We start from the raw sequence: 56,835 nt of genomic DNA on the forward strand, positions 1-56,835 counted from the left end.
GAAGACACGCGACGTCTTCTCTTCAATGATGGATCGTGCCACGTTCATGCCGTAGAGCATGATGACCATGTACATCAGGAAGAAGAGAACGTAGGCGCCGGCAAAGTTTGCGCTGGTGCTGTCCTGCTCCTCATCCGCGGCGTTCATGGTGATGGGACTCATCATGTCGGCGACGTCGGCTTTGCTCATGCCCTGCGCTACGAGGCGATCGCGCGTCAGCACCTTGTCCAGAGCGTCCCGTACGGTGTTGCGTGTGGCGAGATCGGCGGAGGAACCCTGCCGGTACTCGATCTTCGGCTTCGCGCCCTTCTGCGCCGCGGGCGTGATCCACAGGTAGCCGTCGATGTCCTTCGACTTCAGCGATGCCTTCAGACCCGGCAGCGTATTGGCGCTGGGCGGTGCGACGATGTTCAGCAACATCTCGCCTTCGGTGTCGCGGTTGAGCTGATCCTGCACATCATTCGCCAAAGCCAGGTCGGGGGAGACGATGACGATGTGCGAGCTGGACTTGGAGTGCTTCGCGATCAGAATCGACGCGGTGATGCCGCCACCCATCAGCAGCGGGATCAGGATCGTGGCGATCATGAAGCCTTTGGTGCGGACGCGCTCCAGATACTCGCGGCGTGCAATCAGAAAGATGTTACGCATCGCGCAGGCTCCTTTGTTGGGTCGATGTCAGGGCAGCGAGGTTATGCATCGACGGCACCTCCGACGCGTTCGATGAAGATCTCTTCCAGCGTCGGCTCCTTCACTTCAAAGCGCGAGATGCGGGTGCCGCGCGCGACGGCTTCGGCCAGCAGCGGCTGCGCATCGGGCATGGTGGTGATGCCATCGCCGCGCAGCTTCACGCTGGCCATGCCGCCACCAAACTCTTCCGCGCTCTCGACCTCTGCGTTACGCAGGAAGCTGTTGTCGCCCTCGAAAGTGACCTCGACGCGATTCTTCGGATAGCGGCTTTTGATCTCGCGCATATTGCCTTCCAACACGATGCGGCCGCGATGGATGAGCGCGATGGCGTCGCACATCTTTTCCACCTGATCCATGCGATGTGTGGAGAAGAGGATGGCCTTGCCTTCGCGGCGCAGGTCCATTAGCGTGTCCTGCAGCAGGGCGCCGTTGACGGGATCGAGGCCGCTGAAGGGCTCATCCATGATGATCAGTTCCGGCTCATGGATGAGCGCGGTGATGAACTGGATCTTCTGCTGCATGCCCTTGCTCAGCTCTTCGGTCTTTTTGGGCAGGGCTTCGGTGATCTGCAGACGCTCGGCCCAGGCCTTGCCGCGCTTGTCGGCCTCCGTGGCGGACAGGCCACGAAGCTGGCCCATGAAGGTGATCTGTTCCATCACATTCATCTTTTTGTAGAGGCCGCGCTCTTCCGGCAGATAGCCGACGCGCTTCAGAGCATCGCGCTCAAAGGGCTTGTCGAAGAGGGTGACGGTGCCGCTGTCCGGCACGGTGATGCCGATCATCATGCGGATGGACGATGTCTTGCCGCTTCCATTAGGGCCCAGCAGGCCAAACATGGTGCCTGGTTCAATGCGCAGCGACAGGCCCTCGACCGCGACCTTCGTCTCATAGACTTTGCGAATCTTGTCGAGTACAACCGTTGCCATGCGCTTATGCCTTCTGCTTCGCGCGGCGGTCGGAGATTAACTCACCCGCATTGGCCCAGTTTTCAGGATTCTGCTCGTCCAGGATGATGTGGGTCATCTGCGGATTGCTGCCCAGCACGCGTACCAGGGTGTCCGTAAATTCTTTTGCGATTTGCGCCTTCTGTTCGTGGCTGGCGCCGCCCAGCATGTGCACGTGGATGACCGGCATGAAGTCCCTCGATGATGAGAATAGCAGTGCCGATTGCGTCACTGGGTGGCGCGCAGTCTTTGCCTTATCATCGCCTTCAGCATGCTTGATCTCGCCACGCCCGTGCAGTTGATCAAAGGTGTGGGGCCGCGCAATGCGGAGGCGCTGCGCAAGCGCGGTGTCGAGACCGCAGAAGACCTGCTGTACCACCTGCCCTTTCGCTATGAAGACCGCCTGGATCCCAAGCCGTTGAGCGCGCTCAAGGCCGGCGAGATGGCATCGGTCATCGGCGAGGTGCGCGGAACGGCGACGCTACGGGCGCGGTCCATGCCCATCTTCGAGATGACGGTCGGGCAGGGGCTCGGCACGCTGAAGGCGATGTGGTTCCGCGGCACGTACCTCGAGGGAAAGTTTCGACCCGGTCAGATGGTGGCGCTGTACGGCAAGCTGGAGTCGTCGCGGTCGACCGTGGGCAGCTTCAAGATGGTGCAGCCGCAGTTTGAGATCCTGCCCGGACCGGAGGATGAGAACGAGGCGGTGCTGCTCGAGGTGGGCCGCATTGTGCCGGTCTATGAGTCGCTGGGCGGCACGACGCCGTGGGGGGCGAAGCTGGGTTCGCGATGGATGCGTCAGGTGGTGTGGCGGCTGCTGGATGACCTTGCCGCCGGGCCGCAGTTGATCGATCCCGTGCCGCACTCGCTGCGCAAGCGGCTGGGGCTGCCGGGCCGGCTGGAGGCCTTGCGTGCGGCGCATTTTCCGCCAGCCGGCACAGGCATGGGCGATCTGCAGGCCTTCACCACACCGGGACATGCGCGGCTGATCTTTGAAGAGTTGTTCTACCTGGAGCTGGGGCTTGAGCTGAAGCGCAAGCGTCTGCGCGACCGCGCCGGCATCGCTTTTACTGCCGATGACAATGTGCGAAACGCCATCAAGCAGGTGCTGCCCTTCCGTCCCACGGCGGCGCAGAAGCGTGTGCTTGGCGAGATCGTGGAAGACATGCGCAAGCCGCAGCCGATGCGGCGCCTGCTGCAGGGCGATGTGGGCAGCGGCAAGACCATCGTGGCTCTGGAGGCGGCGCTGGTGGCCATCGAAGGCGGCTACCAGGCGGTGTTGATGGCGCCGACCGAGATCCTTGCGACGCAGCACTACCTCTCTGCGCGAAAACTGCTGCAGCGCTCATCGCGGCAGTACAAGGTAACGCTGTTAACCGGTTCGCTGGACGAGGCGGAGAAGCGCCGTGCGCGACGTCGCATTGCTTCGGGCGATGCAGAACTCATCATCGGTACACAAGCTCTGATTCAGGCGAAGGTAGACTTCGCGAACCTTGGTCTTGTCATTGTGGATGAGCAGCATCGCTTCGGTGTGCGGCAGCGCTTCACGCTCATGAAGAAGGATGAAGCGACGGAGCCGGATGTACTGGTGATGACGGCGACGCCCATTCCGCGCACGCTGGCGCTGACCATCTACGGCGATCTGGAGGTCAGTGTCATTGATGAGCTGCCGCCGGGCCGCTCGCCCATCATTACCCGCCGCACCAGCGAAGAACGCGCCGATGACGTGTGGGAGTTTGTGCGCAAGCAGGTGACTGCGGGCCGGCAGGCGTATGTGGTCTATCCAGTCATTGAAGGTGCAAATGATGATCAGCCGGAGCTGGACTTTCCGAAGGATCCAAGCGAATCAGCGGGCCAGAACACCGGTGCACCAACGATCGCATTGAAAGCACCGGCCAAAAAAGCAGCGAAGAAAGTCGCCGCGAAAAAATCTGCCAAGAAGTCGGCGAAGACAAAGAAAGACGACGAGCTATTCGAGAAGCCTTCCCTGCGCGCTGCGACGGATATGTATGAGGAGCTGCGTCATGGTGCGTTGCATGGTCTGCGTCTTGGTCTCTTGCACGGACGTCTGCCGTCCGATGAGAAAGAGATCATCATGCAGCAGTTCAAGCGTGGCGATATCGATGTGCTGATCTCAACGACGGTAATTGAAGTTGGCGTCGACGTGCCGAACGCCTCACTGATGGTGATTGAACATGCGGAACGTTTCGGCCTGGCGCAGATGCACCAGTTGCGCGGTCGTGTGGGCCGCGGCACTGCGAAGAGTTACTGCATCCTGATGACGGGCGGCCGCGTCTCTCCGGAGGCAGAACAGCGACTGGATGCCATGGTGCGTACGCAGAATGGGTTTGAGCTTGCCGAGCTTGATCTGCAGCAGCGCGGTCCGGGTGAGTTCTTCGGTACGCGCCAGGCGGGGCTTCCGGACTTCCGCGTGGCAAATCTTGTGCGCGATCGTCGCCTGCTGGAGCTTGCGAAAAGCGAGGCTTCGGACTTCGCGAACCTGCGCACAAAAAACGTTACGGAAGACGAGCGAGCCATCGTTCGAACACAGTTGAAGCTGCATTGGCAGCGGCGGTATGGACTGGTGGAAGCGTAGGGTGATTCGAGTGGAAGTCACCGATGCCATGCGGGGTTTCACGCAGGCATCGGCGCTCAGAAGATCTAAGCGACCTGCGCCAGCGTGGGAGCCGATGCCGCAGGTATCGCGCGAAGAGGCACCGATTGCACGTGCTTCTTTGGTCCTCGCTTGCGTGCCACCAGCACGCGGACGCGCTCCAAGAGTTCCGTCGGCGAGCATGCGCCCTTGGGCAGGAAGACGTCTGCGCCGCTGCCACGCTCAAACGATGTGACGGTGCCCGACACCATCAGGGAAGGCAGCCCAGGCTGCATCTCGCGCACGCGGCGGATCAGCTCCACGCCATCCATCTGCGGCATCAGCAGGTCGCACAGCAGCAGCGAGAGTTCGCCGGGTGCGTGGCTGTCGATAATCTCAAGCGCCTCGTGGGAGCTGGTGGTGCTGATCACGCGATAACCGCGAGTCTCAAGCAGGAACTTGCGGACGGAAAGTGTCTGTTCGTTGTCGTCGACACACAGGATGATCTTCTTTGGGCGCATGTTCCGTCGTTCTCCAGAGCCTCGCGGGTTAGCGGGGCGGCGTTCTTTGCGCGTTTCAGGGCGCAGGAATTCTTTCGGCTCGCGTGCAGAAAAAATGCGCGCAGCCGGGATGGTTCGCATGCTGGGGAGGCATGCGGTGCAGGGTACAGAATGTCTTGTAAGGCGCGCGAAAAGCCGCGCGGCGACTGCGTGGATTCAACGGTCGTTCAGGGATCCGTTGTCCAACGCTTCCCAACAGTACGGAGCGCGACGGCCTCGTGCAACAGCGAAGATGAGGCGAAAGCTGTGCGAACATTTCGCTTGCGTTTCCACAGCAACTATCAACTCACCCAGAGTGAGTAGCTTGGCCTGTGCAACGCTCGTGGAAAGCCGTTGTATTACGGGTGCGTAAATGTTCCCGATGCAACAGGAATGGTGCGCCCTCCAACGAACACGTCTGTCACTGCACCGTCACGTAACGAAGCACGTACGTCGATCCTTGAGGGACGATGCACCTCGATGCCCTGATGGATTGTGATCGCGGCTTGCGATGGCACAGCGTTGTGCCGCACGAGATAACTGATGGCGCATCCTGCGGCAGAGCCTGTTGCTGGATCGTCGGCACCGTGGAAGGGCATGCGTGCGCGCCACGCTCCATCGTGCGGCGTGATGGCGTAGATGAACTTCGCGGCCGTGCCAGCGAGTGCTGTGGCCATGCGCGCTGAATCGACGCGCATGCGCTGCAGGGCATCCAGTGAGGCCAGTGGCACGATGCAGAAGGGCAGGCCTGTGCTGACGACCTGTGGGTAGAGCGCTGTGTGCAGATCACTTACTGCGAGGCCGCAAGCGGCTGCGAGTTCGTTGCGGTCAGGAGCGGGGCCAAACTCGGGATCGCGCTGCCTCATCTCGCCGTAGACGCCGGCTTCGTCCTCTGCCGGTGTGCGGAAGCGTACGGCGATGGTGCCGACGTTCAGCTTCAGCCGGACCTCGTCACCGCCGCGTAAGAGGGGGTGGTTTGCCCACAACCAGCTAGCAGTGCCGAGCGTTGGATGGCCTGCGAAGGGTAATTCTTCTTCCACGGTGAAGATACGCACGCGCACGCCGTGTTCGCGTTCTTCTTCGGGTGTTGCGGGCAGAATGAACGTGGTCTCTGACAGGTTTGTCTCGCGTGCCAGAGACTGCATTTGTTCGTCGCTCAGGCTGCGGCCGTCGGTGAAGATAGCGAGCATGTTGCCTTCGTACGCGCGTTCTGCGAAGACATCGACCTGAACCCAATCAAGAGAGCGACCTGCTGTAAACCACGTTGACATACCATCACCTCGCGCATATTGTTGCAGGTGATGATGACGCGTTCGAATTCGACCCTCTGCCGCTGCTGTCTTTTTGCCCAGGCAGGGTTGTAGCGCGCCGCAAACTACCGCAGCGAATCGCATGAACCCCGCCCACCGGCCAAGCCTGGTGGGTTTGTTGTTGGACTCATACTTACTTCTTCAGAGGAGCTTTCGATGTCACTTCGCATCAATGATGTAGCCCCGGACTTTACGGCGGAAACCACGCAGGGAACCATTCGTTTCCACGAGTTTATTGGCGATAACTGGGTTGTTCTGTTTTCTCACCCGAAGGACTTTACGCCGGTCTGCACTACGGAACTGGGTGCTGTTGCTACGCTGGAGCAGCAGTTTGCGAATCGCGGCGTTAAGGTGATCGGACTTTCCGTCGATAAGGTAAGTGACCACGGTAAGTGGGCGGAAGATATCAAGGATGTCAGCGGTGCGGATGTGAACTTTCCGATCATCGGTGATTTCGATCTGAAGGTAGCCAAGCTGTATGACATGCTGCCGGCAGAAGAGGGCGATAGCTGTGAGGGTCGTACCCCCGCGAATAACGCGCCGGTACGTACTGTTTTCATCATTGGACCGGATAAGAAGATCAAGCTGACGATGGCGTACCCGATGACCACGGGCCGTAACTTCGATGAGATTATCCGCGTGCTGGACAGCATGCTGCTAACCTCGAAGTTCCCGGTGGCGACGCCTGCGAATTGGAAGGTGGGCGGCGATGTCATCATTACCGGAGCAGTTTCGAACGATGATGCGGCCGTGAAGTTCCCGGGCTACAAGACGGTGAAGCCGTACCTGCGTACGACGGCGCAGCCGAAGTAAATTTCCAGGCTGCACTTACTCCGGTCTCCGCATCGGAGTAAGTGTGGCTCCCAAGTTCCTCTGCACGCGGTTGGCGCAGAGTAAGTGAGCACCGGTGGCGAAGTGGCTAACGCGCTGGTCTGCAAAACCAGTATTCGTGGGTTCGATCCCCACCCGGTGCTCCAACAGTTTTCGCAGTTCTGAGAGACCCGCCGATGTGGCGGGTTTCTTTGTTTTTTGGGGCAGAAAACGCACGAAAATGGCTCCGAAAGGGTTGGAAACCGTTCGTGTTGAGACGTCTCAGTCAACATTTGGTTTTTGGCGGCGGTTGCTGCGTGTAACAAACGGTGTTTCGGCGGTGTCTATAGTCCCAGCTTTTCCTCTCGCAGATGGGATTGCTTATGTTTCAGGACTCGTTATTAGTTGAATCGTCGGGGCGGCTGAAGTCGAAGTCGAGCTGCTATGTCTGGGTGACTGCAACGTTCAACGCGGCGGTGGTTGCCGTCGCCGTTCTTCTTCCACTGCTCTATCCAGATGCCTTGCCGCGGATGGCCATGACGGCCATGCTTTCGGCACCGCCTGCTCCACCTGCAGCACCTGCTCCTCCGCCGGTTGTCTCGGCGAGGGTCGCTCGTGTTACGGCCAGCGTGGATCCATTTGTGCCGCCTGCCAGGGTTCCGCGACACCTTGACATGACTCGCGATGATCCGCCGCCATCGGTTTCGGGTGTTGTGCGTATGACGGGCGGTGGTTCGGGTGACGGACCCGGGGTGATCGGTTCTCTTGGTTTAGGGCCTGCTCCGCCGGTTGTCAGCGTGGCTGTTGCCCGGCCAGTGGTTGGTCCGGCGCGGGTTTCGAGTGGTGTGATGGCTGGGCAGATTGTCACGAAGACGACGCCGGTCTATCCGGCGATTGCAAAGGCTGCGCATGTTTCGGGGGCAGTGGTGTTGCATGCCGTTATTTCGAAGACGGGTGCGATTGAGAGTCTGTCGGTGGTTTCGGGACACGAGATGTTGCGGGCTAGTGCCGTTGCTGCCGTGCAGGGGTGGCGGTATCGGCCTTACCTGTTGAATGGGGATCCTACGGAGGTGGAGACGACCATTACGGTGAACTTTTCGTTTGGTGGGTAGTGGGCGAGCGGGCTGGAGGCCGGCCCTATGGGGCGGGCTTTCAGCCCTTGGTTCTCTCTTCATGGCCTAACCCAGGCCTTCGGCCTTGACTAGGATGTGGTCGCGCCTCTGGCGCTTGTGGCGTGGATGTCCTGAACCGGAGCCGGCGTCCGGGATGGTGTTGATTCGCGCTTTGCGCGAACGGGTCTAGGTTACTGGCATGCCGGCAGGGGATTGGCGGGTCGGCTTACATGCAGATCCCTCCGCTTCGCTGCGGGATGACAACGTGAAAAGGGGTGCGGGTGTGTCGGGGCAGACGTGTCCGTTCGGTCGGTGCGGCTTAACAGACGTCGAGAAGGTACCGTGCTTGCCTCTTACGCAGGTCGGCCCGGCTCATTGAGCCGGGCCGTTTCCATACGCTTGCGGCGAGGTTAGTCGCGGCGGCTGCGGCCGCTGAAGAGTTGGAGGAGGATCATGAAGATGTTGATTGCGTCCAGGTAGATGCCGAGTGCGAGGGAGACTGCTCCCATGCCGTCACCGCCTGCGCGGATGCGTGCGAAGTCTGCCACGGTAAGCGCTGTGAAGATGGCGAGCGCGATCCATGAGTAGGTATTGGGCGACATGAAGTGGAAGAACATGCTGGCGACGCCGGCGAGGATCAGCAGGAGCAGGCCGGCGAGGGCGATGCCCGAGAGCTTGCGGTAGTCGATGCTGAAGAGGTAGGCAACGCAGCCCATGGCCGTCATGCCGAGGCCGGTGGTGACGGCGGCCTGGAAGACGATGCCGGGGCCGATCATGCGCACGTACATGTGGATGATCGGGGCGATCTCCCAGCCCATGAAGAAGGCGAGGGCCATGAAGAGGGCCATGGCCAGGCCGGCGTTGGTGCGGCGCACGGCGTTGATGCCGAAGACGAGGGCCAGGACGGCGATGAAGCCGGGCAGCATGCTCCACGGGGGCGCGGTGGCTACGCCGATGGCAGTGACGAAGAAGCCGAGCGCGGTGATGCCCAGCACCTTGGCCAGAAGCGGCGCGGTGCCTTCCCGCGGCACGTCGATGACAGTGGGGAATCCGTTGGTGCGATTGACGTACATGGGTTTCCTTCCTCTCTGAGATTAGACGCAGTGGCGGGTGGGTTGATGCTTTAGGGCGGGCGGAGAGAGCTTGTGGTGCGGTGGTGTGACGCGGGCAGCGGCCGGGGAGCGGCGTACCTCAGGGGCTAAAGCCCGGTTTCCTGGGGGTTGTATCGGCACAGCTTAAGCTGTGCCCTTCCGGGCGGGGACATTTGAGGTGGTGCCATCAGAATGCAGGTCCTTCGACTGCACTTCGCTTTGCTCGTTTCGCTCAGGATGACAAAGTTTGGAGGGACGCGTGGTCGCGCTTTGCGCGATAACCCACCCTTTGCTTCGCAAAGAATGGGGCACCCAAGCCTGTCTCCGCTCTAGCTTCGCAAAGAATGGGGCACCCGATTCCGTGGCCGCCTTAGGTTCGTGGGGGTGTAGTGGGTTCTTTGGGTTGGGCGTTGGGGCGTAGGGGGTTTTCGGGCCATTTTTGTTTTGGGTAGCGGCGCATGAGGCCCCGGCGGACTTCGGGGTAGAGGCGTTGCCAGAAGCCTGCGAGGTCGGAGGTGGTCTGGACGGCTCGGTTGTTGGGGCCGAGCAGGTGCATGACGACGGGCGTCTGGTCGGGGCCGATGCGGGGGCCGTCGGACATGCCGAAGAAGTCCTGCATGCGGGATTCGATCCATGGTGGTTTGCCGGTTTCGTAGTGGACCTTGAGGGCGCGGCCGGCTTTGAGTTTGAGGGTGCCGGGTGCGAGGTCGCGCAGGTGTTGCGCGTCGAGGCGGGCTTCCATGGAGGGGAGGAGTCCGACGGCGGCTTTGCGCAGTTCGTCCATGGAGAAGCGGGTGAGGCCGAGGCATAGCTGGCGGAGTTCGGCTTCTACGTCGGGAGCTTGGAGACCGGCGAAGGCGGCGCGTGCCTGCAGGTTCTCCATGGCGGTCTCGTCGACGAAGCGTGCGATGCCTGCGACGACGGCTTCGTGGGCGAGCATGGCTGCGGCGGCTTCGGCGTCGGGCTTGGCGTCGCGCCACTCCTGCAGGAGCAGGCCTTCGTAGCGGAGAGAGGTGGTGGCTTCGACGCGTTGGGCGGAGCGGTTCCAGACGAGGGTGGACTCTTCGCGGACGCGGTCGGGGAAGAGGTCGATGAGCCAGTCCGGTTCGAAGCGTGCGGCCATGCGGACGAGCGGGAGTGGCTTGTCGCTGCGGTCTTCCGCGTCGAGGACGACCATGAATTCGTAGAGCGGCGCGGCACCGGTCATCTCTGCGGTGATGCCGGTGCCGAGCAGGATTTCCTTGCCGGTGCGGCGGCGGGCGACGCGGTCGGGGAAGCCCTGCAGCATGGCGCGGAGGAGCGGTTCGTCACTGTCGCCGGTGTGTTTGGTTTGGCCTTTGCGGACGAGTCTGCGGAGCTGCGATTCGGTCTGACGGACGCGGTGGTCGGGCACGGCGAACTGTGCGTCCATGGCTTCGAGCAGATCGTTGCGTTCGACGGATGCTCCTACTGACAGCAGCGCCGCAGCGGTTGCGCCTTCCTGCGCGACTCCCGCGTCCTCCGCCGCTACGAGCATGCGTGCGAGGCGCGGTGGCAGCGGGAAGCGGGCGAGTCGGCGGGCCATGGCGCCGGCTGCGCCGAGGCGATCGAGGAGGGCTTCTGCATGATCTACGGCGATCGTCTCAGGGGCATCGAGCCATACGACGTCGCCCATGCGGAGGTCGAGTGCGCGCAGGGTGAGGGCGAGTTGCGAGAGGTCGGTTCGGAGAATCTCCGGGCGGTCGTGTTCGGCGCGTTGTGCGAAGTCAGCCTCGGCGTAGAGGCGGAGGACGCGGCCGGGTGCGGTGCGGCCGGCGCGGCCTCCACGCTGGGTTGCGGAGGCTTTGCTGATGCGACGGATCTCGAGTGTTGGAAGGCCGGTCCACGGGGAGTGTGCGGCGACGCGTGCGATGCCGCTGTCGATGACGGCGGTGACGCCTTCGACGGTGACAGAGCTCTCGGCGACGTTGGTAGAGAGGATGAGTTTGGGCTGCGTGCTGGGGCCGACGGCGCGGTCCTGCTCTGCGGGCGAGAGGTCGCCGTAGAGCGGCAGCATGAGCAGGCCGGCGGCGCGTGCGATGCCGTCGCACTCGCGCATGGTGCGGCGGATCTCTGCGGCGCCGGGCAGGAAGACGAGGGTGTGGCCGGTGTGATTTTCGCGATGCAGGCGTTCGACGGCCTGGCGCACCTGCACGTGCAGCGGCTCGACCGAGTAGGGTGTGTGTTCGACGGTGAGCGGGAAGACGCGGCCGGCGGCGTAGAGCATTTCGCAGTTGCCGAGGAACTCGGCGACGGGTGCGGCGTCGAGTGTGGCGGACATGACGATGATCTTGAGATCGGGCCGGGTGGTCTGCTGCAGGCGGCGAAGGAGCGCGAGTGCGAGGTCGCTGTCGATGTGGCGCTCGTGGAACTCGTCGAGGACGATGGCGTCGACGCTTGGTAGAAGCGGGTCGCTGATGAGGCGGCGGATGAGGATTCCTTCGGTGACGAAGCGCAGGCGTGTGCGTGGGCCGATGGCCTCTTCGAAGCGGACCTGGAAGCCGACGGTCTCGCCGGCCTGTTCATTCATCTCCCATGCAACGCGGCGTGCGGCCATGCGCGCGGGCAGGCGGCGGGGTTCGAGCACGATGACTTCGCCGGGAACTACTTCGAGGAGCGCTGGTGGGACGCGGGTGGTTTTACCGGCGCCGGGTTCGGCCTGGAGGACTAGGTTGTTGTTGGCGCGCAGGGCGGCGGTGATCTCGGGGAGGAGGTCGTCGATGGGGAGTGCGGGTTTGCGGGGGGTGGCGGCCATCGGTTCTATCTTCTATGAGTTTGGGCCCGGAGTTTGATTGCGTTCCGGATCAGGCCGGTGGGATCGCCCGTCCGCAGACAGTTGGCGCGGGCCTTCAGCCCGCAGAGTCACAGGTAATCGCTAACCCAGGGCGTTGCCCTGGGCTAGGATGGCGCGGGCCTTCAGCCCGCGTCGGCGGTGCTCTTGACTGCGTGCTCCGTGGAGCTGGGGAACGCACGTTCGCGCTGTGCGCGAATCAAGTGTGCATCTTTGCCCTGGTCTGAGATTGTGGATGGGCCAGCACACATGCAGATCCCTCCGCTTCGCTGCGGGATGACAAGCATTTCGTAGGGTGCAACGAGAGTCGGTGTCGGGATGACAATGCTCCCATGTCTCAAAGGCGAGACATGGGGCACCCGGTCTTGGGCTGATGCGAGTGCAAGCGATCAGCGCTTCTTGCCCTTTTTCTTGCTGGCGGCGATGCGGTCTTTGTTCTTCTTTTTGCGGACTGAGGAGCCGTCTGCGCCGAACTTTGCGAAGGGGGAGCTGGAGCTAAGTGGGGCTGCCTTCGCCTTGCTGCGTTTTGCGGAGCGTGGGCTTGGTTTGCGTGTCCGGGTGGGAGCTTCCGCGACTGTCTTTTCGCGGCGTTCGGTGGATCTGCTGGCGCGTTTTGGGAAGGGGCGCACGCCCTCTGGCAGAGCGGTTTCGCCGGCGGCGTGGTCGGGGATGACGGCAAATTGCAGGCGGCGATTGCCGCGGTCGATGCGGTCTAGAAGCACGCGCACCTTCATGCCGGGGCGGTAGGTCTTGTTGCTCTTGCCGCCGCGGATCTCGCGGGTGGTTTCGCGATAGGTGTAGTGGTCGTCGGTGAGCGTGAAGATGGGGACGAGGCCTTCGACGAACATGTCGGCGAGTTCGACGAACATGCCGTACTTGGTGACGGAGAGGATCATCGCATCGAAGTCTTCGCCGACGCGGTCCGTCATGAACTTGATCTTCTTCCACTCGATGAGTTCGCGTTCGGCGTCGGCGGCGCGGCGCTCGGTCTCGCTGCACTCCTGCGCGATGGCGATGAGTTCGTCCTTGGGGTAGACGTCTTCGAACTGCTGCTCGCCGTGATGCACGTCGCGCTTCGGTGCCTCATCGATGCCGAGGTAGCCCTGTGGCGCGGCGATCTCTTCTGCGTCGCCGAAGGGGTCTGCGCCGTCGGCGAGGAGTGTCTTGAGAATGCGATGGACGACGAGATCGGGGTAGCGGCGGATGGGTGAGGTGAAGTGTGTGTAGGCGGGTGCGGCGAGGGCGAAGTGGCCCTCGTTTTTCTCAGAGTACTTGGCCTGCTTGAGGGAACGCAGCATGAGGTAGCTGAGGATGCGCTCTTCCGGGCGGCCGTGAATCTTTGCGGCGAGGCGCTGGTACATGTGCGGCGTGACTTCGATGGCGGCGGTGGAGACTTCGTGCTCGCGTGCCTTGTGTGCGACGCGACCCTGCTGACCGCGGCGTTGCTGGTCGCGGCGGTCCGACTTCATCGTGACGGACTTGACGGGTAGCGCGCCGACGCCGAGGGTGATGCCGAAGGCTGCGGCTGCGTCTTCAAAGTCGATGATGCGCTTGGGGTCGGGCATCTCGTGGATGCGGTACATGCCGGGGACGCCGCTGGTTTCGATCCAGCGTGCGACGCACTCGTTGGCGCAGAGCATGAACTCTTCGATGATGCGGTTGGCCCAGGCGCGCTCGGCCTTGCGGACGCCCTGCATGGCGCCGAGTTCGTTGAAGTCGATGACGGGCTCGGGAAGGTCGAAGTCGATGGAGCCTCGGCGGACGCGTTTGCCGTTGAGCTTGAGCGCGAGTTCGTACATGCGTTCGAACTGCGGTAGAAGTGGTTCGTAAAGCTTCCTAACTTCTTCGTCGCCGTCGAGGATCTTCTGCACGTTGGTGTAGGTCATGCGGCGTGCGGAACGGATGAGGCCTTCGCAGATCTCGTAGCCGAGGACGTTGCCCTCGTCGTCGATGCGTGCGATGCAGGAGAGGACCATGCGGTCTTCGTCGGGACGCAGTGAACATTCGCCGTTGGAGAGTTGCTGCGGCAGCATGGGGATCGCGCGGTCGGGGAAGTAGACGCTGTTGCCGCGCAGGCGTGCTTCGAGGTCGAGGTCGCTGTTGTCGCGGACGTACTCGGCGACGTCGGCGATGTGGACCTGTAGCTCCCAGGTGTTGTCGGCGTGCTTGCGGACGAGGACGGCGTCGTCGAAGTCTTTCGCGGTTTCGCCGTCGATGGTGACGATGGGTTCGTCGCGGAAGTCGCGGCGGAGATTGAGTTCCTCTTCGAGGAGCGAGGCGACGTTGCGCTCGGCTGCGTCTTCCGCTTCGGCGAGGACGCCGGCGGGGAAGACGTGCGGCAGATGGTGTTTGCGGATGATGATTTCTACGTCGACGCCGAAGGCATCGGGATCGCCGAGGACTTCAATGACGCGGCCGCGTGCGGGGGAGTTGTCGGTGGGGTATTGGGTGATTTCGACGTCGACGGCGAGGCCGTTGAGGTCTTCGAGCGTGCCGTCCCATTGGTGGTCGTTCGCTGCGGCTTCGGCACCGAGGGTGCGGTGCGGCGTGATGGCGGAGGACGGGAGGTCCTGATCGTTTTCGATGAGGACGGGCTGCGTCATGCGCTCGTCGAGCGGGACGACGTAGCTGCCGCGGAGGCGCATGTCTTCGCTGCGGCCGCGTGCACCGGCGGCGTGGAAGATGCCGACGACGGTGGGGTTGCGACGGGTGAGGACGCGCATGATGCGGCCGGATTTGCGGCCGTCGCGCGAGGGCGGTGCGGGGAGGACGAGGACGATGTCGCCCTGCATGGCTCCGTTGAGATCGTGGGGCGGGATGAAGTAGTCACCGTCGCTCTGGGTGGTGGCGTCGGTGGGGCGGACGAAGCCGAAGCCGTCGCGATGGAGCTGGAGCTTGCCTGCGATGAGGTCGCTGCGGGCGGCGCTGCGGTCGTGTACGAGGCGCTTGCGGTCCTGCGCGACGGCGCGGCGGCCGGTGTCGTTCTTGACGCGCTCGGTGTGGACCTGCGGCAGAGCCCATTGCTCCGCGTCGATTTTGACGAGGGCGCCACGGGCGGTCATCTTGGCGAGCTGCTCGAGGAGCATGCGGCGTTCACGGCCGCCGCCCATGCCGAGTTCGCGGACGAGCTGTTTGTAGCCTGCGCGGCCGCCCGCACGTTCGACACGGCGGAGGAGTTCGCGATCAGTGTGGGGATAAGGGTGGCCCGGCATGCTGCCTTTGAGGATACGCCGCCGGGCCGTTGGTGAGGGTTAGCCCCTGGGGAAGTGCTTCGTGTCGCCGGTGCGTTCGTTGCGGACGTCAATGGCGCCGTTGGGGGTAATGGTGATGTCGATGCGCTTGCCGTCGGTGCCTGCGGGGTTCGCGAGGAACTCGTCGGGGACGTTGTGGTCGGGGCCTTCCTGCTTTGTGCCGCCGGGGTTGGGGCTGCCGGCGGGTGGTGCGAGGTGGAGCTGATAGAGCGCTTCGATGCGGGGCGAGGAACGCAGCGTGTCGATGACGGAGGTGCTGGCGCCCTTGCGGCTGCCGTTGTCCATGATGGCGACGCGGGGTGCGAGGGACTTGATGAAGATGGGGCTGCTGCTCCAGTCGATGCCGTGGTGGGAGACGATCATGAGGTCGACGGGGCCGATCTTGTTGGCGGGGCAGACGAGCATGCGTTCGCGGTCGGAGGTGAGGTCGCCGCCGTCGACGATTTTGAGGCCGGCGAAGCGGAGGAGGATGCCGAGGGACTGGCCGTTTTCCTGGGTGTCTTCGGCGGGCGCCGGGGCGTTGGCGCAGAGTGCGTTTGGCTTGCCGGCACCGGGGAGGGCGGCGTCCATGACCTTGCCGGCGGAGCTGATGGCGATGGCGTCGAAGCCTGCGATGGGCAGCTTGTCGCCGGCCTTGACGGTGACTCGTTTGGACTTGCCGCTGGCGATGACCTTCAGGTAGTCGTCGTAGTCCTGGGGCGAGTTAGGGTCTTGCGGGTAGCGGTCGCCGTGGTCGAGGAAGGTGCCGACGGGGATGCGGTCGACGAGTTGCGGGACGCCGCCTGCGTGGTCCGTGTGATAGTGCGTGAGCAGGACGGTGTCGATGCGGGTGAGGCCCATCTCCTTGGCTGCGGCGACGATGCGGTCGGCGTCGCGGCCGTTGCGCCCGGGCCAGCCGGTGTCGACGAGGAGCGACTGACCAGTGGGTGCGATGAAGAGTGTTGCCTGGCCGCCTTCCACGTCGATGGCGGCGATGCGGAGTGAGCCCTTGCCCTGTGCGACGGCGGTGGCAGCGGCGAGAACGACGGTGGACAGAGCGAACGCTAGACGGCTGGGTTTCATGGCCCACAAAGCATACCGCGCACTGGTACGCGCTGGCACGCGCCATTTGTCAGCGTGGTCGGCATTGAATTTGGCTTCAGACGCCTCCGCTTCGCTGCGGGATGACAAACCTTATCGGAAGCAATCGAGATGTGGGACAAAAGGAGACAGGCCGCTCGAGGGCGGCCTGTCTCCTTCCTGCTGGTGCTGGATTACTTCTTGTCTTCGTTGGTGCGATAGACCGATCCGGACGTTGTCACCTGGCTGCGCTTCTGAATGAGTTCGAGGACTGCAGGGTCGTTTGCCTGGTCGCCGTGTGGTGCGAAGAGGGCGCGGCCACGTTCGCTGGCTTCCTTGCGGGGTTCGCAGAGGTAGTAGACGGCCATGCTGTTGCGGACCTTCTCCCTGGGCGACTCGACGGGGTCGGGCAGGCCGTGCCAGGACTTCTGCGACGTGTCGAAGATGACGGCGCGGTTGAAGAAGTTGGGGATGCGTGTGACCAGCTCGCCGGGGGTGCCGTTGTCATCTTTCCAGAGGCCGAGTGCGCCGTTCCACTCTTCCTGCCAGTCCGGAGTGATGTAGATGATCAGGTTGAGGATGCGTTCCTTCCCCAGTTTGGGGTGAATGGAGTAGTCGAGGTGTGTGTTCAGCTTGCCGCCCTGGGCGTGTGCGTGCCATCCGCCGCCGTGGAGGCCGGGATCGGACCAGAGGGGCAGGCCGGCCAGCTTGGCCATCTCGCCCACAAACTCTTCGGAGTTGAGGAAGTCGAAGACGGCGTAGGTGGTCTTTGGAAAGCGATCCCAGTGGTTGAGCGCCTTCTTGATCTCGATGGGGTTGTGATAGACGGACCATGCGGGTCCGTCGAAGGCCGGGAACTCCTCAGCTAACTGCTTTGCAACGTCCTCGCGGAAGAAGTTGTCGATCACAACGTGGCGAAACGGAAGACCTTCATTAAAGGCGGGCACGAGGGATCCAAAATCAATGTCCGAGCGGAGAAACTTGGGAGTCATGCGGATATTATCTACGATTCGCTGCTGTTGCCGAAGGCTGATAAGCGGTCAAGAGTGTCTGGCACACGATAGACAGACGCTTTAGAAATTGCGAGATGGCCTTACTCGACTAATGATTTCCTGCGTTAAAGATTGTCGCCTGTGCCGAGTAGTCAGCTGACTCTGGCAGACTACGATCGCCTGCGAACGGGTGGCGGCACCATTGGTGTGCTTTGGAATTCTGCAACGGCTCGCAGCACCGCACGAAAGGCGGCCCATTCACCTCGGCGTGCACGGTTCAAGAGCTTGATTGCCAGGAATAGCGGCAGCGACACGATAAACATTGGTGAATGCATCCGCAGGAAGAGCATGCCGGAGACGGCGATGGTCTTCTCCATGAACGGATTGCGAGCCTCGCCGGTGCTTGCGCCTTCTTTATGAAGCACCTTTGTGTCGGCGGCTACGGCGATCTTCCATGGCGTGTGTTCCATGCGCATGCACAGCTCAGAATCCTCGTAGTACATAAAGAAGCCTTCGTAGATCATGCCGATCTCGTCGAGCACCTGCATACGAACGAGTGCGCTGGCGAAGGTGGTGTAGGAGCCGGGAACCTGCGGTTGAGGCGAGGTGTAGTGGAGGCTGGTGCCAAGCCAACGGCTGATGCGGCCACCGCTCCACGCCTGCACCTGCGAGGGATCGTGGTGGTAGTACAGCACAGTACCGACGATGCCGGTGTCGGGCTTTTCATTTGCGACGCGAAGGAGCTTGGCGAGTGTGTCCGGCGGGCACTCCGTATCGTTGTTCAGCAGCCAGGCAAATTCGGCGCCGCGCTCCTTTGCAATGCGGATGCCGATATTGGTGCCGCGGCCGAAGCCGACGTTCTCCGGATGCTCCACCAGCGTGATGGGGACGGAGCCTGCAGGGGTCGCTGCGAGGAATGCTTTGATTTGCGCTACGGAATCGTTGGTCGAACCGTTATCGACGACGATGACTTCCAGCGGAGCGGTCTGTTCTTTGAGGGTGCGCAGGCATGCGATGGTATCTCGCCAGCCATTCCAATTCACGATGACGCACGCGACCATTGCTCCATGGTAAGCGGGACCGGGGAAGAGACCGCAAGCAAGCGAAGATCCGGCGAAGCAAAGCGCTAAAATGGGAATAACGCCATGTCCTCTGCCGACCCCTTTGCGAGCGACCGACGCACCTCAGCGGCAGACGACCGCTTCAGTTTCCTGCATGTGGATCTGAACAGCTTTTTTGCGTCGGTGGAGCAGCAGATCCATCCGGAGTATCGCAACCGGCCGCTGGCAGTGGTGCCTACGTTTGCGGATACGACGGTGGCGATTGCCGCGAGTTACGAGGCGAAGGCGCTGGGCATCAAGACCGGGACGCGCGTTGGGGATATGAAGAAGATCTGCCCGGAGATCATCATGGTCCAGGGCGATCACACGACGTATGCGGAGTACTCGCACCGGATCCACGCGGCGGTGGAGCGGGTGTGTCCGGTGGCTCATATTCCATCGATCGATGAGGTGACGTGCCAGTTGATGGGGCGCGAGCGGGAGCCACCGAATGCTCGTCGCATCTCGCTGGATATCAAGCAGGCGATCTATGACGATGTGGGCGATACGATGCGCTGCTCGATCGGGATGGCGCCGAATCGCTATCTGGCGAAGATTGCCAGTGACATGCAGAAGCCGGATGGACTGATCGGGCTGCTGCCGTCGCAATTGCCGCGTGCGCTGACGCACCTGGAGCTGCGGGATCTGCCGGGTGTTGGTGCGAAGACGGAGCAGATGCTGATCAAGAAGGGCATCACGACGATGCCGCAGTTGCTGGAGCTGGATCGCGAGGGAATGCACAAGCTGTGGAACAGTGTGTGGGGCGACCGGCTATATCACTGGCTGCGCGGGCACGACACGGGCGATGATGGCGCGCCGCTGCCGAACGAGATGCAGAAGTCTCTGGGGCACTCGCATGTACTGGGACCGGATCATCGGTCGCCGCAGGGATCGTGGGCAATTGCGCACAAGCTGCTGCACAAGGCGGCGATGCGGCTGCGGATGGAGAAGATGTGCACGGGATCGCTGGGTGTGACGATCCGATACCAGTTGAGCCGGCAGGAGGCTGAGGGCCGGAGCAAGGTAAGGCAGCACCAGAGCGGTATCAAGCATGATGCATGGGGAATGGAGGCTCGGTTTCCCACGTGCCAGGACACGCTGTCGTTGCTGGAGACGCTGCAGAAGGTGTGGGCGCAGCAGCCGACCGGGCCGGAGTATCAGCGACCGTTTTTCGTGGGTGTGACGCTGGGGCGGCTGATTCCTGAGAGTGAGCAGCAGCCGACGCTGTTTGCGGATGCGGATAACCGTGGAGCGCTGTCACGGACGCTGGACAAGTTGAATCTGAAGTACGGGCATACGACGCTGCACTTTGCGGGGATGCTGCCGGCGCGGGATTCGGCGCCGACGCGGATTGCGTTTACGCAGATTCCTGTGCAGTATGGCGTGGATTATATGTAGGCCTGGCTTTCGGGAAAGCTAAACCTCAGGGGCTAAAGCCCGGGTTCTATTGAGAGGAAATTGGCACAGCTGAAGCTGTGCCCTTCCGAAGCATTGGCGTTGGTGAGTCATGCAGGTTTTGTTGCGGCATGACAAGCCTCTGGGGCGGGAGCTTCTCTCGCGCGTGGTTCTTACTCTTGACGTGCGTGTTCGTCGAGATCCTTGGCGTTGGTGAGTCATGCGGGGCTCGTTGCGCATGACAAGCCTCTGGGGCGGGAGCTTTTCTCTCGTGCGTGGTTCTTACTTGACGAGCGTGTTAGTCGAGATCCTTGGCGTTGGTGAGTCATGCGGGGCTCGTTGCGCATGACAAGCTTCTGGGCCTTGAGCTTCCCTCGCGCCTGATCCTTACTCCTGGCGAGCGCGTTAGTCGAGGCCGCAGCGGCAGCTTATGCCGTGGCGTGACGGCATGGTGCCGTCGAGGGCGGGGATGCAGTGGCCGTGGGGGTCGGTGTCGGGGTGGCCGAGTTTTGCGGCGATGCGCTGTTCGAAGTGCTCGGAGATGAAGTGTTCGAGTTTTTCGGCTTCGTCGTGGAGGTCTTCGATGGGATAGCCGAGGACCTCGAAGAGGAAGGTTTCGATGAGGCGGTGGTGGCGGACGATCTCGAGGGCACGGCGGCGGCCGGAGACGGAGAGGCGTACGCCGCGGCCACGTTCGTAGTCGATCATTGGCTTACGTTCTGCGGCCAGCTTTTGCAGCATGTTGGTGACGGACGCGGGCGCCACGTGCAGACGGACGGCGAGTTCGGAGCTGCCGATGCGTCGCTGTTCGTCACCGCCGAGGGTGAAGACGGCCTTGAGGTAGTTGTCGATCGATTCACTCGTCCGAATGGGTGCGACTCCGGATTTTGCCTTCGCGGTCAACGTGCTCAAGAAATCTCCTCTTCTAAGGCTAGCGTATGCGGTCTGCGCCATGCGCGCCATGGTGTTGTGGGGGGACGTGGCGTCATACGGCGCGATGGCCGGGGGGACGCATCTAAGGTTTCAGAGCGAGCGTAGTCGAAGGCCTCACACGGCCAATGGAGTGGAAGAGTATGAGAAGGAATCTGCAGTTGTGTGTGGCATTGGCGGCCACCTCCCTGATGGTCACGACCGGATGCAAAGGTCCGAAAGACGAGAGCAGCAACCTGAAGTCTGCGATCAACAGCTATTACGATCAGTGGCCTGATTGCCTGTGGCGGAACCCGATCCAGATGCCGCAGCAGCACGACAAGGACGATGCGTCGAAGGTGATGCCGTTTGACGCGCTGGTGGATCAGGGACTGCTGAGCCGCACGCCGGTTGAGAAGACGAAGCTGCTGGTGCTGAAGAAGGAAGCCAACAGCTACGACCTGACGGACAAGGGTCGCAGCAACTGGACGGCGGATGTGAACCAGCCGGGCTATGGCAACTTCTGCTATGCGCACCGCAAGGTGAAGGACATTGTGAGCAACACGCCGGCGGGTACGCAGCCGGGCGCGACGACCACGGTGAACTACACGTACACGCTGGGCGATGTGAAGGACTGGGCGCAGGCGACCGAGACGCAGAATGCGTTCCCGCAGCTGCGCACGGCACTGACGGCGACGAACAATGCGAAGGCGACGCTGACGCTGACCAACGATGGCTGGAAGATGCAGCCGGTTGCGAAGAGCGCGGGCGGCGACAGCGGCATCGTGGAATAGTTTCCTTCCCCAAGGTGAAGACGGCGGCGGAGCCTTATGGCTTCGCCGCCGTTCTTTGTTTCGGGATGCGGGAAATGGTTAGTTCAGGGGGCCCAAGGGGTATTCCCTGGGTGGCGTTGCGCCCATGAGGTTAGTTACGAAGTAGTCCCAGCGGCGGCGGGTGACGTAGCTGTTGGCGTCGCCATAGCCGTGGTGGGCGTTGGGGATCATGAGGAGGTCGAAGTCCTTGCCGGCGCGCATAAGGGCGTCGACGACGAGGATGGTGTTGCTGGGCGGTACGTTGTCGTCAGCCATGCCGTGCGTGAGCATGAGTTTGCCCTTGAGGCGGTTTGCGATGGCGGGGGTTGACTGGTCCTGGTAGGCGGCCTTGTTCGCGGCGTTGTCCAAGCCGATGACCTTCTCGGCCCAGTCATCTTCGTAGTTGCGATTCTCGTGATTGCCGCTCTCGGACCAGCCAACTTTGAAGAAGTCCGGGTAGCGGAACATGGCCTCTGCCGTGGCGTAGCCGCCGCCGCTGTGGCCCCAGACTCCGACGCGTGAGAGGTCGATCCAGGAGTATTTTGCGGCGAGTTGCTGGATGCCGGTGACCTGGTCGGGGATGGTGGCGTCGCCCATGTCGCGGTAGTAGGAGTCATGGAAGCGCTTGGAGCGGAGCGGTGTTCCCATGCCGTCGATCTCGATGACGATGAAGCCGAGATCGGCGAGGGCGATGTGGCCGCCCATCGACCTTGCCACGCCTTGTGCGTGGGTATCGCCTGCCATCAGCGGGAAGATGCGGGGGCCGATGGAGCCGACCTGCGGGCCGGGATAGATGTAGTCGATGATCGGATACTTCTTCGATGGGTCGAAGTGTGACGGCTTGAAGATGAGGCCGTAGAGTTCGGTCTTGCCGTCGCGCGCCTTCACGGTGAAGTTTTCGGGGGCCTGCCAGCCGGTGGCGAGGAGACGGGTGATGTCGGTCTTCGCGATCTCGGTGAGGCGTTTGCCTTCGGCGTCGCGGAGGACGGTGACGGGTGGCGTCTGCGGCGTGCTGTAGACGTCGACGAAGTACTTGCCGTCGGGGCTGATGGCGGCGTGGTGATTGCTCTGCTCGGGGGTGAGGAGGCGAAGCTTGTTGCTGTCGAGGCTGGTGCGGTAGACGGCGCTGTAGTACGGATCCCAGCCCTTTTCGCGGCCGACGCCTTCGACGAGCAGGTCGCCGGTTGCGGCGTCGACGCGGAGGACGCGGGAGACGTTCCAGTCGCCGCTGGTGACCTGGCGCTTCTGCTTGCCGGTGGTGGCGTCGTAGAGGTAGAGGTGGCCCCAGTTGCTGCGTTCGCTGAACCAGAGGATTTCGTTGCGGGCGGAGAGGTAACGCCAGTTGACGCTGTCTGATCCGCTCTCAAAGTAGGTCGCGGCTTCTTCATGGAAGACGTCGCGGACTTCGCCGGTGGCAACGTCTGCGATGCGGACGTCTTCGCGTTTGTGGTCGCGGGAGGTGGAGACGAAGGCCAGTGTCTTCGCATCGGTGGACCATTGGACGTCTTCCCAACTGCCGCCGCAGCTGATGTCGTCGCACAGGGAGGAGCGGTGCTGGTCTGGCGGCATCTTGAGGCGTGTGGTTTTGGCGGCGTCGGCGTCGATGATGACGCGCTCGATCATGGTGATGTCTTTATCGCCGGGCAGGGGGTAGTGCCAGGCGTCGAGCGTGGGGTGGCCGAGGTTGGTGCCGACGAGATACATCATGCCGGTCTTGCGCTGGTCCTGCTGGAAGGTTGCGATGAGCCGGGAGTCGGGCGACCAGACGACGATGGGCTTTTCACTGTGCGTCCAGCCGGCGTTGTCGGTGGCGTAGCCGAAGTCGGTGATGCCGTCGGTTGTGAGTGCGCGTTCGTTGCCGGTGGCGAGGTCGATGAGCCAGAGGTTCCAGTCGCGGATGAATACGGCGCGCTTGCCGTCGGGGGAGATGACGGCTTTTTCGCGGGCTTCCTTAACGGTGGCGGGCTTGCCTTCCACTGGTTTCGGATTGCCTGCGGGCTGCGTTACCGCGGCGGTTGGCGTTGCGGCCTGTTGCTGGGCGGGCATGGTCAGTTGGCGGGTGCAGGTGTACTCCGCGGCGAGCGTGCAGCGGTAGCGATCACCGTAGATGGTGGTTAGCAGGGCGGTGTTGGCAGCGGGCATCTGCAGCGCGGAGATGGGTAGGTCGGCTGCGCTGGTGCGGTAGCCGGCGGCTGCGGAGAGGGCTGCGGAGAGGCGCGCATGATCGAAGGCGGGTGCGCTGGTGCCGGTGGCGGCGTCCGTGACCATGAATGTGGAGACGCCACCCGTGACGTCGCGATACCAGAAGCGGTCGCTGCCATCGCTGCTCTTCAACCATGTCGCTGCGTTGACGGCGTGGTCGACCAGAGGCGTGGTGTGGATGACCATGCGGCTTTCCGCGCGGGCGTAATCTGCGGCGGTGACGGCCTGCTGCGCGGCGGCATGTGTCGCAGGCAGGAGAGCGACGAGCAGCAGCGCGGACAGAATGGGTGCGTGCGCGACGGACCGATCGCCACGGGCGATGCCGCAGAGACGCTTGCGCGCCAGAAGGTAAGGGGTGGTCATGCTCGGCAGTCTACCAAGCTAATCCCTGTGACGGCCTGGTAAGCCGCTATTGGCGCAACTTCCAGAGCATCTGCCGGAGCATGCCGAGCCACACTTCGACGTCGTCTCCTGGTAGTGCCAGTCTGCGGACGAGGCGTCGCATGGCGTCTTCGCCCATGTTGCCGGGGAAGCGGCGGTCGTACTCGCTGCTGACGAGCACTTCGCGCAGGAGCGATTCAAAGCGTGCGAGTTCGGTGGCGGTGGCGGGTGTCGCGGCGTCAGGGAGCGTGCGTGGGGAGGAGCCGCCGCGCGCCAGTTCGTAGAGGCAGACGGCGACGGCCTGCCCCAGGTTCATGGAGACGCCGCCGCGATGCATGGGGATGGTGAGGAGTCGGTGGCAGTGGCTCATCTCCTCGGCGGAGAGGCCTGTCTTTTCGGAGCCGAAGAGGACGGCGACGGTGCCACCGGCATCGAGCGCAGCCTGCGCGTGGGGGGCGGCGTCGCGAAGGAGGTCTACGGGGTGCAAGAGGCGGCGCTCGCCCAGGGCCGTGGTGCCGAAGACGAGGGTACAGTCTGCGACGGCTTCGGCGACGGTGGCGAACTGTCTTGCGGCGGCGAGGACGGGCGCGGCGTCGATGGCGGATCGTGCTTCCGCGAACGGGACGTCGTAGTCGTTGACGACGCGGAGGTCGTGGAAGCCGAAGTTGCTCATGGCGCGTGCTGCCGCGCCGATGTTGAGCGGATTGCGCGCGCGAACGAGAACGATGGCGACGCGGTTTTGCTGATCTACCTCTGTACTCATGCCACAGACGATTCTATGGCGTGGCAGCGTGTTGCTGCGCGGCACGCAGAGGATGCGACGGCGCAGAATGCCGGTGCTTGCGAACAAACCACGCCGGGCGTCTTGCATCCCTCCCACTGATTGCTTTCACGCACCAGATTTCGGGATATCCATGAAGACCATTACGCATAGCAAGAATCTTTGCCAGATTACGTTTCTGGGCTTTTCCAACTGCTGGCTGCTGCGCGAGGCCGATGGCTTTACGTTGATCGATACGTCGGTTGGCGGTTGCGCCGAGAAGATTGTGAGTGCGGCGCGGGACTGCGGCGCGCCGATCCGGCGCATCCTGCTGACGCATGCGCATGGGGATCACATCGGGTCGCTGGATGCGCTGCGTGAGTTGCTGGGACCGGTGGACATTGCGATCAGCGAGCGCGAGGCTCCGCTGCTGCACAAGGACATGACACTGCGGGCGGACGAGCCGAAGGGCAAGTTGAAGGGGGGCTATCCCGGAGCGAAGTCCCGCCCTACTCATACGTTGACGGATGGGGAGCTTTACGGGTCGTTGCGCTGTATCAGTACGCCGGGCCACACGCCAGGGCACATGAGTTTTCTGGATGAGCGCGATGGCACGCTGTTTTCGGGCGATGCGCTGATGTCGATTGGCGGGCTGCATCTGGTAACGAATCCGCCGTGGTATTTTCCGTTGCCGAAGATGGCGACGTGGGATTTCCCGTTAGCGGATGCATCGGCTCGGCGGTTGTTGGAGTACCGGCCGGTCTGTATTGCTACCGGGCATGGGGCGTTTGTGGGGAATGGAACGGTGGAGCTGGAGCGGGCGTTGGCTTCGTTGTAGTGCGATGTGATATCCGAGATAGCATGCAATTCTCTTGTGCCCGACTCGCGGTGGTCTTCTCCTTGCTACTGATCGTTGCGGCTCCTACGCATGCGCAGTCTCGTGCTGCTCGTGCGCCTGAGCCGACGGGGCCGACGGGGCCGACGGCGGTCTTCGATACGACGATGGGCCGCATCAGTTGCCGGCTTTACGCGAAGCAGGCGCCGAAGACGGTGGCGAACTTTGTTGCGCTGGCGCAGGGAACGAAGGATTGGCATGACCACCTGAACCTGACGGTGGTGCACAACACGCCGTTCTATGACGGCACGGCCATTGCTGGGATTGCGGACGGCATTCGTGGTGGCGACCGGTATGGCGGCGGTGAGGGGGCGGCGAACGATCCGATTGAGGAAGAGAAGATTCCGGGTGTGACGTTTGACCGGCCGGGGCGGCTGGCGATGGCGACTCGGCTGGGTGAGGTGAGCAGTTCGTTTTACCTGATCACGCTGCATGCGGATGATGAGTTCGATAAGGGCCATCGTGGCGCGATCTTTGGGCAGTGTGACGATGCGGGTGTTGCGATTGCGGCGAAGATTTCGCACGCGATGATGATTGTTGGGAATCGTACGGATAAGGCGATTGCGATCAACAAGCTGACGATCGTGCCGCCGGGGCAGCCGATGCCGCCGGTTGCTGCGGATGTCGATCCGAAGAAGATTGTGCCGCAGCCGGTGCCGCCTGCGCTGGAGACGCTGCCGTCCCCCGATCCGAAGGGGCCAACCGCGGTGATCGACACCACGATGGGCAAGCTGACGTGCCGGCTGTTTACCGAGCAGGCGCCCATTGCTACGTCCACCTTCATGGAACTGGCGGAGGGGAAGCGGCCATGGACGAATCCCACGACGCACGTGACGACGACGAAGCCGTACTACAACGGTCTGCACTTCAATCGTGTGATCCCGGACTTTATGGTGCAGCAGCAGGACTATCCGGGTGGCGCGGAGGATGCGGGGTTTGCGTACAGCATTGAGCCGGTGCCGGGGCTGACCTTTGACCGGCCGGGGCGGCTGGCGATGGCGAATGATGGACCGGAGAAGAACGACTCATCGTTCTTTGTGACGGACGCGCCGGCGCACACGCTGGACAACAAGTTCACCGTCTTTGGACAGTGTGATGATGCGACGGTGGAGTTGGTGCACGGGATAGCGAGGGTGCCGCGGACCGGGCATAACCGGCCGATCACGCCGGTGACGATTCAGAGCGTCACGATTCAGCGGTAGGTTAAGGCCCGTTCTGGTCGCCGCAAATATTTGTCATCCTGATCGAAGCGCAGCGGAGTCGAAGGACCTGCATTCTGCTTATGCCACCGGAATATCGATTGTGCGGAAGGTCACAGCTTCAGCTGTGCCGACAGCTCCCAGAGTAACGAACGGCTTTAGCCGGTGAGGTTGAGCTTTCTTCGTGATGCCCGAAAAGCTAACCTCAGGGGCTAAAGCCCGTTCCGTGGGGAGATCGCATTCGGCACAGCTAAAGCTGTGCCCTTCCAATCCATCCACATTTGCGGTGGCGTCAAGAGCTGATCCATCCAACTTTGTGCAACTGCGAACGGAATGCCGGGTGCCCCATTCATGCGCGCTCTTGCGCATGAGTGGGATATCGCGTGAAGCGCGATTCGTCGGCATCCAGCAGACCCACTCATGACGATAGAGCCGTCATGAATGGGGCACCCGCTTCGTCGTCCTTGCGATCAGATTTGCGGTGGCACAACCGGATTACGAACGCCAGTGCAGCTCGACCGGCCCTTGCAACGGATGCTCACCCTTGCCGGTAAGCCGGCGTTGCTTCAGCGCGAAGTACCACTTTGCCGGCTTGTCGGCGTCGTCGATCAGCATCATGGCGGGGCGGTAGCGGAGGCCTTCGGCCTGTTGCACCATCGTCTCCTGATCCTGCCGGACGAACTTCGCGCCGAAGTAGCTCGCGATCGTGGGAACGAGCGGGACGTTGTAGAAGATGTTCCAGCAGGCCATGACGTCGATGCGGCAGGACGATGGCGTGACGGGCGTAACGGTGGTTAGGGAAGCGAACCACTTTTCGCCGGCTCGGATGACTTCGTAGCGGCGGTTGGGCAGGGTGAAGTCGATGGTAGTTGTGACGTCCTGCCCGTAGACGCCGAGCAGTTTGTAGGGTGCGGAGTTTTTGCTGGGCGCGTGCGAGCTCATGCGGAAGCCGTCGGGGACGGGCTCGAAGTGCTTGGTCTTTTCGTGGATCGATGCGGAGCTGCGCCACCACCATGCCTGGTGTACGAAGGGGCCGTGCGCCGGGTCCATGAGGCCGATGATGCCGTGGTCGACGTTGCAGGGCAGGTCGGCGGTGATGTGGGCGCTGCGGAATTTCGAGGAGAACTTGGGGATCTCGGGGACGGGCGGGAGCTTTGTCTCGTCGGAGATGCGGCCTGCGCCGGCTTCGGGCAGATAGACCCAGGCGTAGCCGTCGACTTCGCGGCAGGGATAGGCGCCGGCGTAGATCTTCGAGGGTTCGAGTGTGTCGATCTGGGTGAGCGACGGGATCTCAGTGCACTGGCCGCCACATGGTTCGAACTTCCAGCCGTGGTAGCGGCATTGGACGGTCTCGCCGTCGAACCAGCCGGCGGAGAGCGGGATGCCGCGGTGCGGGCAGAGGTCGCGCATGGCGAAGATGCTGCCGTCGTTCTTGCGTCCGAGCAGAAGCGGCACGCCGAGCAGCAGCGCGGTAGTGCTCTTGCCCCGGGCAAGGGTGTCGGCACGGAGCGCGGGATACCACTCGCCGAAGATGAGTTCGGTTGCGGGCTGAGTGCCCGGCTCCAGCTTGTCGTTGCGTAGCTTCATGCGCAGCATCAGGTTATACCAGCCGCAAACAGGAAAGGCGCCGCCAGGGTTGGCTGCGCCTAATCACTTACTCTCTCGATGATACGCCGGTTTACGCCGCTGTCCATAGCACTTTCGATCACTTAGCAACCGTATATGAGCGGATCTAACATAAAGATGTTGTTAGGCCGCTAAGTAGAGAGCAGCCAGGCGATTGTACGATGCAGTACCGGAAGTTACTTCTCACGCTCTTATTCGCCGTCCTTACTTATAAGTTGATGGTGACTGCGTTCTCTTTAATGAACAAGCCAAGCGATACAGCCCTGTACTGGGGCGAGCTGCTGCTTGCCGTTTCGGTGATCGGTTTCTTAGCCATGGTTCGACTCCTCTGGAGGAGGAGTATGCGATGACGCTCTTTAGTGAAGTTCTTAATGGCAATCGCCACGATGACGACGACGGTCTGCGCCGCCTGAAGATGGTATTCAAACTCGGCGGCACGTTGATCGCCGGCGCTGTGGTCCTTTCGATTCTATTCAACTACATCGTGTCAGTTACGCGCATTGGCGCGGGTCACGTGGGTGTGGAGGTGGTGTTGAGTGGTTCGCAGCGTGGCGCCTCGGAGATCCCGATCCGCACGGGGTGGGTCTTCTATTCGCCTCTACGTTCGCAGATCGTGGAGTTCCCGACGTATGTGCAGACCGTGAAGTGGACGCACGACTTGAATGAGGGCCGCGCGACGGATGAGGCGATGAGCTTTAATTCGAAGGAAGGCATGGAGATCTATTCGGATGTAAGTCTGAGTTATTCGATTGAGCCAAAGCGTGTGCCTGATTTCTATGTGAAGTACCGGGTTACCGAGCTGGATCAGTTCACGCATGGCATTCTTCGCGATGTAGTTCGTAACTCACTGAATGAGGTCGCATCGACTTACACCGTTGAGCAAATCTATGGCGAGCAGAAGACCGCATTCCTAGAGCAGGTGCAGCGCCGTATTCAGCAACAGTTGGATGCAGTGGGTGTGGGCATCCAGCAGTTTGGCTTCATCGGTGCGCCGCGCGTCCCGTCGGTGATTGCGAACGCCATCACGGGTAAGGCGCAGGCGATCCAGGATGCAGAGCGCGCACGCAACGAACTGGCGAAGACCCAGGCCGAGGCGGCCAAGCAGGTGGCCGAGGCAGAGGGCGAGGCGAGGAGCAGTGTGACCCGCGCGCAGGGCGAGGCGGAGGCGAATCGCATTCGTCAGACCAGCATTACACCGCAGTTGTTGCAGCTGCGCTCGCTGGAGAATCAGCGTGCGCTGATCGAGCGGTGGAATGGCCAGCTACCCAGTGTGGAGACGGCCGGCAATAGCAGCATGATGCTGCAACTGCCTGCAGCACGTTAGTGAGAACGCAGCGATCGCAACAGGCGGTCGCTGCGTTTCTGCTGGTGCGTTGCATACGCCACTGGAATTCCGGGCTGCAGTAGTGCAAGCTAGGCAGCATGAATCTTCTTCTGGTGATGATGCTGGGCGTTTGCACCGGCCTGCGAACGATGACGCCTGTTGCGGTGCTGTGCTGGTTTGCTTACCGTAATGTGCTGCACCTGACGGGTTGGCGGTCTTTTACGGCCAACATTATTGCCGTGGTTGTCTTTACGCTGATGGCGCTGGGCGAGTACATCGGCGATAAGCTGCCGAGCACGCCGAGCCGCACCGCTGCCGTGGGGCTGGCGGGGCGGTCGTTGTTTGGTGCGTTTGTGGGGTTGGTGCTGGCGCAGCCGCTGGTGCTGAACCCGGCTGCTGCCGTGGTGATTGGGATCGTTGGCGCACTCATCGGGACGTATGCGGGATGGTTTGTGCGGACGCGCACGGTCATGGCGCTGAAGTGCCCGGACCTGCCAGTTGCGCTGGTGGAAGATGCGCTAGCCATTGGGCTGAGCATTACGTTCCTGCACCTGGTGGTGGTGCATAGTGCGTTGTTTGCCGGCAATGAGGGTTTCTGGCTGCGATAGGCGAGTCATCAGCGAGGCGATCGGAAGAGCCTGGAGCTCTCACGGGCGGCGAGAGATTTTGTTGCGGGCCTTCATTTATCCCGATAACCAGGGCTTCGCCCTGGGCTAGGAAGTCGCGGACCTTCAGTCCGCCAAATGCCACCTGGAACGGATAGCCGCCTTTGACGGAGGCTATCCGGTTCAACACGAAGCGAATGCATTGGCTCCGAGAGCACGCTGCTGGTTGGTCGCTCTCACCGTCGGGCGAACGAAGTTGTAGACCTTCGAGACACCTAGCAGGAGAGGTTTGCTGCCTTGAGTGCGTCCTTCAGGCCCTGCATGCTGATGCGGGTGGAGGATTCGCCGATCTCGTCCTTGGTGGTGCCGGGGCCACCGTGCCAGTGGGTCTCCAGGCTGAGACCGTAGCGGTACCCATCGCGGTGGAGTGCCTTGAGCTGGCCGGTCCAGTCGATGGCGCCCTTGCCGACGGGCTGCCACTCAAAGCCACGCTTGTCGCCGGCGTTGCGGCTGACGGACTTGACGTGGACGTGGCCGATGCGGTTCTTGGGGAGACGGTCGTAGTCGTTCGGGTAGGGCACATCGCCTTCGAAGCTGCCGGAGTTGCCGGGGTCCCAGTTGAGCATGAGGTTCGGGTTTGGGATGGCTGCCAGCAGCGACGCGGCCTCAGCGCCGGAGCCGGTGTTGCAGGCCATTTCGTTTTCGAGGACGAGGACCATGCCGCTCTTCTTGCAGATGTCGGCGGCCTTGTTGAGTGCTTCGTTCATGGCCTTGCGGAAGGGCTTGGGGTCATCGAGTCGCCAGAAGTCGAAGCAGCGGATGCGGTCGGTGCCGAGGCTCTTTGCGTTGTCGATGAGGCGCGTGAGCAGGTCGAACTGGCCGGAGAGGTCGGCGGGGATCTTTGCAGCGTCCTTGTTCGGGCTGTCCTTGGAGAGGGGTGCGCCGGGGAAGTCGCTCTTGAAGAAGGGCGAGGCGAGATCGGTGACTTTGAGGTTGTACTTGGCGAGGATCTTTTTGGCATCGGCGAGATTGGTTTCCGTGAACTTGCCGGGTGCGGTTCCCCACAGGTTGCGGACCTCAATCCACTGCAGGCCGAAGTCGTGCGAGGCCACGTAGCAGGCGTGCTCGAAGTCCGACGAGATCTCATCGTTAATGACGGCGAGTCGAAAGCCGCAGGCGGCGGTCTGCGCGCGAAGGGCGGCAGTGGCGGCGAGCGCGGCGGTGCCTGCGAGGAAATGACGGCGTGTGACGGACATGAGGCCTCCGAAGATCGGGAAGGATCTGCGTGGGCCATCTTATCGTGTGGCGTGTGAATTTTGCAGGCGGACCTGTAAGCCGGATCTATTGAACCTTGCCCTTGCGCTTGGCGATTGCGGCTTCGATTGTGCTTTTACAGGTCTCGCAATTTTCCAGAACATGGTCCTCCACAGACACGCCTGCTTTGTCTTGCAGGGTTGGGTCTGCACCGGCATCCAAGAGACGCTGTATGGCTTCCGCGCTGTATTGGTGCATTAATGCGGTTTCGCCGTCGTTATTGCGGGCGTCGATTGGGATTCCCAATGTGAGCAGGTGAGGCATCAGGTCGTCGTCCGATCGAAAGAGAAGCGTCTCACCATACTTGTTGCGCTCGCTCGTGGAGAAGTCGTGGGAGGACAGCAGTTCAAATATTTTCTTCGTTTGCTCAGGGTCGTTTCCTGATCCAATTGCCGCGAAAAAGAGAAGAGGGATCTCAGTGTTCACCAGATATTGGCGGTCTATCGGGAATTCCAAAACTCTTGCTACGACCTCGGGCTGATGCGATGTAATCGCGTCCGCGAGCAGGTTTCCTGCCTCGCCACCCGAACCATCTTCTGGAATAGGCCGATCCGGTTTGCCGCCCTGTTCAATCCAGAAGTTCAACAACGCAAGACTCCCCGCCCGTGCAGCACTTGCCATGCACGCCTGTGCGACCGTCTGCGATGGCGGATTCAGCTTCGCCATTCGTTTCACGAGAAGAAGGTCCTCTTTTCTGGTTGCAATGCAGACGGGGTACTCTGCGGGCCCATAGGAGGCGACTGGCCTGGCCTTGATATCCGTTGGGATACCAGCGGCGAGCATAGCTTCTACAAGGTCTGAACGATCATGCTCGATAGCGGAGTTGAAGAGATCGAGGTTCTCGGTACTGTGGCTGCCGAAGTTCCAATGCTCGTCCTTCAGGGATTGCAGCGTTTCGGCGTTGCCAGCGACCCAACGCTCTGTCCCCGTGGCCTTATCGATTTTTTCCTGGAGCGATCCAACCACCTCTGGCAAACCGGCTGAAAATCCGAAGTAGCTGTACACCTGCCACTCCTTGCCTTCGTAGCGCAGTGTGATCGTCTGCGCAGAAGCGTGTGTGACATCAGCTACGTAGCGCGGCCGGGCGGACAAAAAATCGGCGCGACGAAACTCATCGAGTAAATCGCGCACAGCTTTTCTATCAATATGCGCAACATGTGTTCCGGGAACGAGGACGTAGGATACGCCGGTGTATTCGACACGCCCGTCTCCATGGAGCGTTACGGTGTATCCGGGACAGCGTCCCCCACAGACGGTGCTCTCCAGAGCAAACGTTACCGTTTTGAGATCGATATCGGCTGGGATGGATACATGCTGTGGTAACCATAGTTCCCTGGGAAGAATGCCCACGGCATCGACGATGCGGGCTGTGACGATCGTGCCGTCCTTTGTCTTAAATGGGAGAAAGGAACGCTGCCGCTCGATTCGTTCCGCCTCTTCGAAGAGTTCCGGTGGACCGTCCACCGCGCGTGCTTCGTTGACACGGCCGTTTCCGCTCACGATGACATCAAGCACAACGAAGCGATAGCGGTGGTCGAGCTTTTCGAGGTCGGCATGAATGACCTGCGCGGGACCGTCGTAGTGTCCCCCCACGTTTGCGCTTAGGTCATCGCGCAGGTCGATCGTCTGCGCATGCGTGCATACGGGGAACAGCAGCAGGAGCAGCAAGCCAAGGTGATGCACCATACAACCTCGATGTCCGCATGAGTAGACACCGACGAGCGTGATTTTGTCCCAAGAAAAGGATCAGCGAAATTTTGCAGGCGGACCTGTAAGCCGGATTCTGTCTACGCACCGCCATTGCTCTCGCTTTGGTTTCTGCGCTGAACGATCATTCCTCTAGGCCGTGCATTGCTGCACGGCTCCAGCAACCTACCCGCGAGTCTGGCGCGCCGGGCCGGCACGCATCGTGCTTCTGCTTGCGCAGAGGCAGTCTTCCCGCCTATTTGGTCTTGCTCCGTGTGGGGTTTACCATGCCGCCTGCATTACTGCCGGCGCGGTGCGCTCTTACCGCACCTTTTCACCCTTACCGCAGCTTGCGCTGCGGCGGTATTTTCTCTGTGGCACTGGCCGTCTCGTCGCCTTGAAGCGCCGATCCCGGGCGTTACCCGGCACACTGCCCCCTGGAGTCCGGACTTTCCTCCCCTGCTCTAACAAACGTGCGTAGAGCAGCAGCGATCGTTCGGTCCGCCTGCAGGGTTGAGTATACGTGGGGGACGGGCCCGGGTGCGGGAATCAGTCCTTGGTCAGGTCGATGACGAGCGGGATCTCGCGGTCTGCCTGCTTGTCGAATTTGCTGATTTCGAAGTGTTTTGAGTGGTGGCCACGGAAGGTAGCCCAGACCTGGTAGTCCATGGTGGAGCTGAGGTTGCGGATGCGGTAGGTGCCGCGCTCGTCGGTAACGTAGCTCTGGATGGTCATGGTGCCCTCCTGCTCGACCTGAACGACGGCGCCGCGCAGGGGCTCGTTGCCGCCGTCGTGGACGGTGCCCGTGATGTTGCGGGGTGCGTTGCGCGTGTACTGCACGTCGAGCATGCGTGGTGCAGATGCCTGCTGCGCGGTGGCAGCGACACAGGCCAAGAGGGCGAGCGTGGCGACGGCATGGCGAACGATTTTCGCTGAGAAGATCGATTTCAAAAGAGCACACCTCAGGGAACCGGTACGTCCGGGCGCTCACGGAGTGTGAGGTTTCGGCAGTTAATGGGTTTCCTAAGATAAGACGCGAGAAATGCCGCGGAGAATGCGAGTTTTCTTCTGGGCTGGTTCCGGATTGAGTTCCCGGGCGCCCTTCGCGCTGTCGCTCCGGGGCTTGAAGGACTCGAGTTGCCGCAGTCGCAGAGCGGTCTTTCCCGTTGAAGGCGAAGGTGGCACGAGTGTGAATTCCCGAGGGAAAGCGAGCTTTGCTGCACCAAGGTCGGTGCAGAGTGCGATCTTCGATACCTCACGCGAGATTGCGGGCGTGGTCGCGCTCTCCTCGTTCCCCTATAATCGTCTTTCGTACATACGTACTTGCAGACCGCGCGAACGGAGACCTCGCGGAAGCGCGTGCGGGCGAGTTTCAGGCAGTGAGGGTGTTGTTATCAAAACCGTAAAACAGGGCGCCGTCGGCGTTCCAGACCATGAGCATCGGAATGTGCGGTACTCCTCACTTCATCGTTTGATCGGGGCCGGTCGCGCCACCCTTGGAGAGCGGGCTGTATCGCTTTCCATGGCGGCCATACTGGCTACCGGCATGCTGCCTGCGGGCGCATGGGCGCAAGCTGCTGGGCCGGTCGCGCCCACGGCGCTGCCCAGTGCGGCGCCCACGGGAGAAGAGCCGCTGTGCGCTCCTCAGGTGATCGGCAACCGCCGTTATCCGAAGGAATCCATTCTGGCCCGGCTGTTTTCACGCCAGGGCAATCCGTACGACGCCGCCACGGTTGAGCGCGATTTCAACTCGCTGTGGAACTCCGGCTTCTTCGAAAACATCATCATTGAACGGGCTGAGGGCGCAGGCTGCGCGCAGTTGATCATCTATGTGTCGGAAAAGCCGACCATTGGTGAGATCAACTACAAGGGCCTCAGTTCTGTCACGGTGAGTGACGTTCTGGAGCGTGACAAGAAGGCCAAGGTTGGCGTCACGGTCGAGAGCCAGTACGACCCGACCCGCATCAAGCGCAAGGAAGTGGTGCTGAAGCAGTTGCTGGCCGAGCATGGCCACCAGTTTGCGACCGTCAAGACGGAGATCCGCACCATTCCGCCAGCGCGTGTGGCCGTTACCTTCATCGTGAAGGAAGGCCCGACCGTCAAGGTTGGCAAGATCGGCTTCCGCGGGAACGAGCGCATCAACAGCCGCACCCTCCGCGCGGCGATGAAGAACTCGAAGCCCATCGGTATTCCGCACTCGATCATCCTGGAAAACCTGTTTGCGCAGACGTTCGACGCGACCAAGCTGGATGAGGACGTGGAGCGCGTGCGCCAGGTGTACCGCGAGCGCGGTTACTTCAAGGTGCAGCCGGGCGAGCCCGCCACCAAGGTGCGCGATGCCGGCGGCCTGAACATCTTTACCATGCACCCGTCCACGGGCAAGCGGATCGACATCGAGATCCCGATTGAAGAGGGCTCCCGCTACAAGCTGGCGGCCATTAACTTCACGGGCTACGACAAGAACATCGTGAACGAGAAGGCACTGCGGGCACAGTTCGCGCAGAAGGATGGCGAGTACTTCAACGCCAGCGTCTTTGCGAAGGGACTTGAGAACCTGCGCAAGGCCTATGGCTCGCTTGGCTTTATCAACTTCGTTGGAACGCCGCAGCCGAGTTTCGATGAGGCGAAGAAGACGATTACGCTGACGATCGATGTCGATCCGGGCAAGCGCTTCTACGTTTCGCGTATCGAGTTCAGCGGCAACACCATCACGCGCGATCGCGTCATTCGCCGCGAACTGATGCTGGAAGAGGGTCAACTTTATAACAACCAGGCATGGGAGACATCCATCCTGCGGCTGAACCAGTTGAACTACTTCGACACGCTTAAGGCGGACCAGGATAGCGAAGTCCGCACGAATAACGAAGAAGGCACCGTCGACCTGCTGCTGAAGCTGAAGGAAAAGGGCAAGAACTCCATCGGCCTGAACGGCGGCCTATCCGGCTTGTCAGGTTCGTTTGTGGGCTTGAACTACGAGACGAACAACTTCCTGGGTCTTGGCGAGACGCTGAGCGTTGTGGCCAACATCGGTAACCTGTCGCGCAGCGTGACCTTCGGATTTACGGAGCCTTACCTGCGGAACAAGCCGCTGTCGCTTGGCTTCCAGGTCTTTGCCAGCAAGTACGACTACAACCCGGCGAAGAGCTACCAGACGACGGGCGCGAGCCAAAACCTGAGCAACGCGCAGCAGTCGCTGCTGACGAACTATAACCAGTCGAGCACGGGCCTTACGGTGAGCATGGGCTACCCCATCCGCCGGTCGTTCAAGCGCGTTGGTATCTCGTACGCGCTGCAGCGCTCGAACATCACCACGTTTAACGACAACACGCGGAACGTCTTTGAAACGCTGAACTTCCGTAGCGGCATTCAGCAGACGAACTCGCTTGGCGGCATCATCTCGTCGGTGATCACGCCTTCATTCACCTACTCGTCGGTGGATCGCGCGGCAGGTCCTCACAGCGGTCGTGACTTCAACCTGGCAATCCAGGTGGCGGGCGCGGGCGGCAACGTGAAGTACTTCTCGCCCGCAGCCAGCTTCCGTCAGTTCTTCCCGATGAAGGGTCTGCGGATCAACCGCGAGGGCCACAACGTGCTCGGCATGCGTATGCAGCTGGCGCACGCTGAGGGCTTTGGCGGCCAGGTGGCTCCACCGTTCAATCGTATCTACGGTGGCGGCGAGAGCGACATCCGCGGCTTCGATATCCGGTCGGCGACGCCGTATGTCTTTATCCCGACGCGGGTTGAGTTCAACCTGACGAATCCGGACGGCTCGGTGGTACCGCGCGACCCAACGAACAACACGCTGGGGAACGTACAGATTCCGCTGCCGATCTACCGCCTGGTTACGGTGGGTGGCGATACGTCCTTCACGGCAAACGTGGAGTACCGTATCCCGATCATCTCGCAGGTTACGTTCGCGTTCTTTACGGACTTCAACATGACCTTCAACGCTTTGCCGGGTCAGTTGCAGCAGAGCGTGCTGGGTGCGTCGACGCTGTCGAGCCCGCTGTATGGCTGCCCGACGTTCAACAACGGCGCCTGCTCCGGCGGCAAGCAGCTCACCTTCCCGACGCGCCTGAACACGGCGCCCGGTACCAACTACGTGCCGCGTATGTCGAACGGTGTGGAGTTACAGGTGATTCTGCCGATCGTCAATGCACCGTTCCGGCTGTTCTACGCGTATAACCCGCTGCGCCTGTATGAGTCACTGCCGCAGCAACTGGCGACGGATTCGGCGACCTTCAAGGGTTTCTTCCCGGATACCGGAGCAGGCCGCTACTCGTACGCACAGGCCCTGCAGTTCTACGGCGCAGATTACATCCTGCGTGAACCGCGTAAGACGATTCGTTTGAGCGTCAGCACGACGTTCTAAGGGGTCAGCAAGTCGACAAAAGGGGATGCGCTCGAGCGCATCCCCCTTTGTTTTTGTTCGACACACAGGTACTTGAGGCGTGCCTATTCCTTGCCGTCGCGGAAGGTCGTAAAGAGCGTGTTGAGTGCTTCGGACTTGGTTGGGTGGGCGAAGATGCCTTCGCGGAGGGCGGTGTAAGGCAGGCCGCCCATGATGGCGATCTGGATCTGCGCGGCGACCTCGCCGCCTTCCACGCCCAGGACGGTGGCACCCAGGATGAGGTTGGTCTTCGGATCGACAAGAGCCTTCATCATGCCGCGCGGTTCGTCCATCTCCTGCGCCCGGGCCATCCACTTCATGGGAATCTGGGCGATGCGGACTTCACGACCCTGTTTCTTCGCTTCGGCTTCGCTCAGGCCGACGCGTGCGAGTTCCGGATCGGTGAACATGGCGTAGGTCAGCAGGCGGTCCCTGGTGGATCGCTGACCCTTCGCGAGCAGGTTATCGCGCAGGATGCGGAAGTCGTCGTAGGAGACGTGCGTGAAGGCCGGGCCGCCCTTTACGTCGCCGAGTGCCCAGATGTTGGCGGCGGTCGTCTCTAGCTTTTCATTCACCTGGATGTGACCGGATTTCGACTGCGCGATGCCGGCGCGGTCGAGGTGCAGCGGTTCCACGTTGGGGGAGCGGCCGGTGGCGACGAGGACGTGCGTGGCATCCAGTGTCTGCGGACCGTCGTCGGTGACAATGTCCAGCTTCAGTTCCTGGCCGGAGCCGTGAACGCGCGAGACGGCTGAGCAGGTGATGATGCGGATGCCGTCTTCGGTCAGGATGCCGCGCAGGCACTCGGCGACGTCGTCGTCCTCGTGGGGGGCGAGGCGCTCGCCGCGCTCCAGGACTGTGACGGTTGCGCCGAAGCGCAGGAACATCTGTGCAAACTCCAGGGCAATGTAGCCGGCGCCGATGACGACGAGATGGCCGGGTACCGTCTGCAGCTCCATGATGGAGGTGCTGTCGAGGTAGGGGACGTCGCGCAGGCCGTCGATCTCTTCCGGGATGTGCGGGCGTTCGCCGGTGTTCAGGAAGATGCGGGCGGCGCTGATCTGGCGCGAGGTGCCATCGTTCATCGCCAGATCGAGCAGGTGGGTGCCGTCGCCGGGCTGCTTCTCGGCAAAGCTGGCCTGGCCCATGAGGAGCGAACTGTTGGGATCGGTAGTCAGGCCCTTCGCGTTGTTCTCGCGGGAGGTGAGGACCATCTTCTGCTTGCGTGCGTAGATTTCCGCCATGTCGATGCGGATCTCGCCGGTGTGAACGCCGAAGTCGGCGCCGCGGCGCGCGAGGTAGGCCACGCGGGCGCTTGCATCGATGGTCTTCGAGGGAGTACAGCCGTCATTGACACAGGTGCCGCCGGCGTAGCGGCGCTCAATCACTGCAGTCTTCCAGCCGTGTTTGGCCATGGACTTCGCCAGTGGATTGCCACCCTGGCCCGAACCGATCACAACTGCGTCAAAGCTCTCCATCATGCTTGCTCCCTTATCCCTTCGGAGGATATCAAGAGCAGCGGTCAGGAGCCGGACGGGAGGGTGACTTTGGAGATGTCGGGCAGGTGTTCTACGTGGACACGCCGACCGAGACGGAAGGCGGTGTCGAGCAGCATGCGCAGGTCAGACCGCAGCGTGGCGCTGTGTGCGTAGTCGAGGTCTAGCTTGGCCTTGATGGGGTTCAGGACGTGAACGGCGTAGGTCTCGACGTGCTCTTCCGGCACTGCGGCCAGGATCTCTTCCTCGCGGGCGAAGACGAGCGTTGCAGCGCCGGTGATGCCGGGACGGCAGAAGAGATACATCTGCTCATGCTCGGCGAGCTTGGGCCGGGGGCCTACGAGGCTCATGTCACCGCGGATGACGTTGAAGAGCTGCGGGATCTCGTCGAGCTTCAGTTTGCGCAGGATGCGGCCAACGGAGGTCATACGGCAGTCGCCGTGGCGCGTGACGCTGGGGCCTGAACAGCAGGACTCCGGCACCATGGTGCGGAATTTGTAGATCGTGAACGGCTTCTGGCCCAGGCCGACGCGCTGCTGGCGGAAGAGGACCGGACCGGAGGTGGTGCACTTGATGAGGACTGCGACGGCGCCCATGAGGGGCAGGAACGCTACGAGAGCTGGCACCGCGACAGCGGCGTCGAAGACGCGCTTCCGTGCTGAGGTGGTCCAGCCTGTGTACGCAAAGCTGCGAAAGAGGCCATCGTCAGTGGCAAAACTCTGCTCGCCCTCCGCTCCGTCCTGCACAGGCAGGTCAAGTTCGGCGACGCCCAGAATGCCTTGATATCCGCTGCTCCAGTAACTCATCGATTCTCTGGTCTCGCCGGTTGGCTTCTTTGGGACTTTCGGAAGTGTGGCGCTCCGTCTTACGAGCGAAAAAGGTGTGCGGAAGGGACCGATTGCATCTGCGGGGAGCCGGTGTGGTGTCTCCGGGAACTCCTCTGCGTATTTCGATGCATTCGTGTCATCATAAAGGCCTTTGCTGAGGATGCCAAGCTTTGGAGCCTTAAGTGACTGTAAAATAACGGGTTATGAATACTTCGAATTACGCTCCCAGAGGGGTGCCCGGATCGCTCCGGGACTCTCACCCGTCGTGTTACTTGAGCACAGTGATGGCTGCGATGCCCACACCAAATTGCGCCAGCACCTGCGAGTAATCAAGAACGTTACGCAGGAAGGTGGGCCGTACCGGCTTCTCCGGGACGACGATTGTGTCGCCGGGGAAGATCGAAGCAGAGTTGAAGTTATCGCTCCAGAGGCCGCTCTTCACGGTCTGCTTGCTGAGCACGGATCCATCGGCGCGGATGACGAATTCATGGCCCTTGTCTGCGATCCGGGTGGGCTTGCCAGCCAGAGTGAGATAGTCGCCTACACGTCTAGACCCGTTAAATAGGAAAACGTTCTGCCCGTAGACCGAACCAACGACACTAACGATGGCGGGACGGGACGGGACACGGAAGGAGTCACCGTTTTCCAAGGGCAGCGCCGGGACGGTTGCGACGCCGGTGCTGTCGGGAGCGAACTCCAGCACGACGCGGCCGGTGGCGCGCAGTTTCCCCATCTGTTCCAGCAGGGCGCGCTCTTCAGCCGTCTCGGATGCGCCGTAGGGCGTGTTGGCGCTGATGGCACGGACCGAGCCGATGCGCTGCTGCTGGCGCACGAGGCTGGCGACGTACTCGTCCAGCCGCTGCTGCTGCAGCACACGGGCGCTTTCGCGGGTGAACGAGGATCCGTAGAGGTAGGCATTGCGTGTGAGGCCGCCGGCACGCTTCACGACGTCTGCCAGCGTCTCGCCAGGCGCGACGCTGTAGATGCCGGAGCTGCCGAACTCACCCTCAAGGCGGATGTACTTCGTTTGTTCGTCCTGGGAGACGTGGATGTCGGACTGCGAGAGGATGGTGACGACGTCACCGGGCATTAGCTCCTTGTCCTCGTTGGCGTCATGATCCTGCACCAGGCGACCCAGGTGGAAGGGAATCAGGGAGTTGCGCAGAGTGTTGGAATCCAGCCGTTCGATGACGGCGTAAGACCAGTCGATTTCGGGCGCCGGGATGGTGATGTCGACACGGCGGGCGTTGCCGGCCATCAGGCGATCGGCGGCAGACTCCTGCTGCTCGGCGATGGCGGACGATCCCGCGGTGTTGCTCGCATTCGGGAGCACCTCGTCCCGCTGTTCGGTCGCACCGATCAGGCGGGTTGGGCCTGCTGTGCTACCAGGCGAGGCAGCGTCGACGCCGCTGATGACCTGCGAGTCGGCAGGCACGGAAGACCCTGGCGCGTTGTTCTGATTGGCCATGTTGTTGGCGGCATTGGTGCCTGTGCGGCCGGGCGTCGTTGCAGCGGTGGTGGGCGCCGTTGGCACGGGCTGGAAGAGCGGTGTCGGCAGACCGAGGCGATTGCGCGCCTGCCAGTATTCCGGGGTCAGCAGGGATTCGCGATCGGGCAGAATCTCGCTGAGGCGCATGCCGGGGTGCCAGGGGAAGCGGCCTGCATTAGCCAGGTTGCCGCGGATGGTGACGGAGTCGCGATAGCCTCGCAGGACCGAGTCGGCGCGCAGGACGTCGCCGTCGGTCACCTTGGTGGCAAGGCCTGCCGCGTCCAGCGCGATGGTGATGGCGTGGCGGTCGCGGTGGTTCTCAATGCGTTCGATGGACAGGCGGGATCCGGCGGCGGTGGAAGTGAAGCCGCCAGCCAGCTTCAGCAGGTCGTCGACGGAGACGCTCGTGGCCGCGGCGGGTGCTGTCGCGGGTGCCGGCAGGGCAGCGGTGGCTGCGGCGACGGAGGGCAGTTCGTAGATGGCGGGGTGGCGGACGGCGCCGCTCATCGCGACCTGCGGACCGACGAACGGGATAAAGACAACGTCGCCATCCTGCAGCGGGATATCGGTGGATTTATTGCCGTTCAGCAGGAAGCCGTAGAGGTCCAGGGTGGCGGCGACCTGACTCGCTCGGAGGATCTCAATGCGGCGCAGCGAACCCTGCTGTGTGGGCCCGCCTGAGGCAAAGATGGCATTAATGGCGGTGGAGAGGGCGCTGACGGTGTAGCTGCCCGGACGCCGCGATTCGCCCATGACGAAGACGGTGATGGAGCGTAGACGACCCAGGTCGGCGGAGAACTCGAAGTTCTTGTAGGTGCGGCTCAATTCTTTCTTGAGGAGCGCCTGGATGTCCGCAAAGTGCATGCCGGCGAGGTGGACGGAGCCGACCTGCGGGATGTAGATGGAGCCGGTGCGGTCGATGGTGAGCCGGGAATTAAGAGTGGTGTGTCCCCAGATGCGGAGCAGCACTTCATCGCCGGGACCGAGCACGTAATCGGGTGTGACCGGGACCTGATCGGCGGGAGCAAAGGTCGATGGCGGCTTGGAGAAGAGTTCCTGGCCGAATATGGGCAGAAGGATGCCGGTGGACTCGCGCGCCATGCGCTGCAGGTCCGTGATGGGCTGCGGCGCCAGGGGAGCCTGGCTGTTCTGATTAGTCGAGGTCGGGAAGCCGGCGGAGTCGATGTAGACGTTGCCGCCCTGCTGCGAGTACTGACTGTAGCCGTTGTTCTGGCCGTAGCCGTACCCGTTATTGATCCCCATGCCGGTACCAGAGACTGGTACGCCTGCCTGGTTATTGCCGCTGAGCGGTGTTCCCGTCATGCAGCCCAGTGAGGGATCGAGGCAGTACTCCGACTGGCCGGCGCCGGTGGCAGATGTCCCGGTATAGCCGGACTGGCCCGTGATGGCCGACGGTGTGGTCTGTGCAGAGGCGAAAGGGATGGTCGCGACACAGACAAGAGCGAGCAGTCTGGAGAACAGGGTTGAGAAAACAATCTTCGACAAATTCGCTACCTGCTCACAAATCCATGCACCATAAACAACGCGGGCCGGTGTGTCCATCTTACCGTAGCGCCCGTCGCGAATTCACTCTATTTCCTTGCCGACACCTACGTCACATGCCTAAAACGGCGCACCCTCACGTCATGCCTGAGACGTGAGGGTGCGGTGGTTCGATTACGTTGTTGCGAGATTGTCAGTCGGCTAGCAGCGGCTCTGCGACCGGCTGCCGCAGCCAGTCATATAGCGGAAACTGCTCCGCCATTTCAGATACTTTGCCGTGCAGGGTCTTCAGCTTTGTGTCGTCCGCGCGGTGTTCCAGTGCTTCGGCAATCCATGTGGCGATCTGGCGCATCTCCGCTTCCTTCATACCGCGTGTGGTGAGTGCGGGCGTGCCGAAACGGACACCGCTGGGCTTCATCGGCGGATTGGTGTCGTAGGGGATCGCGTTCTTGTTGACGGTGATGCCGGCCTTGCCAAGTGCCACTTCGGCTTCAGAGCCAAGGATGCCCTTGGCGAAGACGTCGACCAGCATCAGATGGGTGTCCGTGCCGCCGCTGACGATGCGATAGCCTTCGCCAGCCAGGGCTTCGGCCAGTGCCTTTGCGTTGGCGACGGTCTGCGCTGCGTAGGCCTTGAACTCCGGCTGCAGAGCTTCCTTGAAGGCCACGGCCTTCGCAGCGATCACGTGCATCAGCGGGCCACCCTGCTGACCGGGGAAGACCGAGCGGTCCAGACCGGCGGCAAACTCCTGCTTGCAGAGCACCATGCCGGCACGCGGTCCGCGCAGCGTCTTGTGGGTAGTGGTGGTGACCATGTGGGCGTGCGGCACCGGCGACGGGTGCGCGCCACCGGCGACCAAGCCGGCAAAGTGAGCCATGTCGACCATGAGGAAGGCGCCGACAGAGTCCGCGATGGCGCGCATGCGCTCGAAGTCCCAGATGCGGGGATAGGCGCTGCCGCCGCCGACGATTACCTTCGGACGTTCGCGTTCGGCAAGTGCTGCGAGTTCGTCGTAATCGACGGTTTCGGTGTCTTTGCGAACCTGGTAGCCGACGATGCGGTAGAGCTTGCCGCTGAAGTTGAGCTTGTGGCCGTGGGTCAGGTGGCCGCCGTGCGCCAGGTCCAGGCCGAGGATGGTGTCGCCCGGGTTGATCAGCGTCATGTACGCTGCGGCGTTAGCCTGCGAACCGCTGTGGGGCTGCACATTGGCGTGCTCTGCGCCGAAGATCTGTTTCGCGCGATCACGAGCAATGTTTTCAACGACATCAGCCACTTCGCAGCCCCCGTAGTAGCGCTTGCCCGGGTAGCCTTCCGCGTATTTGTTAGTGAATACGGTGCCTGCAGCCTCCAGAACGGCGCGTGAGACGAAGTTTTCGCTGGCAATCATCTCCAGGCCATCGTGCTGGCGGACGACTTCTTTCTCGACGAGTGCGGCGATCTCCGGGTCAGAGACGGTGAGTGGGGCCAGGAGATCGATCATTTTTAGGGCTTCCTTCCATTGCGAACCTGAGATTGAATTCGGCAGGCGAAACTGCTTCCGACTGCAGATGACCTCCTGATTATTTCATTGCCCCGCCGGGGTCGGTGCGGCTACCGCGAAAGTTACAGTGACTCCCCTGAGCGTTCTGCAGTCTTTCCCCAACGTTGGATACCGCGCCCCATGGTCTATGGGCGAAGGTAGTTGCAGAGAAGGAACACACGGATGTTTCCTCCGGAAAGAGATCACCTTGCACCAATTTTTTGTGGCGTTGATTTATCTCTGCATGCTCGGTCTCCCCTGCTATATCGCGACACGCTCCGGCGTTGGCGATAGCGAACTCAGTTGAGCGATCCGACGTGAGCCGGATCGCTCCTGCCGCACCCTTTGGGTCTGGTGGACTGCATTCGTGGAAAAGCTCCTGCTTCTTAGAACAAGAGAGCGTGAGGTGTACCGATGAATTACCTGATTCTTGCGCTGATGGTACTTGCTTCAGTGGTGTGTCCTTGCTTCATTGCACTACTTTGTATGCCCCCTGACGATGGCCGCAGTCTTTAGCCGCCAAGCTGCCCCACTCTTTGCTTTGCACCCACGGAAGGACCGATCTTCGGTCCGCCGTGGGTGTTCGCTTGTCTGAATGCATCTCGTACTCCCAATCGCCTTGTACGATGGTTGTCAGCCGACATGCCCCGCCAGCAAAGCCAGATCGCCACACCGAATGAGAAGTCGTTCCTCGCGCTTGCGAAGAAGAAGCACACTCTCATCCCCGTCTATCGCACCGTTACCGCCGACCTTGAAACGCCGGTCTCCGCCTTTCTGCGTATCGCCGCGGAAGAGCCCGAGGCTTTTCTGCTGGAGTCGGTCGAGGGCGGCGAGCGAGTGGGCCGATACACATTCATCGGTATCCGGCCGTACAAAAAGCTGGTTTCGCGCGGCACGTCGATCGTCGCGACGGAGGGCAAAAAGTCGCGCCGGTTTGAAGGCGACATCTTCGAAGAGCTAAAGCGCGCGCTGAGCGAACACAATCCTGCCAAGCTGCCCGGCCTGCCGCCGTTTACGGCCGGCGCCGTCGGTTTCTTTGCGTATGACGTTGTGCGCCAGATCGAGCGGCTGCCGGAGACGGCGATCGATGAACTGGGCGTGCCCGACGCGTGCCTGATGTTCTTCGACGAGGTGCTGGCCTTCGACCACGTCAAGAAAGAGATCTACCTGATCCTGACGGCGGATCTGACGCGCGAACCGGACGCTGCCAAGGCTTACAAGCGCGCTCTGAAGCGGCTGGATCGTCTGGAGCAGGAGCTGGCCGGACCGCTGCCCACCGTTTCGAAGCGCCGGAAGCCGCTCGGTCCGTTAGAGTTGACCCCGCGCACGAAGAAGCGCGACTACATGAAAGCCGTCGAAACGGTGAAGAACTACATCACCGCCGGCGACATCTTCCAGTGCGTTCTTTCGCAGCGGTTCGATTGCACGCCGGAGGTCGATCCGTTTGAGATCTACCGTTCGCTGCGGATTGTGAATCCTTCGCCGTACATGTACTTCCTCCGATTCCCGATGCAGGCCCCCGGATCGAAGACGGAGACGCCGGCACACATTGTCGGATCGTCGCCGGAGCTGCTGGTGCGCGTTCACGACCGCCGTATTGAATACCATCCCATCGCCGGGACACGCCCTCGCGGCGACGATGAAGCCAGCGACAAGCGGCTGGAGGAAGATCTGCTGCGCGATGCGAAGGAGACGGCCGAGCACGTGATGCTCGTCGACCTGGGACGCAACGATCTTGGCCGCGTCAGCGAGTTTGGAAGTGTCAACGTCCAGCGCCTGATGTTCATCGAGCGATACAGCCACGTGATGCACCTGGTGAGCGCGCTGGAAGGCAAGCTGCGTGAGGGCATGGCTCCGGTGGATGCGTTCCGCTCGTGCTTCCCTGCGGGGACGCTCAGCGGTGCGCCGAAGATCCGCGCCATGGAGATCATCGAAGAACTGGAGCCGACGCGCCGTGGCGTCTACGGCGGCAGCGTCTTCTATGCGGACTTCAGCGGCAATCTTGATAGCTGCATCGCGATCCGCACGCTTTTCATGCACGGCGACACCGGGTATATCCAGAGCGGTGGCGGCGTGGTGGCGGACTCAGTTGCGCAGACGGAGTTTGAAGAGACGGTCAACAAGTCGAAGGCTGTGGTCCGGGCGATCGAACGGGCTCGTTCCCGGGCTTAATGAGATGGGATCAGTCCGTGTCTCTTCGAGACATGGGGCACCCGCCGGTGGTTGCGATCATCCAATACCCATGAGCGACACGCACGCCGCATTCGATCTCCGCACACTGCCTAAGTCCGATACATACAAATTGCTGGCATCCACCATCCTGCCGCGGCCCATCGCGTGGATTACCACGCTCGATGACGATGGCAAACCGAATGCGGCTCCATTCTCGTTCTTCAATGTTGTTTCGGCGGACCCGCCGCTGATCTTTGTGGGTTTCTCTGCGGCTCCGGATCGCGATGGCAAGGATACGCTGTCGAACATCCGCCGCACGGGTGAGCTGGTGGTGAACATGGTGCCGGAGGAGCTTGCGGTGGCGATGAACGTCACGGCGACGGACGCACCGCGCGGCATGGACGAGTTGCTGTTGGCCGGGCTGGAGACGGTTCCAAGTCTGCAGGTGGCACCGCCGAGAATCGCGGGTTCACCGGTGTCGCTGGAGTGCCGTACCTTCCAGATCATCGAACCCGGTGGCAGCAGCACGATCCTGCTGGCGCAGGTCTTCGAGATGCATATCCGGCATGATGCCTTCGAAGACGAGTCGCGGCTGCATCTCGACCCGGCGCAGATGCGCCTGATCGGGCGCATGCATGGTGGTGGCGGCTACGCGACGACGAAGGATGTGTTTGAGATCCCGCGGATTCCCTGGAAAGATATGCAGGCGAAGCGATAGAGGTTCAGTTAGTGCGAGCGCGACAGGCGAAGCACCATGCCGACAGTGACGCCCATGTTGTTTGCCATGCTGGTGATGGGCAGCTTTACAGGTGCGGGGTCGCCGGGGATGACCTGCAGGCTCGAGCGCCTGTTCAGCCGGTAGCAGATGGCGAAGTCGCTGGCCACGGCGTCATTGGTGTTGAACTTGTCGGCACGAATGTGGCGTGAGACGGGCGCCAGTGGCGAGGCCTGAATCCTGTGCAGCATCGACTGGTCGTCGAAGCGAGGCGCTTCCATCTGTTCGATGGGTTCGTTCAGTGCTGGTGGCGCGGTTTCTACACTGCCGCGCAGGCGGAACAGGTAGAGCGACAGCGGTGCGCCCGGCAACTGGCCCGCGGGTTCTTCCGGCAGAGCAATCACGCCAGAGGATAGTGGACGCGCGTCTGGCTGATTGATGGGCAGGGAAGGCACGGAGTCGGCGGCTGCTATCAGGACAGGGGATTCGTGTTCCGTGGCGGCGGAGCAGCAGACGGGCAGTGAGAACAGAAGAGCAGCAGCGACAGTCGAGACGCGCACCATGATTTCCCCTTTCCTCTCGGTTATCGGCAGCTTGTCGATTCGCATGACTGCGCTTGACTGCGGCTTATATCTGAGAGCAATACGTTCGAAGTGGCGTTGCTTGGAGGTATCTGCGCGGGTGAGTGCAAGTTCGGGAATCGCGAGGCCCGTACTGACTGAAGCTTGCGCCCACCCTGCAAATGGCGCAGCTACCCAAGCGTTTCCGGCAGTTACACTTGTGGGTGAGGCTTCGCGCGATGGTCTTTGTGCTGGATAACTACGACTCGTTCACCTACAACCTGGTGCAGTACATGGGCGAACTGGGCGCTGAGATGGTGATCCGTCGCAACGATGAACTGACGCCTGCGGAGATCGAGGCGCTTAAGCCCGACCGCATTCTGATCTCGCCCGGCCCCTGCACACCGCAGGAGGCAGGCGTTTCGATCGACCTGATCCGGCACTATGCGGAGAAGGGGAAGCCGACGCCGATTTTGGGTGTCTGTCTTGGGCACCAGGCGCTGGGCGCGGCCTTTGGCGGCAATGTGATCCGTGCGGCGCGGTTAATGCATGGCAAGACGAGTTCCGTGCAGCACGACGGCAAGACGATCTTCGAGGGCCTGGATCAGGACATGATCTGCACGCGCTACCACTCGCTGGTGGTGAGTCCGGAGGGACTACCGGACGAACTGGAGATTTCTGCGCGCACGCAGGATCCGGAGGGCGAGGTCATTATGGGCCTGCGCCACCGTTCGCTGCCCATTGAAGGCGTGCAGTTCCACCCGGAGAGCGTGCTGACCAGTGGCGGCAAGCGACTCATTGAAAACTTCCTGAAGATGTAAACGGATGCCACCCCGCCCCATCGCCGCGAGAGAACTAGCAATGGTCGAGGGGGTTGCACGCCTTGCTTTGGCTGGCGTAATGATCCTGACGCCCGTTGGGCTTCTGGCGCAAGCCCCGCTCGGTTCGCTGAAGACCGAGGGCGCGGAGGTGAGCGGCATGGTCGCGGTGAGCAACGGCCGCGCCACCATTGGGAATAGTGCCGCGGTGTCGGCCGGAGCGGTGCCCGCGCAAATCAGTCTGAAGCGTGGAGGCGAGGTGAAGGTGTGCGGCGGCTCATCTGTCCATATCTCGCAGCCGACGATGCAAACGGCGAAGCCGCCACTGATGCTGGCGTTGGATCGCGGCGCGGTTGAGATCCATATGGCGGCGGAGAAGACGGACAGCATCCTGACGCCGGATCTGCGGTTTGAGCTTTCGGGCGCGGCTGCCCTGGATCTGCGCATTCGCGTGGTGCCCAGCGGTGACACCTGCGTAGAGAATGTGGGTAAGGAAGCGCCCGTGCTGCATGTGACCGAGACCTTTGGCGATGCGACGTACTTCGTCCGGCCGGGTCAGCGTGTGTTGTTCGAGCACGGCAGTCTGCGTGAGGTCGTTGACCATGAGGCCAACAGTTGCGGCTGTCCGCGGAACGGCGACAATCTGGTGCTGGCTGGCAAAGGCAATCGCGGCGACGGGAAGATCAGGCCTCTAACCGAGGCCGCTAAGGCCAATCCGTTCCCGGAGGCCGTGAGCCAGGGTCTTGTGAAGCCGGAGACACCACCCGCTCCTGCGGGTGAAGTGCATGCCCAGGTGACCTCGCAACTGAACTACAGCGGCGAAACAGGGGCGGTGAGCGGGCCGCCGGGTCAGACGACGACTGCGGCTGAGGTTGGTGCCCCTGCGCCTGTGGTTGCGGGCAGCGGCGCTGGCGTTTCATCGCCTGCGCCTCAAGCCAACCCGAGCGCCCCCGCGGCCGCCGAGCCCGTCGCTACGAATCTCCACGTCGAAAACGCTGCGCCTCCGCCCGCCGGTCCTAATCCATTTCGGGCGATTGGGCGCATGTTCCGCCGCCTCTTCGGCGGGGGCCGTTAGGCCGAGACCTGCGAATGGATCAGGAACTGAAGTTGAATACGTGGGTGCTGCTGGGGAATACCCTGAACGCTGTTCTGCGCGGACCGCAGCAGGTTGCGCTGGCCGATGAAGAGTTGCGGGTACGGCTGCTCGCCCTGGAAGCTACGCTCGCGCCTGTCACGCCTGAGGGGATGGTTGACGCCGTTCAAGCACTGACTGTCTCTGACCGCATGCTGCTGCATGACCTCTGCGTTGCCTGCTTTGACCGGCTGGGCGAGGAGGCCGCGACCCTAGTGGGAGTGGATCGCGCAACAGGCGAACCGGTACTCGCGCTGCTGCAGGGCCGCTAGGCACCGCGCTACAATCAATCCTGCGGCCCGGGTGCCTGCGGGTCCGATCAGTTTGCGGATTCTGCTACCTTTCCCGGACCGAGAGATCTGCACCAACAGGAAGTTTTCAATGTCGATTCCCGCCACACAGATGCGTCCCGGTATGGTCATCAAGCACAAGGACAAGCTGCACTCGGTCTTTGCCGTGGAGCACCGCACGCCCGGCAACCTGCGCGCCTTTATCCAAGCCAAGCTGCGTAATCTTGAGTCCGGCGCCATCTTCGAGCACCGCTTCCGCTCGGGCGACGCGATCGATCGCGTCATCGTTGATGATGTTGAGATGGAGTTCCTGTACAAGGACGGCGACGACTACATCTTCATGGATATGAAGAACTTTGAGCAGACGACGCTGGGCCGCGACATTCTGGGCGATGCCGTGGACTTTATGCTGCCAAACATCAAGATCGACATCAGCTTCATCGACGACAAGCCCGTCGGCGTGGAACTTCCGACGGTAGTCGAGATGCTCGTCGTTCAGACGGAGCCTGGCATCCGCTCGGCAACGGCATCGTCCGTGACGAAGCCCGCGACGACCGAGACCGGCCTCGTTGTGCAGGTGCCCGCGTTTATCAACGAAGGCGAGAAGATCCGCATCGATACGGCGGAAGGCGCTTACATGTCGCGCGCGTAAAAGCCCGCAGCAAGTCATGAGACAGGGGTCACTTCGGTGGCCCCTTGTCGTTTGGTGGCGTTCGGTCCGGCGTCTCACGGAAAACCAATCGATTCAGGACGACATAGGTCCACCGCACATTTCAGAACTAGCCTTCGTGGCGCGCTCAGGAGCATCCTAGAACCATGCGCGTTCATGAGATCAAGACCTCCGATCTGAAGCTGGTATTCGAAGAGGGCGGCCCCAAGGGTGGCAAGCCCGTAATTCTGGTGCACGGCTGGCCGGATTCGCCGCGAACGTGGGACAAGGTGCTGCCGGCTCTGCATGCGGCCGGCTACCGGACGATTGTGCCGTACCTTCGCGGCTATGGCCTTTCGGAGTTTCGGTCGCACCTGTTTGGGCGGAACCCTCGTCGGACGGGGCAGCCTGTTGCGTTTGCGCAGGATGTGATCGACCTGGCGGATGCGCTGAAGCTGAAGACCTTTGATTTTGTGGGACATGACTGGGGCTCAAGCACCGGCTATGCGTTGGCCGCGCTGTTCCCGAAGCGGCTGCAGCGGATGGTGGTGTTGTCCTCCGTATTTCGGCCCGGCGCGGCGAAGGCGCCGCCACTGCCGCAGGCCCAGGCGTACTGGTACCAGTGGTTTCTTTGCACCGATCCCGGCATGAAGGAGTTTCGCCGTGACCCGGTGGCCTACGGCAAGCGCATGTGGGATACGTGGAGCCCGGAGGGCTGGTACTCGCCGGCGGATCTGGAGGAGGCGGCGAAGAGCTGGACTGGTAAGGATTTTGCCGAGGTGGTGCTGCACAGCTATCGTTCGCGTTGGGGACATTCGCCGCTGGACCCGAACTATGCGGTGCTGCAGGCTCGCTTTGAGGGCACCGTAACGCTGGATGTCCCGACGCTATTTCTGCACGGGCTTGAAGATCGTTGCGGCCTGCCGGAGAGCAGCGACGGCATGGGCCGGTACTTTACGAACGGCTACCAGCGGATCCTGATCGACGGCGTCGGGCATTTTCCGCAGCGGGAGAATCCCACGCTGGTGGCGGAGGAGATCCTTCGTCACCTGCGCGAGCGCGCTGCGTAGCGGCAGAAGGCCACGTTTAGAATCGTCGCTATGGTTCGTCATTACCAGGTTGAAGGACGCGTCCAGGGTGTTGGTTTCCGCTGGTTCGTGCATCGCGAGGCGGCAGAACTCGGGCTGCGCGGATGGGTGCGCAACACCACCGCAGGGCACGTGGAAGCTGTGGCGGCAGGCTCAGCCGAGCAGATTGAAGAGCTGGAAGCTGCGATCCGCAAGGGATCACGTGGCAGCCGTGTGGACCGGGTTCGTATTCACGAGCTGCAGGACGCCGAGGCGGAGGGCCTGAAGGAGTTCGTGATCGAAGGCGCGTTCTAGGCTCGCCGTTACAATGGACGCATGTCGCACACCATCAATTGCGAGCCCCTGAAGGAGCTCATCCGTACCGTCCCCGACTTCCCCAAGCCCGGCATCCTGTTCTACGACATCACCACGCTTTTGAAGGACAAGGCCGGCTTTGCGCAGATGATTGACGCCTTTGCGGCGTACTACATCGACAAGCAGGTCGACCTGGTGCTGGGTATTGAGGCACGTGGCTTCATCTTTGGCCCGGCCATGGCCTACCGGTTGAATGCGGGCTTTGTGCCCGTTCGCAAGCCGAAGAAGCTGCCCGCCCCGACCGCCAAGGTGACCTACGACCTGGAGTACGGCAGCGACTCGCTTGAGATCCACCTGGATGCTATCCAGCCCGGTCAGCGCGTGGTCATCGTCGATGACCTGCTCGCAACCGGCGGGACCATGCAGGCGACCGTGCAACTGGTGAAGCAGCTTGGCGGCGAGATTGCCGGCGTTGCTTTCGCCGTGGAACTCGACTTCCTGAAGGGCCGCTCGAAGTTCCCCGAGGTCGACGTCTACAGCCTTCTGCACTACAACGAGTAGCCACGCATGGACGATACAAGCGCCGTGACGCTGCGACCGAACAGACCCGGAGATATGGGCTGGGTGGTGCATCGGCACGGCGTTTTGTATGCGCAGGAGTTTGGCTGGGACGAACGCTTTGAGGCGCTGGTCGCACGCATCGCGGCAGATTTTATCGAGCAGCTTGAACCCGAGCGCGAACGCTGCTGGATCGCTGAGCGCGATAGTGTCTTTCTGGGCTGCGTCTTCCTGGTGCGCGATCCTTCCGCAGAAGGCACGGCGAAACTTCGGTTGTTGCTGGTGGAACCTGCGGCGCGCGGCCTTGGCGTGGGACGAACGCTGGTTCGCGCATGCATCGCGTTTGCACGCCAGGCCGGCTATACGAAGCTGACGCTGTGGACGAACAGCATACTTACCTCAGCGTGCCGAATTTACGAGAGCGAAGGCTTTACGCTGGTCACCGAAGAGCCGCACGAGAGCTTCGGTGCTTCGCTGGTCGGCCAGCATTGGGAGCTGGTGCTGTAGATCGCCGCTCTAGGCGAACAGCAGACAGCTCGCGCCGCTGACCTGAATCGTTGACACGCGATCACCGATCTTACCGGTTGCGTTATCCAGTGCAAAGACAGTCACGTCGCCGGAAAACTGATTAGCGACCAGGAACCACTTGCCCGAAGGATCGACGGCGATGTGGCGAGCCTCCAGGCCGGGGTTCGCCTTGTGCTGGATCGGTGTCAGCGCGCCGGTCGTTGCATCGACCGCAAAGACAGCAAAGCTCTCACTCGCGCGCCGATTCGCCGCGTAGAGGAACCGCATGTCCTTGGAGAAGACCAGTTCGCATCCACGCGCTTTCGCAGGATCGACGCCCGCGGGCAGGGTGTTCACAACGCTCTTCGTGGTGAGGACGCCGTGCGTCGCATTCCATTGCAGTTGCACCACGGTCGAGTTCAGCTCACAGATGCAGTAGATCCAACGGCCGTTGGGATGGAAGACGAGGTGGCGGGGCCCAGCGCCGGGTTCCGACGCCCAGTGATCCGGCTTGTGTGGTGTCAGCTTGGATGTTGCGTGATCGAGCCCGAAGATGTGGATCCGGTCGAGGCCAAGATCGTTGACCAGCACAAAGTCGCCGTCGGGCGAGATCAATGCCGAGTGCGCGTGGCTACCCTGCTGACGATCCTTCACCGGGCCGTGCTCGGCCGGTGGGAACTGGACGGCGTTGGCCTGCGTCAGTTTGCCCGTCGGGTCCGCACGGAACGAAGCAACGCTGCCGCCGCCGTAGTTTGAGACGAGTACGCAAGTGCCGTCCGCAGAGACGCTGACATGGCAGCCACCACCGCCGCTGGAGCTGGCGGTAGCGATGGGTGTCAGCGTGGTTGTCGCAACATCCGTACCCTGCGACACCACGTAGCTGGCTGCCTGTGACTGCCCGCCGTCACCGCCGAGGACTGCGAAGAGTGGGTGGCCGGCCTGCGGCGCTGCGAGGAAGCTGGGGCTGCTTGCCTTGGTCAGCAGCCGCGGGATGCCGAGTCGGCCGTTGTGGAAGGATGCGAGAAAGATGCCCTCGCCCTTGCCGGCAAACTCTGACTGGCTGCTGGTGCCGAGGAACAATCGCAGCGTCCCCGAAGCCTCGCGCGCGGATGCGCTTGTACCGTGCAGCAACAACGCTGCTCCTGCCGTGGCACTGCCTAGAAACTGCCGACGTGTCTGCATCGCTCTTCTCTCTTCAGCCAAACAACAGGCAGCTTGGATTGTTGATGTTGGTGGAGCTGGTGCGATCGCCCAGCTTCCCGGTCGCTGTGTCAATCGGGAAGATCGAGACTTCGTTCGAGAACTGGTTCGCGGCCAGGAACCACTTGCCCGACGGGTCGACGGCGATGTGCCGCGCTTCTTTGCCGGGATTCGCAAGGCGCTGCACGAGTGTCAGCGCACCGGTGTGCGAATCCAGCGCGTAGACGACGAAGTCTTCGTGCACGCGATTCGCTGCGAACAGGAAACGCAGGTCTTTGCTGAAGACCATGTCGCAGGCGCGCACGTCGGTCTTGCTAACACCTTCGGGAAGGGTTTCGACGGTCTGCAGGGTCGTCAGCGTGCCTGCATCCGCGTCCCATGCAAGCTGGTTGATGGTGCACGCCATCTCGTCGATGTTGTAGACCCACTTGCCGTTCGGGTGCAGCACCAGGTGCCGCGGACCCGCACCGGGAGCGGACTTCCACTCGCCGTGCAGCGTCATCTTCGCGGTCGCCGGGGCCAGTTTGAAGATGTGGATGCGGTCGAGTCCGAGGTCATTGATGAGTACATAGCCGCCGTCCAGCGTGATGTCTGCAGCGTGTGCGTAGGAGTGATCCTGCCGCTTGGGGTCGGGGCCGTGGTCAGCCGCGTTGAACTGGTAAAACGATGCCGGATGCAGCGCGCCATCGGCGTCCATGTGGAACGACGCAGCCGAGCCGCCGACATAGTTCGCTACGACAACGGTGCTGCCCTGCGCCGACAGATGCACGGCACCGGGCGCCTGCGTGCTGGCGCGATGGACCTCCGTCAGCTTCGCTTCCGCAACATCCATGTGGAAGCAGGCGACCTCGCCGGCGGGCGCGCCCGGCTCCTGCGAGATGGCCAGCAGGCGGTTTTCGTTGCGGCCGTCAAAGCAGAGGAAGCTGGCCTTGGGCAGCTCGGCTGCGAGGGTCGGTACCGCCAGCGTGCCGGCCTCCGTGTCGAAGGTGGCGGTGTACACGCCGCGGCCATCGGTGCCGCTGGTGCCCAGGAAGATACGTTCGATCGACATGCTCTGCTGCTCCGGCTCTGAAGGTCTTCGCTAACGATGTTGGCACATTGCAGGCCGGTTGGCCCAATCCTGCGGGGCAGCCGAAACAGATCTCAGCGCTCAACGAACCATCTCGGTGACGCGCAGTGTGTCGCCCTCAGCGAGATACCGCTTGCGCCGGAACCAGTCGGTCATGCGCTCTTCCAGCAGGTCCAGCGGCACGCGCAAGCCGGCCTCCAGTAGACCGTCCCCGACGGGCAGCGTGTCGTCAAAGACCGCATCATTGGTGAAGTTACGCATGCAAAAACTGTCGATGGCCTTGACGGGACATGGCGACGCGATGCCTGCGGCGTCCACACATTCAACGGAAAGACGGCGCACAAACATCGTTAAGCCCACAGCACGAAGCATGCGCCGGCGATCTTGATGCTGCTGGCCGCAGCACCCAGCTTGCCCGTCTTCGCGTCGCGCGGAAAGACCGTGACGTCGTTGCTGCGCTGGTTCGCCGCTACCAGCCACTTGCCTGTGGCGTCGATGGTGACGCAGCGGTTTTCCACGCCTTCCACCTTCGTCCGCTGAATCTCCTGCAGCCTGGCGTCCTTGCCGACGGCCCAGACCACCATGCTCTCCAGACCGCGAACGCTGCCGTACAGAAAGCGGCGATCGGCGGAGAGGGTGATGTCCGCGGTGCGGCACTTGGGCGGTGCGTCGGCTGGCAGGGTGGTCCACGAACCCGCCTTCGTCAGCGTGCCGCGCTTCTCGTCCCATGCCAGCAGGTCGACGGTGTTGGTCAGTTCGTTGTTGCAGTAGATCCACTTGCCGCCGGGATAGAAGACCAAGTGACGCGGCGCGGAGCCCGGTGCAGCCTGGTAGAACGGAGGATCGTGCGGTGTCAGCTTTGCCGTGGCAGCGTCCAGCGCGTAGACGTAAATGCGGTCGGCACCGAAGTCATTCACCAGGACGAACCTTCCACCCGGAGCTGTCAGGATGGAGTGGCAACGGCTGTGCACCTGGACTGGTTCGGGGCCATGATGCTCCGCGCCGTACTCAATGTGCTCGACGTACGGCGACAGCGTGCCGTCTTTCGCGATCTGGTAGGTCGAGATGTCGCCGCTGCCCCAGTTCGCCTCCATGGCCACGCGGCCGCTGGGGTCGATCGAGAGGAAGTTCGGGCCCATACCCTTGGCCGTCTC

The 56,835-nt window shown here is 62.1% G+C and carries 47 protein-coding genes, 1 tRNA gene and 1 other RNA gene (2 of these 49 only partly in view); 21 read left to right on the top strand and 28 right to left on the bottom strand.

The window, feature by feature from the left end:
- The 3 genes in view from TERRO_RS00965 to TERRO_RS00975 are tightly spaced (at most 41 nt apart) and all read right to left on the bottom strand, a layout consistent with a single transcriptional unit that may run on beyond the window.
- A protein-coding gene (locus TERRO_RS00965) for an ABC transporter permease (RefSeq protein WP_014784116.1) crosses the window boundary here: on the bottom strand, nucleotides 1-648 show its 5' portion. The gene continues 588 nt to the left of window position 1, outside the view; 648 of the gene's 1,236 nt are visible here — the first part of the coding sequence; it begins with the start codon at nucleotides 646-648; the stop codon falls past the left edge of the window.
- Nucleotides 649-689: 41 nt separating this feature from the next.
- Nucleotides 690-1,613, bottom strand: coding sequence for an ABC transporter ATP-binding protein (locus TERRO_RS00970; RefSeq protein WP_014784117.1), 924 nt, complete (start codon nucleotides 1,611-1,613; stop codon nucleotides 690-692).
- A gap of 4 nt (nucleotides 1,614-1,617) precedes the next feature.
- Nucleotides 1,618-1,821, bottom strand: a complete 204-nt coding sequence (locus TERRO_RS00975) for a tautomerase family protein (protein WP_014784118.1) — start codon at nucleotides 1,819-1,821, stop codon at nucleotides 1,618-1,620.
- A gap of 81 nt (nucleotides 1,822-1,902) precedes the next feature.
- Between TERRO_RS00975 and recG the strand changes: the two genes are divergently transcribed.
- The gene (recG, locus tag TERRO_RS00980; RefSeq protein WP_014784119.1) at nucleotides 1,903-4,227 is read left to right on the top strand and encodes an ATP-dependent DNA helicase RecG; all 2,325 of its coding nucleotides are present in this window, start codon (nucleotides 1,903-1,905) and stop codon (nucleotides 4,225-4,227) included.
- A 65-nt stretch (nucleotides 4,228-4,292) separates the two neighbouring features.
- Here the strand turns inward: recG and TERRO_RS00985 are convergent, their stop codons facing one another.
- Complete coding sequence (locus tag TERRO_RS00985) at nucleotides 4,293-4,745, bottom strand: response regulator transcription factor (protein WP_014784120.1); 453 nt, start codon at nucleotides 4,743-4,745, stop codon at nucleotides 4,293-4,295.
- 377 nt (nucleotides 4,746-5,122) lie between these two features.
- On the bottom strand, nucleotides 5,123-6,034 hold the full coding sequence (locus TERRO_RS00990) for a PhzF family phenazine biosynthesis protein (protein WP_014784121.1): 912 nt from the start codon (nucleotides 6,032-6,034) through the stop codon (nucleotides 5,123-5,125).
- Nucleotides 6,035-6,229: 195 nt separating this feature from the next.
- Between TERRO_RS00990 and TERRO_RS00995 the strand changes: the two genes are divergently transcribed.
- The 3 genes from TERRO_RS00995 to TERRO_RS01005 all read left to right on the top strand — a co-directional run bounded on the left by TERRO_RS00995 (nucleotide 6,230) and on the right by TERRO_RS01005 (nucleotide 7,995).
- The gene (locus TERRO_RS00995) at nucleotides 6,230-6,886 is read left to right on the top strand and encodes a peroxiredoxin (RefSeq protein ID WP_014784122.1); all 657 of its coding nucleotides are present in this window, start codon (nucleotides 6,230-6,232) and stop codon (nucleotides 6,884-6,886) included.
- Nucleotides 6,887-6,974: 88 nt separating this feature from the next.
- Nucleotides 6,975-7,050: transfer RNA gene (locus tag TERRO_RS01000), tRNA-Cys, on the top strand.
- Nucleotides 7,051-7,254: 204 nt separating this feature from the next.
- Nucleotides 7,255-7,995, top strand: a complete 741-nt coding sequence (locus tag TERRO_RS01005; protein WP_245536181.1) for an energy transducer TonB — start codon at nucleotides 7,255-7,257, stop codon at nucleotides 7,993-7,995.
- Nucleotides 7,996-8,405: 410 nt separating this feature from the next.
- Here the strand turns inward: TERRO_RS01005 and TERRO_RS01010 are convergent, their stop codons facing one another.
- The 6 genes from TERRO_RS01010 to TERRO_RS01035 form a co-directional block, all read right to left on the bottom strand.
- Entirely contained in the window at nucleotides 8,406-9,068 is a 663-nt protein-coding gene (locus tag TERRO_RS01010; RefSeq protein ID WP_014784124.1) for a Bax inhibitor-1/YccA family protein, read from the bottom strand.
- Between the two features lie 388 nt (nucleotides 9,069-9,456).
- On the bottom strand, nucleotides 9,457-11,859 hold the full coding sequence (gene hrpB / locus TERRO_RS01015; protein WP_014784125.1) for an ATP-dependent helicase HrpB: 2,403 nt from the start codon (nucleotides 11,857-11,859) through the stop codon (nucleotides 9,457-9,459).
- Nucleotides 11,860-12,284: 425 nt separating this feature from the next.
- On the bottom strand, nucleotides 12,285-15,107 hold the full coding sequence (locus TERRO_RS01020) for a ribonuclease R family protein (protein WP_014784127.1): 2,823 nt from the start codon (nucleotides 15,105-15,107) through the stop codon (nucleotides 12,285-12,287).
- Nucleotides 15,108-15,146: 39 nt separating this feature from the next.
- Entirely contained in the window at nucleotides 15,147-16,208 is a 1,062-nt protein-coding gene (locus tag TERRO_RS01025) for a ComEC/Rec2 family competence protein (RefSeq protein WP_014784128.1), read from the bottom strand.
- A 191-nt stretch (nucleotides 16,209-16,399) separates the two neighbouring features.
- Nucleotides 16,400-17,197, bottom strand: a complete 798-nt coding sequence (locus TERRO_RS01030) for a 2OG-Fe(II) oxygenase (RefSeq protein ID WP_014784129.1) — start codon at nucleotides 17,195-17,197, stop codon at nucleotides 16,400-16,402.
- 170 nt (nucleotides 17,198-17,367) lie between these two features.
- Nucleotides 17,368-18,258 carry a glycosyltransferase family 2 protein gene (locus tag TERRO_RS01035; protein WP_014784130.1) on the bottom strand — a complete coding sequence of 297 codons (891 nt, stop codon included), beginning with the start codon at nucleotides 18,256-18,258 and terminating at the stop codon, nucleotides 17,368-17,370.
- Between the two features lie 84 nt (nucleotides 18,259-18,342).
- Here TERRO_RS01035 and TERRO_RS01040 point away from each other — a divergent pair, with 84 nt between their 5' ends.
- Nucleotides 18,343-19,695, top strand: coding sequence for a Y-family DNA polymerase (locus TERRO_RS01040; RefSeq protein WP_014784131.1), 1,353 nt, complete (start codon nucleotides 18,343-18,345; stop codon nucleotides 19,693-19,695).
- 402 nt (nucleotides 19,696-20,097) lie between these two features.
- Here TERRO_RS01040 and TERRO_RS01045 read toward each other — a convergent pair whose 3' ends face one another.
- Nucleotides 20,098-20,604, bottom strand: coding sequence for a metal-dependent transcriptional regulator (locus TERRO_RS01045; protein WP_014784132.1), 507 nt, complete (start codon nucleotides 20,602-20,604; stop codon nucleotides 20,098-20,100).
- 161 nt (nucleotides 20,605-20,765) lie between these two features.
- Here TERRO_RS01045 and TERRO_RS01050 point away from each other — a divergent pair, with 161 nt between their 5' ends.
- The gene (locus tag TERRO_RS01050) at nucleotides 20,766-21,395 is read left to right on the top strand and encodes a hypothetical protein (protein WP_014784133.1); all 630 of its coding nucleotides are present in this window, start codon (nucleotides 20,766-20,768) and stop codon (nucleotides 21,393-21,395) included.
- Nucleotides 21,396-21,473: 78 nt separating this feature from the next.
- On the opposite strand, the gene TERRO_RS01055 is transcribed toward TERRO_RS01050, so the two are convergent.
- Nucleotides 21,474-23,978, bottom strand: coding sequence for a S9 family peptidase (locus tag TERRO_RS01055; protein ID WP_014784134.1), 2,505 nt, complete (start codon nucleotides 23,976-23,978; stop codon nucleotides 21,474-21,476).
- A 46-nt stretch (nucleotides 23,979-24,024) separates the two neighbouring features.
- A complete protein-coding gene (locus TERRO_RS01060; RefSeq protein WP_041592823.1) occupies nucleotides 24,025-24,759 on the bottom strand; it encodes an RNA methyltransferase in 735 nt (244 codons plus the stop codon).
- A 151-nt stretch (nucleotides 24,760-24,910) separates the two neighbouring features.
- Here TERRO_RS01060 and TERRO_RS01065 point away from each other — a divergent pair, with 151 nt between their 5' ends.
- Both TERRO_RS01065 and TERRO_RS21710 read left to right on the top strand, forming a co-directional pair.
- Entirely contained in the window at nucleotides 24,911-25,594 is a 684-nt protein-coding gene (locus TERRO_RS01065) for an MBL fold metallo-hydrolase (protein ID WP_014784136.1), read from the top strand.
- Nucleotides 25,595-25,617: 23 nt separating this feature from the next.
- Nucleotides 25,618-26,853: a peptidylprolyl isomerase gene (locus TERRO_RS21710; RefSeq protein ID WP_014784137.1), complete on the top strand. Its 1,236-nt coding sequence runs from the start codon at nucleotides 25,618-25,620 to the stop codon at nucleotides 26,851-26,853.
- A gap of 492 nt (nucleotides 26,854-27,345) precedes the next feature.
- Here TERRO_RS21710 and TERRO_RS01080 read toward each other — a convergent pair whose 3' ends face one another.
- Complete coding sequence (locus TERRO_RS01080) at nucleotides 27,346-28,446, bottom strand: Rieske 2Fe-2S domain-containing protein (protein ID WP_014784138.1); 1,101 nt, start codon at nucleotides 28,444-28,446, stop codon at nucleotides 27,346-27,348.
- A gap of 376 nt (nucleotides 28,447-28,822) precedes the next feature.
- On the opposite strand from TERRO_RS01080, the gene TERRO_RS01090 reads away from it, so the two are divergent.
- Nucleotides 28,823-29,800: an SPFH domain-containing protein gene (locus TERRO_RS01090; protein WP_014784140.1), complete on the top strand. Its 978-nt coding sequence runs from the start codon at nucleotides 28,823-28,825 to the stop codon at nucleotides 29,798-29,800.
- 98 nt (nucleotides 29,801-29,898) lie between these two features.
- Nucleotides 29,899-30,408, top strand: coding sequence for a DUF4126 family protein (locus tag TERRO_RS01095; RefSeq protein ID WP_014784141.1), 510 nt, complete (start codon nucleotides 29,899-29,901; stop codon nucleotides 30,406-30,408).
- A 272-nt stretch (nucleotides 30,409-30,680) separates the two neighbouring features.
- On the opposite strand, the gene TERRO_RS01100 is transcribed toward TERRO_RS01095, so the two are convergent.
- From TERRO_RS01100 to TERRO_RS01110, 4 genes are all read right to left on the bottom strand, one after another.
- Nucleotides 30,681-31,661 (bottom strand): sugar phosphate isomerase/epimerase family protein, encoded by a 981-nt coding sequence (locus TERRO_RS01100; RefSeq protein WP_014784142.1) that lies wholly within the window; start codon nucleotides 31,659-31,661, stop codon nucleotides 30,681-30,683.
- An 85-nt stretch (nucleotides 31,662-31,746) separates the two neighbouring features.
- Entirely contained in the window at nucleotides 31,747-33,405 is a 1,659-nt protein-coding gene (locus TERRO_RS01105) for a DUF6438 domain-containing protein (protein ID WP_014784143.1), read from the bottom strand.
- A 70-nt stretch (nucleotides 33,406-33,475) separates the two neighbouring features.
- An RNA gene (gene rnpB / locus TERRO_RS22535) (RNase P RNA component class A) lies at nucleotides 33,476-33,913 on the bottom strand.
- A gap of 41 nt (nucleotides 33,914-33,954) precedes the next feature.
- Nucleotides 33,955-34,356, bottom strand: a complete 402-nt coding sequence (locus tag TERRO_RS01110; RefSeq protein ID WP_041592388.1) for a carboxypeptidase-like regulatory domain-containing protein — start codon at nucleotides 34,354-34,356, stop codon at nucleotides 33,955-33,957.
- 571 nt (nucleotides 34,357-34,927) lie between these two features.
- On the opposite strand from TERRO_RS01110, the gene bamA reads away from it, so the two are divergent.
- Nucleotides 34,928-37,777 carry an outer membrane protein assembly factor BamA gene (gene bamA / locus TERRO_RS01115; protein ID WP_014784145.1) on the top strand — a complete coding sequence of 950 codons (2,850 nt, stop codon included), beginning with the start codon at nucleotides 34,928-34,930 and terminating at the stop codon, nucleotides 37,775-37,777.
- 83 nt (nucleotides 37,778-37,860) lie between these two features.
- On the opposite strand, the gene TERRO_RS01120 is transcribed toward bamA, so the two are convergent.
- The 4 genes from TERRO_RS01120 to TERRO_RS01135 form a co-directional block, all read right to left on the bottom strand.
- Entirely contained in the window at nucleotides 37,861-39,276 is a 1,416-nt protein-coding gene (locus tag TERRO_RS01120; RefSeq protein ID WP_014784146.1) for a mercuric reductase, read from the bottom strand.
- A 41-nt stretch (nucleotides 39,277-39,317) separates the two neighbouring features.
- Nucleotides 39,318-40,097 carry a sugar transferase gene (locus TERRO_RS01125; RefSeq protein WP_014784147.1) on the bottom strand — a complete coding sequence of 260 codons (780 nt, stop codon included), beginning with the start codon at nucleotides 40,095-40,097 and terminating at the stop codon, nucleotides 39,318-39,320.
- A gap of 289 nt (nucleotides 40,098-40,386) precedes the next feature.
- Nucleotides 40,387-43,113, bottom strand: coding sequence for a polysaccharide biosynthesis/export family protein (locus TERRO_RS01130; RefSeq protein ID WP_169315269.1), 2,727 nt, complete (start codon nucleotides 43,111-43,113; stop codon nucleotides 40,387-40,389).
- A gap of 190 nt (nucleotides 43,114-43,303) precedes the next feature.
- Nucleotides 43,304-44,590 carry a serine hydroxymethyltransferase gene (locus TERRO_RS01135; protein ID WP_014784149.1) on the bottom strand — a complete coding sequence of 429 codons (1,287 nt, stop codon included), beginning with the start codon at nucleotides 44,588-44,590 and terminating at the stop codon, nucleotides 43,304-43,306.
- Between the two features lie 681 nt (nucleotides 44,591-45,271).
- Between TERRO_RS01135 and trpE the strand changes: the two genes are divergently transcribed.
- Both trpE and TERRO_RS01145 read left to right on the top strand, forming a co-directional pair.
- On the top strand, nucleotides 45,272-46,801 hold the full coding sequence (gene trpE, locus TERRO_RS01140; protein WP_014784150.1) for an anthranilate synthase component I: 1,530 nt from the start codon (nucleotides 45,272-45,274) through the stop codon (nucleotides 46,799-46,801).
- Between the two features lie 70 nt (nucleotides 46,802-46,871).
- The gene (locus tag TERRO_RS01145) at nucleotides 46,872-47,519 is read left to right on the top strand and encodes a flavin reductase family protein (RefSeq protein WP_014784151.1); all 648 of its coding nucleotides are present in this window, start codon (nucleotides 46,872-46,874) and stop codon (nucleotides 47,517-47,519) included.
- An 8-nt stretch (nucleotides 47,520-47,527) separates the two neighbouring features.
- Here the strand turns inward: TERRO_RS01145 and TERRO_RS01150 are convergent, their stop codons facing one another.
- On the bottom strand, nucleotides 47,528-48,079 hold the full coding sequence (locus tag TERRO_RS01150) for a hypothetical protein (protein ID WP_041592389.1): 552 nt from the start codon (nucleotides 48,077-48,079) through the stop codon (nucleotides 47,528-47,530).
- A gap of 236 nt (nucleotides 48,080-48,315) precedes the next feature.
- Here TERRO_RS01150 and TERRO_RS01155 point away from each other — a divergent pair, with 236 nt between their 5' ends.
- The 8 genes from TERRO_RS01155 to TERRO_RS01190 all read left to right on the top strand — a co-directional run bounded on the left by TERRO_RS01155 (nucleotide 48,316) and on the right by TERRO_RS01190 (nucleotide 53,412).
- The gene (locus TERRO_RS01155; protein WP_014784153.1) at nucleotides 48,316-48,897 is read left to right on the top strand and encodes an anthranilate synthase component II; all 582 of its coding nucleotides are present in this window, start codon (nucleotides 48,316-48,318) and stop codon (nucleotides 48,895-48,897) included.
- 79 nt (nucleotides 48,898-48,976) lie between these two features.
- Entirely contained in the window at nucleotides 48,977-49,969 is a 993-nt protein-coding gene (locus TERRO_RS01160; protein ID WP_157178215.1) for a nuclease, read from the top strand.
- Between the two features lie 14 nt (nucleotides 49,970-49,983).
- On the top strand, nucleotides 49,984-50,298 hold the full coding sequence (locus TERRO_RS01165) for a hypothetical protein (protein ID WP_014784155.1): 315 nt from the start codon (nucleotides 49,984-49,986) through the stop codon (nucleotides 50,296-50,298).
- Between the two features lie 109 nt (nucleotides 50,299-50,407).
- Nucleotides 50,408-50,968 (top strand): elongation factor P, encoded by a 561-nt coding sequence (gene efp / locus TERRO_RS01170; protein ID WP_014784156.1) that lies wholly within the window; start codon nucleotides 50,408-50,410, stop codon nucleotides 50,966-50,968.
- 164 nt (nucleotides 50,969-51,132) lie between these two features.
- Nucleotides 51,133-52,035, top strand: a complete 903-nt coding sequence (locus TERRO_RS01175; RefSeq protein WP_014784157.1) for an alpha/beta fold hydrolase — start codon at nucleotides 51,133-51,135, stop codon at nucleotides 52,033-52,035.
- Between the two features lie 30 nt (nucleotides 52,036-52,065).
- Entirely contained in the window at nucleotides 52,066-52,347 is a 282-nt protein-coding gene (locus TERRO_RS01180) for an acylphosphatase (protein ID WP_014784158.1), read from the top strand.
- Between the two features lie 21 nt (nucleotides 52,348-52,368).
- Nucleotides 52,369-52,908: an adenine phosphoribosyltransferase gene (locus TERRO_RS01185; RefSeq protein ID WP_014784159.1), complete on the top strand. Its 540-nt coding sequence runs from the start codon at nucleotides 52,369-52,371 to the stop codon at nucleotides 52,906-52,908.
- Between the two features lie 6 nt (nucleotides 52,909-52,914).
- Nucleotides 52,915-53,412 carry a GNAT family N-acetyltransferase gene (locus TERRO_RS01190; protein ID WP_014784160.1) on the top strand — a complete coding sequence of 166 codons (498 nt, stop codon included), beginning with the start codon at nucleotides 52,915-52,917 and terminating at the stop codon, nucleotides 53,410-53,412.
- A 9-nt stretch (nucleotides 53,413-53,421) separates the two neighbouring features.
- On the opposite strand, the gene TERRO_RS01195 is transcribed toward TERRO_RS01190, so the two are convergent.
- From TERRO_RS01195 to TERRO_RS01210, 4 genes are all read right to left on the bottom strand, one after another.
- A complete protein-coding gene (locus tag TERRO_RS01195) occupies nucleotides 53,422-54,594 on the bottom strand; it encodes a lactonase family protein (RefSeq protein ID WP_041592390.1) in 1,173 nt (390 codons plus the stop codon).
- Nucleotides 54,595-54,607: 13 nt separating this feature from the next.
- Entirely contained in the window at nucleotides 54,608-55,663 is a 1,056-nt protein-coding gene (locus TERRO_RS01200; protein WP_014784162.1) for a lactonase family protein, read from the bottom strand.
- A gap of 99 nt (nucleotides 55,664-55,762) precedes the next feature.
- Complete coding sequence (locus tag TERRO_RS01205; RefSeq protein WP_245536182.1) at nucleotides 55,763-55,942, bottom strand: hypothetical protein; 180 nt, start codon at nucleotides 55,940-55,942, stop codon at nucleotides 55,763-55,765.
- A gap of 89 nt (nucleotides 55,943-56,031) precedes the next feature.
- Nucleotides 56,032-56,835, bottom strand: partial view of a lactonase family protein gene (locus TERRO_RS01210; protein ID WP_014784164.1) — the 3' portion only. The gene runs 339 nt beyond the window's last position; the window shows 804 of its 1,143 coding nt (coding positions 340-1,143); its start codon lies off the right edge, out of view; it ends in the stop codon at nucleotides 56,032-56,034.

The organism is Terriglobus roseus DSM 18391 (genome assembly GCF_000265425.1).
Lineage (GTDB): Bacteria > Acidobacteriota > Terriglobia > Terriglobales > Acidobacteriaceae > Terriglobus > Terriglobus roseus.

What these genes read in the sequence shown, in the direction of transcription:
- TERRO_RS01155 (WP_014784153.1), top strand. Translation starts at nt 48,316, where the DNA reads ATGGTCTTTGTGCTGGATAACTACGACTCGTTCACCTACAACCTGGTG.
- TERRO_RS01190 (WP_014784160.1), top strand. Translation starts at nt 52,915, where the DNA reads ATGGACGATACAAGCGCCGTGACGCTGCGACCGAACAGACCCGGAGAT.
- trpE (WP_014784150.1), top strand. Translation starts at nt 45,272, where the DNA reads ATGCCCCGCCAGCAAAGCCAGATCGCCACACCGAATGAGAAGTCGTTC.
- TERRO_RS00970 (WP_014784117.1), bottom strand. Translation starts at nt 1,613, where the DNA reads ATGGCAACGGTTGTACTCGACAAGATTCGCAAAGTCTATGAGACGAAG.
- TERRO_RS00975 (WP_014784118.1), bottom strand. Translation starts at nt 1,821, where the DNA reads ATGCCGGTCATCCACGTGCACATGCTGGGCGGCGCCAGCCACGAACAG.
- TERRO_RS01005 (WP_245536181.1), top strand. Translation starts at nt 7,255, where the DNA reads ATGGGATTGCTTATGTTTCAGGACTCGTTATTAGTTGAATCGTCGGGG.
- bamA (WP_014784145.1), top strand. Translation starts at nt 34,928, where the DNA reads ATGGCGGCCATACTGGCTACCGGCATGCTGCCTGCGGGCGCATGGGCG.
- TERRO_RS01035 (WP_014784130.1), bottom strand. Translation starts at nt 18,258, where the DNA reads ATGGTCGCGTGCGTCATCGTGAATTGGAATGGCTGGCGAGATACCATC.
- TERRO_RS01195 (WP_041592390.1), bottom strand. Translation starts at nt 54,594, where the DNA reads ATGCAGACACGTCGGCAGTTTCTAGGCAGTGCCACGGCAGGAGCAGCG.
- TERRO_RS00995 (WP_014784122.1), top strand. Translation starts at nt 6,230, where the DNA reads ATGTCACTTCGCATCAATGATGTAGCCCCGGACTTTACGGCGGAAACC.
- TERRO_RS01020 (WP_014784127.1), bottom strand. Translation starts at nt 15,107, where the DNA reads ATGCCGGGCCACCCTTATCCCCACACTGATCGCGAACTCCTCCGCCGT.
- TERRO_RS01050 (WP_014784133.1), top strand. Translation starts at nt 20,766, where the DNA reads ATGAGAAGGAATCTGCAGTTGTGTGTGGCATTGGCGGCCACCTCCCTG.
- TERRO_RS01185 (WP_014784159.1), top strand. Translation starts at nt 52,369, where the DNA reads ATGTCGCACACCATCAATTGCGAGCCCCTGAAGGAGCTCATCCGTACC.
- TERRO_RS01090 (WP_014784140.1), top strand. Translation starts at nt 28,823, where the DNA reads ATGACGCTCTTTAGTGAAGTTCTTAATGGCAATCGCCACGATGACGAC.
- TERRO_RS01080 (WP_014784138.1), bottom strand. Translation starts at nt 28,446, where the DNA reads ATGCTGCGCATGAAGCTACGCAACGACAAGCTGGAGCCGGGCACTCAG.
- TERRO_RS01120 (WP_014784146.1), bottom strand. Translation starts at nt 39,276, where the DNA reads ATGATGGAGAGCTTTGACGCAGTTGTGATCGGTTCGGGCCAGGGTGGC.
- TERRO_RS01025 (WP_014784128.1), bottom strand. Translation starts at nt 16,208, where the DNA reads ATGAAACCCAGCCGTCTAGCGTTCGCTCTGTCCACCGTCGTTCTCGCC.
- TERRO_RS01105 (WP_014784143.1), bottom strand. Translation starts at nt 33,405, where the DNA reads ATGGTGCATCACCTTGGCTTGCTGCTCCTGCTGCTGTTCCCCGTATGC.
- TERRO_RS01180 (WP_014784158.1), top strand. Translation starts at nt 52,066, where the DNA reads ATGGTTCGTCATTACCAGGTTGAAGGACGCGTCCAGGGTGTTGGTTTC.
- efp (WP_014784156.1), top strand. Translation starts at nt 50,408, where the DNA reads ATGTCGATTCCCGCCACACAGATGCGTCCCGGTATGGTCATCAAGCAC.
- TERRO_RS01205 (WP_245536182.1), bottom strand. Translation starts at nt 55,942, where the DNA reads ATGCGTAACTTCACCAATGATGCGGTCTTTGACGACACGCTGCCCGTC.
- TERRO_RS00990 (WP_014784121.1), bottom strand. Translation starts at nt 6,034, where the DNA reads ATGTCAACGTGGTTTACAGCAGGTCGCTCTCTTGATTGGGTTCAGGTC.
- hrpB (WP_014784125.1), bottom strand. Translation starts at nt 11,859, where the DNA reads ATGGCCGCCACCCCCCGCAAACCCGCACTCCCCATCGACGACCTCCTC.
- TERRO_RS01040 (WP_014784131.1), top strand. Translation starts at nt 18,343, where the DNA reads ATGTCCTCTGCCGACCCCTTTGCGAGCGACCGACGCACCTCAGCGGCA.
- TERRO_RS01060 (WP_041592823.1), bottom strand. Translation starts at nt 24,759, where the DNA reads ATGAGTACAGAGGTAGATCAGCAAAACCGCGTCGCCATCGTTCTCGTT.
- TERRO_RS01100 (WP_014784142.1), bottom strand. Translation starts at nt 31,661, where the DNA reads ATGTCCGTCACACGCCGTCATTTCCTCGCAGGCACCGCCGCGCTCGCC.
- recG (WP_014784119.1), top strand. Translation starts at nt 1,903, where the DNA reads ATGCTTGATCTCGCCACGCCCGTGCAGTTGATCAAAGGTGTGGGGCCG.
- TERRO_RS01095 (WP_014784141.1), top strand. Translation starts at nt 29,899, where the DNA reads ATGAATCTTCTTCTGGTGATGATGCTGGGCGTTTGCACCGGCCTGCGA.
- TERRO_RS01055 (WP_014784134.1), bottom strand. Translation starts at nt 23,978, where the DNA reads ATGACCACCCCTTACCTTCTGGCGCGCAAGCGTCTCTGCGGCATCGCC.
- TERRO_RS21710 (WP_014784137.1), top strand. Translation starts at nt 25,618, where the DNA reads ATGCAATTCTCTTGTGCCCGACTCGCGGTGGTCTTCTCCTTGCTACTG.
- TERRO_RS01030 (WP_014784129.1), bottom strand. Translation starts at nt 17,197, where the DNA reads ATGACTCCCAAGTTTCTCCGCTCGGACATTGATTTTGGATCCCTCGTG.
- TERRO_RS01165 (WP_014784155.1), top strand. Translation starts at nt 49,984, where the DNA reads ATGGATCAGGAACTGAAGTTGAATACGTGGGTGCTGCTGGGGAATACC.
- TERRO_RS01125 (WP_014784147.1), bottom strand. Translation starts at nt 40,097, where the DNA reads ATGAGTTACTGGAGCAGCGGATATCAAGGCATTCTGGGCGTCGCCGAA.
- TERRO_RS01175 (WP_014784157.1), top strand. Translation starts at nt 51,133, where the DNA reads ATGCGCGTTCATGAGATCAAGACCTCCGATCTGAAGCTGGTATTCGAA.
- TERRO_RS01200 (WP_014784162.1), bottom strand. Translation starts at nt 55,663, where the DNA reads ATGTCGATCGAACGTATCTTCCTGGGCACCAGCGGCACCGATGGCCGC.
- TERRO_RS01135 (WP_014784149.1), bottom strand. Translation starts at nt 44,590, where the DNA reads ATGATCGATCTCCTGGCCCCACTCACCGTCTCTGACCCGGAGATCGCC.
- TERRO_RS01010 (WP_014784124.1), bottom strand. Translation starts at nt 9,068, where the DNA reads ATGTACGTCAATCGCACCAACGGATTCCCCACTGTCATCGACGTGCCG.
- TERRO_RS01150 (WP_041592389.1), bottom strand. Translation starts at nt 48,079, where the DNA reads ATGGTGCGCGTCTCGACTGTCGCTGCTGCTCTTCTGTTCTCACTGCCC.
- TERRO_RS01145 (WP_014784151.1), top strand. Translation starts at nt 46,872, where the DNA reads ATGAGCGACACGCACGCCGCATTCGATCTCCGCACACTGCCTAAGTCC.
- TERRO_RS00985 (WP_014784120.1), bottom strand. Translation starts at nt 4,745, where the DNA reads ATGCGCCCAAAGAAGATCATCCTGTGTGTCGACGACAACGAACAGACA.
- TERRO_RS01160 (WP_157178215.1), top strand. Translation starts at nt 48,977, where the DNA reads ATGATCCTGACGCCCGTTGGGCTTCTGGCGCAAGCCCCGCTCGGTTCG.
- TERRO_RS01065 (WP_014784136.1), top strand. Translation starts at nt 24,911, where the DNA reads ATGAAGACCATTACGCATAGCAAGAATCTTTGCCAGATTACGTTTCTG.